This is a genomic window from Shewanella sp. T24-MNA-CIBAN-0130, assembly GCF_040310185.1.
GTDB classification, from domain to species: Bacteria; Pseudomonadota; Gammaproteobacteria; order Enterobacterales; family Shewanellaceae; genus Shewanella; species Shewanella psychromarinicola.
Map to the genome: position 1 here is coordinate 1 of NZ_JBEOPP010000014.1, position 57,671 is coordinate 57,671.

The window sequence follows — 57,671 nt, forward strand, 5'->3', positions numbered from 1 at the left end:
TAACGTATAACAACATTAGCTCTAACGGTTGGGGTAACGCTGTCCACATAGGGCAATATTTTAAGCGCATTGGCATCGTCTGCCGTGAGCGACTTAACCCGTTCAGAGCGGCGATCTCCTCGCCCTGTGCCTGGTTTTATTTCAATGGTATTGGTGCCCATTGAGGCAATATTATCCAAAATAGATTGCTGCGAACCAGCACCTAACGCAACGACAGACACCACTGAAGCAATGCCAATAATAATGCCGAGCATCGTAAGAAACGTACGCAAACGATGATTGGACATTGCAATTAACGCCATTTTTAACGCTTCAAGGTATCGCGACCAGTTTATCTTCTTATCTGTTCGAGAAGATTGTCTGTCTGCGATTAACGAGCTCGTTTCTGCTGGGATACGTTTTTGGTTATCGGCAATGATTTCGCCGTCTTTTAGCTCGATGACGCGATCTGCAAACTCAGCAATATGCGGATCGTGTGTCACCAAAATAATGGTGTGACCGTCGCGATGCAGTTCTTGAATGAGCTTCATCATTTCTTCGCCGCTATTGCTATCAAGCGCGCCGGTGGGTTCATCGGCCAGAATAATATCGCCACCATTGATTAAAGCTCTGGCCACACTGACACGTTGTTGTTGGCCGCCACTTAGCTGACTTGGTTTATGATCTAAACGATCGCTTAACCCTAGACGAGTCAGTAGTTTTTTAGCTTTTTCGTGTCGAGTTTGCGGCCCCTCATTGGCATACAATGCCGGTACTTCTACATTGCCCTGCGCAGTTAAATCTCCCAAAAGATGATAGCGCTGAAAGATAAACCCAAAATATTCACGTCGCAGTGCGGCTAGTTCATTGTCATCCATACTGGATGTGTCCTGACCATTAATGAAATAACTGCCTGCACTGGGTTTATCCAGACAGCCAAGGATGTTCATTAATGTTGATTTACCGGAACCAGACGCGCCGATAATGGCAATCAATTCACCACGACAGATTTGCAGGCTAATGTTGTTAAGTACCGTCAGCTCCTGCTCTCCGGCGGTAAAAGAACGACTAACACCTTTAATATTTAATAGAACGTCAGCCATGGGTTATAACCTCTTTCCTTTACCAAGACCTGGTACACTTTGTCCGAGCATATTGCCCTTAGATAGGCCGGTCATCGAAATCGCGTCGTCATTAGCTGAAGTTTGACCAAGCATGATTTGATCACCTTCGTTAAGCCCTGAGAGGATTTGAGCGTAGACTTTATTATTAATGCCCACTTCAACATTGCGATATTCAATGTGGTTGTCTACTATCACTGGCACTTGATACGAAGCGCTTGGCCCCGTTTTTGTTATCAATATCTGTGATGGGACAAGCAACGTATCTTGCGCATTGGCTAAAATAATCGATACCTGCGCTGTCATGCCAAAGCGCAACAGGTTGTCTGGGTTTTCAACATCAAACAGAGCGTTGTAGTAAATCGCTTCATCATCGCCAATCATCAATGAGCTGTCGGCGCCGCTAAGCAAAGTTGGCCCTGGTTCAATGGTGCGTAATACACCACGGTACTTTTTCGCTGTCGCGCCCAAAATACTGAAATACACGTCTTGCCCAGCACTCACATTGATAATGTCAGCTTCAGATACTTGCGCTTTAATCGTCATTACGTCTAATTGCGCAAGCTCAATAATACTGGGGGTGCCTTGATTGTTATTAACGGTTTGCCCCTCTTCGACCGACACGTAAATCACGGTGCCATCAATAGGTGAACGAATAGTTGTGTAACCTAAATTGAGCTTGGCGTTATCGACACTGATGATTGCTTTGTCTTTTTCAGCACTGAGTTCATCAAGCTCAGCCAGATAAACCGCCAATATCGATTCTGCCGAATCAAAATCTGATACCGACGCAGCGCCATTAACCAGCATCTTCTTATTACGAGCATATTCAGACTGTGCGACTTTTATTTGAGCCTGCTTTGCCCGATATTGCGCATCAATACTTTGCAGTGATGCTTGGGCTTCTTTAAGGGCATTTTGTTGAGTTAAATTATCGATTTGAGCAATCAAGTCGCCCTGTTTTATATTTTGGCCTACGTTCACGTCCATTGTTTCGATTAACCCCGATACTTGAGCACCGACACTGACTAATTTAGACGGATAAAGCACGCCATTGGTAAGTACTACTTTTTCGATGTTGCCGCGTTTAACCACATCGGAGGTAAAGATAGGTTGGTCTTGTTGTGCTTGAGTGTACTTGTATCCTACAACGGCAACGATTGCGCCAAGAGTAAGAAGCAGCAAGGTGTTTTTAATGTTCTTTTTCATGTGGATCTCTTAATGTCTTTTTAGTGACTGAATCTGCGCTAACAATCTTGTAATAACGGCTTTGCGTTTACTTACTATCAATAACAGCAGAAGTCGTATTCAAAGTGGGTTTACACAATGGCAATGTTGACAGCGGATCCATGCTGTCATTATGTGGCTGTGCTTGTTCCGGATGAGATTCTTGCGGATGAGCTTGTGGTGAATGAGCCCGTTGCGGCGTTTGACAGTGTCGCTCAAAGCTCACAGTCAAAGAGTCTGAGTCCAGTATGAAGCCTTGCATGCTTTGTCGAAGCGATACTGCTGACACAGAGGCTGATACTGGGGCAGATACTGGGGCTGACACTGGGGCAGACGAATCGATATCTAAAAATTTGGATAGCGCATACAGATGAAAAGTATACACTTTTTGGCCAGGTCCTTTAGAACATGGCGGTGCATACTCGTTACGATCATTCACAGTATTACTGCCAAATGAACCAACAGATTGATTTTCTTTACTGCCAGAACCAATACCAGAAGCTTGCGCCGGAATATTGTAAACAATCCAATACCACTTGAGTTCCTCAGGCTGGTTTGGTTTAGGTGCCTGAGTGTCACCTTGAGGTGGAGTGCCTTTTTTATTGTCAGCCGAGTCAGGCTTTGATGTATTTTGTTCATTGTTGGTCGGGTGTTGATTAGGCATGTGGTCCATTATCACCACCAATGATTGGGTTCCGTTGGGTACTCCTTGCCAGCCTAATGGCGGTGAAACCCCCTCTCCTTCACAAGTGAATTCAGTTGGTAATGTACCATTATCGGTAAATGCAGGGCTGGTAAGTTCAAGTGACGCCTTGGCATTAGCGGCCGTTGCGGCTAGCAGCGTCAAAGATAAAATGGAGACAATAATGTAGGTTTTCATGGCCTAATATCCGTAGCGATTAAGTTAACGATTAATGAGTTAACTTAAGTGTATCGATTAGGCTTCGCTGATGGATGACAATGTTGTCATTTAACGATGGGTAACAACAGCCGCATAGTCACAACCTCACTATCACTGGGTTCAAGCGTAAGATCGCCCCCGTGTGCGCGAGCGATTTCTCTGGCTAAACTTAACCCCAAACCACTGCCAGATATCCCTTGAGTATGTGCAGGTTCTCCGCGGTAAAAACGATCAAAAAGTTTTACCCTGACGTCGTGAGGTATCGGAAGGCAAAAATTGCTAATCACGACTTCTATAGCAGACTCGTTTTGGCGAGCGTGAATAGTCACACCTTTGTGATGAAGGCTATAACGCATTACGTTTACGAGCAGGTTATTTAACAGCTGCTTCAGCAAGACAATATCGCCTTGGATGATTAAACCTTTCTCAATAACACAATCAAGCTCCAGTTCATCCGACAACAAGGTCATATCGGCGATCAACTCATCGACTAATTCAGTGATGTTTATCGGCTCAAAATGCAACGCCATAGAGCCAGAATCAGCCTGTGATAGCAGCAACAATTTACGGGTAATAGCTGACAAATGCCCCACTTCATCAAGAATGGCATTGAGATCTAATTGCGATGAATTTTCAGACAACACAGCTTGTTCAAGCTTGCCTCTTAGCACTGTGAGTGGCGTTTTTAGCTCATGGGCGGCATCAGCAGTAAAACGAGAAACTTGTCGAAAGCTGTCTTCTAGGCGATCGAGCATCGTATTGTATGCATCAATCAACATTTTGAACTCTTTGTCTTCTTTATGCTCAGGTAAGCGATGACTAAGATCTTTTTGGGTCACCTTATCCATTGCTTTGTGTAATCTATTTATTGGTCTAATCGTATTGGTTGCGATAAACCATGCCCCTAGAATACTGAGTAATAGAGAAAAAGGAATAACCACAATCAGCGCCGCCTGCAAGGTGCTCGTTAACTGGCTAGTGGTAGCGGCAACATCCACAGCGATAAAACTTTGTTGGTTTGAGGCTTGGAGTAAACTGGCTCGCCATTGGTTTTGCTGATGTTCAAAAAAGGCAAATTGACAAACAGCGTTGGCTTTATAGTTATCGGTTAACGCTAGTGGCTCAGCGCTCAGCCAATGTAAGCGACTTATAACATCTTGTACGTCAACACCCGTTGGCGCAGTTAAAAACCCTTGCTCCGCAGAACCTACCGAGAGCATTAATTGGTTCGGTGAACTAACTCGCAACTTGTCTGTTAAATCAGTCATTAACCGACTACCAGAAAGCGAAGTGTCGCGTAAATTATTTATATTGGCAGCGGGGTTATTTGTATCAGGCAGTGTACGTTTGGGTATTAAGCGTTTTGCTTCCATACAAAGGCGAGAATCAAGGTTAGTCAATTCTACAGTCATAATACGCGACCAACTTAAGCTGATAACCAGCGCAAGCACAGCTGTCACGGTTAAAATTGATATGGCAAAAATACGAGTACGAAAATACATATTAAAACCTTATCGAATGCTCAGGCGATAGCCTGTGCCGCGGACCGACTCAATGGCACCGACCATTTTACCCGCCTTCTCTAATGAAGCCATTTTATTGCGGATGCGTTTAATACACACATCAACAACATTGGTACACGGATCAAAATCGTATCCCCAAACATGCTCCAACAGCTGTCCTCGGGTTAATACTTGGTTAGGCGAACGCATTAAGTGTTCAAGCAAGCTAAATTCGCGACTAGTGAGTTCGACTGATTGCCCCTGACAATTAATGCTTCGATTAATGCAATCAAGTTGTAATGCGCCTACCTCAACGACATGCTGTTGTGTGCCGCCATGTCGTCGAAGCAAGGCTTGAATGCGAGCATGCAACTCTTCAACATAAAACGGTTTTGCTAAGTAATCATCAGCGCCCATGTCTAACCCTTGAACGCGGTCACCCAATTCATTACGTGCAGTAAGCAGAATAATAGGCGTATCGACACCTTGTTGACGCAGCGAACGAAGAATATCCAGCCCATCGCGGCCCGGAAGCATAATGTCGAGAATAATAACATCATAGGTATTATTGCTTGCCGCCTGATAACCTTGATTGCCATCGGCACAATGAGTGACCTTGAGATTTTTGGCGCGCAAACCTTCACAGATAAAATCTGCAATTTTTTGTTCATCTTCGACAAGCAATACTTTCATTGAGTTCTATCCTTGGGAAACACTTAAAAGTATCTCACCTGACGCATCGCACCCGCAACCTATATGACAACATTGTCATTTAAGGGATTAAGTCTGGTCATACAAGAAAAATTAAAGTCAGCCCTATTCAGGGTTTTCTTTTAGGTGCCAAAACAAACTCAATAAAAATTATAAGTATTAGTAGATGAATTTGTTGATTGATTTTAATTTGACTGCAAAAGCAGAAAAATACTTTCTACCCGTAAAATGGGTCGCCTATTGACTGGCAAAAATCTCTTATGTTTTAGGTTTAAAATGCGTAAAAATATACAGCTAAAAATAACGGAATATATAAAACACACCCAACACCAGCAGCAATGCGCATTTTGTTTTTACCCATGAGCTCTGTTGCATAAGCTAATTTAGGTGACCAAAAAATTGCAAAAATAGACCACAAGACACCAATTATTAACCACACTTGCCAAAACATTGGATTTAAATAAATCTGATCGTTTATATAACCATAAAAAGCAAATAATCCAATCGACATGAAAATTGCATTCGCAGACTCTTCTATTTTGACACTTAACTTACTATCGTCTGAGCCTTTAATATAGCCAAGAACCTTAAATGGAAATGGTAAAACTAAAATAACAACAAGTAACCAAAATGATATTTGCCAGAACATGACGATTAATTCTCTTTAAACCTAACGTTTTAGTATTTATGCGTTGTGCTGTTTGCATGGCATAAACCACTTGTTGGACTTGGCCGATGCCGAGTCCAGATTAATTGGTACGCTTTATGCTGTAGGAATTTGCTTTTTTGATGCTGGCTCTGGGCTGCAGAGCCGTTTTGAACTGATTATTTGGCTTGAATTGTACATGTTTCATTGAAATTCCCTTGTCATTGTGGTGTTCCATCACATCTTTTTTAAGTTTAGCTGATTCAATGAGGATAATATACTCGATTGAGCCAGCATTTGGCTCCGCGCATCGGCTTAGTTCAACAGCATATTAGCTGGGTTCCCGATAAATATCCTAAGAAGTTCACCAAAATCAACATCAAGCACCGATTGCCAATAATGTCAGCCAACAGTACAAAAAAGCACATCTCAGCGTAACCGCTTTGAGTTAATTGTCGCCTATTAACGATGACAGTAACGAGACTAACAGACACGTACATATCAGTTGCCAGAAGCTTAAGCATCAGTTTCACATGACAGATAAAACAGTCTCAAGATGACATTTTATCGCTAATCATCTCAAAAATAGCTGCAACTGTAATGATTACATGTAAAACCTTTTATTTTTAAAAACAAAAAAATAAACTTCATACCATCAATTATTAACCATTAAAAACATAGAGTTATACTTTAAGTGCTGATTTAGATCTTGTTTAGCAACATCAGCTTTATGTGATGCTGGTCAAATCAATGCTTGATAGTTAGAGCTCTAATCATTAGTATCGTTATCAATTAAGCGTACAATTAACAAACCTTAAGACCAATGATCCCCTATATAGCAAGACCTGTATTGAAAAACGACAGACAACAACAGCTGATTAATGCCACGTTAGTATCTGTCGAACACCATAGATTACCAAACACCACACGTAATCGCATTAGCGGATTGACGGCAATGTTATCAGGGATAGTCAACCACTATTTCGGTAGCAAACAAGGGATAATCCAAGCCAGCCAAAAATTTGTTTCAGATAAATTGATGCAAGCATTACTGACAACAACGTCATGCAAAAACGTCCCCCTTGTAACAAGGCTTTCAAAGAGTGTGGCAGCTAACCTTACCGAGATACAAGGTTCAAATACCACGACTAAAAATTACGTAAACTTCTGGTCTCAGGCGATAAACGCCTCTAGGCTAGCAAGCTTGCACAATATTAATAGTCAGCAGTTATACGCCCATCGGTTTTTTTCAGTTAACCCATCATGGCCAACATTAGCTGCCGTCAATGCGACTAAGCAAATCGCCGTCATTGCTGGTTTTTGGTTGTCCCGTTCGCTCAACATCAAGCCTTTTACATCATCTGGTGTTATCGATTCTAAAGCGGCTATAGCGAGGCCAGATTGGCAGTATCACCACCTACTTGCGGTAATGCACTATGATGGTAAAAATGCTTTTCTCAGGCATGGTTTCCAAGCACATATTGGCCACAATAAGCCCAAAAACTGTCCGACTGCGACAGTAGTATCAAATGATACTCAGGCTGCGCCTCAAATCCAGTTCAATTATTTATCACACCAAAACCACATTGAAGGCTTTAGCGCGCAGGTGCACTTAATCCGTGAATTTGTCAATCAAATGAGTGTAGATCAATACCGTTGTGAACCCATTCAAGCTAACTTATCAGCTCAAACGAATGAAGAGATTGAACGTTTTGTCACAAGCGCGGTTGAACGAGCTGACCAGCCGACTTGCTCGTGCAAAATGAGCGAAGATAACATGATGATTGTCCATTCAGAAACCAAAGTTCATGGCATTAATCGCTTACATGTCGTTGATCTGTCTATTTCCCCGACAATCCCTAATGGCCATTTGAGCTCACCGACCATCATGGTCGCCGAGCAAGGCGCCGAATTTGTTTTAGGTGCACAACCACAGCCCCCGCCACAGTTTGGCCAACGTTACCGTTGCCAACCCATCACAACGATTACAAGCGCTTAAATGATCGCTTAACTAACCACAAATTAGTCTATGGGTATCAATAATACACATCGACAATGGGTCGATGGCCAACCGATGTTTTTATAAATGGCCAATGTAGCCAAGTTCAATCTATCAGGGTTTAACTATCGTCTTCACGATACTTAAGGCTTGAGGGCATATTCGCCTTTAAAAATTGTTCTATGGTATGAGAAAAAGACAACAAGGAGCCCACATTTTGTTTATAAATACTATTTACCCAGGAGTTAAGTAATGACTACCTGGTTATCAATAGGCATTTTATTTACTTTTTCCGCTATAGCATTTGTGATTTATCGTTGGGGTAACATGCGGTGCATTGGTGTCACACCCGTGCATAAATTTACCTTTATTGCCATTTTGTTCACCTCGGGACTTGATGTTGGCTTAATCATGTTTCCATTAACCGAATTTGCCGGTTATGCTGATTTAGCCGCCAGTCCTGAATATGGATTTAGCAATCCATTGGCAATTGAGTTTGGTTTTTGGTCCTATTTAATTTGGGCTTTTTACTTTTTAACCAGTTTCTACTTCTGTGTTATTGAACCAAGAGTACAGTTTTTTAAAATTCCGCTGATTAAATTTATTAATAACCTAGTAATTATTGGTACGTGTGCCTTTACCGCTTATTTATTATTGACCAATTTACCCTGGTATTTACCGCAATTAGGTGATGGTGAAAGCATTGTCAGTAGCTTTTACCTTATCGTGTTTATGGTGATTGCCGCCGCAGTGTATTCAAGCACCAGTATTCGCTATGTACGTTATCTCAGTTTAGCCAGTACTTGGTTATTCTTTGGTTTAATCGCCCTGATGTGGTCTGGTGCATTTTTAGCAGACGACTCAAGTGTGGGTGAATTCTTTACTACCTTTGCATTAATCGGTAATTACTTTAGCAATATCAATCGTTTTGTTTTACCCATCAATGATTACCATGAGTTTTACCTATTATGGTGGTTTGCGTGGAGCATTATGATTGGTCAATTTACCGCCCGTTTTGTCGGCGGCATGAAAACCTATCAAGTTTTGTTCGCCATGATGGTGTTCCCTTCTATTCCAATCGCAATTTGGTTCACCGTACTGTACTACTACAGCGCAAACGGCATTGATACATCAGGTTTCTATAATCTGGCCATGGTGATCGTTGGCATCACGTTTGTGATTAATTCACTCGATTCGCTAGTGCGTTTATACACAGACAACTTAAATATAACGGTTGAACGTTTTGGTAAAGTCCCTTATATGATCGGGAATGTGGTATTGCTGAGTGGTTTAACCTTGTTGTTTAAACTTGAATTTCTTCAAATACAATGGGTTGGCGCGTTATCTATTGGCCTGATCTTAGGTTGCTTTGGTTTTATCTTAATATCGCATTACCACAACGTGGGTAAAATTGAACACTCTCCAAAAGAAAATAAAATTGATTTCACTAAATTTGCATTAGCAAACTAAACCAATATTTATGTTCTAAGGAATAGTAATGAACAGGACAATAAAAAAGTTTGCCCTATTGATCTTATTTGCTCTACCAACTTCAGTCACTGCAGGAGAGTTAAGCGCCACGATTAATGCAACGTCTGACTATACCTTTAATGGTGTTAGCTAAACGGATAATGACCCGGCATTACAAGCCAGCCTAGACCATGCAGCAAATGACGCTTGGTACTTGGGTGCTTGGGCATCTAATGTTGACTTTGGTAGTGCTGATAACACTTAGTTAGAACTTGATTTTTATGCAGGTAAGTATGCTGAGTTAACTGATAAACTCTCTGTCGATGCGGGTATCGCATATTACACTTACCCTGGTGATAATGCCTCTGATGAGTATGACTACCCAGAGATATACACCAATTTACGATTACCTAAGGAGGCGCAAAATATTGATTTGTATTAATTGATATTTTGGCCAAATGAAGCCAAATCGAAGAAACATAATACTCGGTACACATGCACCTGAGACCGTCGAAAACAGGGACGTTTTCGCAGATCCCCCATGGATGGGTTTACGGCGGATCTTAGGTGTATGTGTACTTAAGGTCACTCTTTCACATCCATGTGATTGCGACATTCCGTTCATCCTGAACATTCCTGCGGCAGGCAATTGATAACATTGAATTAACGCTCTAAAGCAAACTACCAAACATGAAATAGGGTCTGCATTACTCGGACGAAAGTCCAACGACCCGTAAACTTTGGCGCATTAATCAGTTACCTGCCTAGCTGAGAAAGGTCAGATTTAACGATGAAATGAGTAACGCCACTTGTTCGGCTTGGTACAGATAAAAGTAACAATGTTAACCTGGATGAATCAGAGTGATAAAACGGATAATATCTGCCGGCGACTAAAGCCGGATAAAGTACGGTATCGCCACCAAGATAACCCCCATTATCAGTAAGCTGGTGACACTGGCAACAAAATACGGAAACACACATAACGCCATTCCAATACATAAGGGAACAATCGCTCTTTGACGTTTTCCATAGACAAAATACCCCATGCCAATGGCGCCAAATAGCACACTCCACATGATCATTGCTGCACTGCCCATCTGTTTGCCTCTTATCTATTGCCTAGCTATTGCCTACCTATAATGAATAGATTGGCTAATTTGTTGGATTATTTTGAGCTTTGGATTTGATCCAGTCAATCAGCTAGTCAGATCTTAATGTTAATAGGCTTCCAACTAATGCAAATAATGCAATTAATGCAATTAATGCAATTAATGCAATTAATGCACTAAGGCCCATCCGCCTTTTACTATAAGACTCCAGCGTCTAAGAACCCTAATGTCATCACAAACAAGCTTGGTAAACTGACCGCGATTCAAATCAACATCAAGCACTGATTGCCAATAATGCTAGCCAACAGTACAAAAAAGCACACCTCAGCGTAACCGCTTTGGGTTAATTGTCGCCTATTAACGATGACAGTAACGAGACTAACAGACATGTACAGATCAATCGCCAGAAGCTTAATCATCAGTTTTACATGACAGATAAAACAGTTTCAAGATGACATTTTATCGCTAATCATCTCAAAAATAGCTGCAACTGTAATGATTACATGTAAAACCTTTTTATTTTTAACAACAAAATATCAACTTCATATTATCAACTATTAATCATTAAAAACGTAGACTTAAACTTTAAATGCTGATTTAAATCTTGTTTAGCAACATCTGTTTTATGATCTAGATCAAATAAACGCTTGATACTTAGAGCTCTAATCATTAGTATACTTATTAATTGAGCGTTCAATTAACAATTGTTAATACGGATAACGGACCCATTTTATGTCAAGACCTATAATGAAAAACGTCAGACAACAACAGCTGATAGATGCCACGTTAATGTCTGTCGAACAACATGGGTTACAGAACACGACGATTAATACTATTAGTGGATTAGCCGGAATGTCATCTGGGATCATCAGCCACTATTTTGGTGGAAAACAAGGGTTAATAGAAGCCACGCTAAAATTTCTGTTAGATGAATTGAAGCAAGCATTACTGGCCAGAACATCAGGCAAAACGTTAACCCCGATAGATCGGCTTTCAATGATTGTGGAAGCTAACTTTACTGAATTACAACGTTCAGGCGGCGCGACAAAAACATGGTTAAGCTTCTGGTCCCAAGCGATGCACGATCCTGGACTCGCAAGGTTACAAAACATTAATAGTCAGCGGTTATACAGCAATCTGCTTTTTTCGTATAAACAACTGTTACCTAACATTGAAGCGGTCAATGCCGCTAAGCAAACTGCGGCAGTGATTGATGGTTTTTGGTTACGCAGTGCGCTGAGTGCCACCCCAATTGAAGATTTTAAACAAGCCCAAATTTTATCTAAAGCCTTTATAAAGGCTCTGATCGTGCACAACGGAGTAAATTGATGTCATCTAGAGTTATTTATCAAAATTATATTCATGGAAAATACCAGTCAAATGGCACTGGTGAAACATTTGAAGTAACAAATCCTGCTACAGGGGAAGTCAGCTATTTAGTTGAGGTGGCAACTGAGTCTGTGCAACAAGCCGCCATAGACAGCGCTAAAGTCGGTTTTGCGATTTGGTCGGCAATGGCCCCAATTGAACGTAGCCGCATTTTACTAAAAGCCGTTGCCCTACTTCGTGAACAAAATGATGAACTTGCCGCAGGTGAAGTACTCGATACTGGTAAACCATGGCAAGAAGCCTCAGTAGTCGATGTCGTTACTGGTGCCGACTCTATCGAGTTCTTTGCAGGTCTCGCCCCCAGTATTGAAGGTAATCAGCAACCTGTCGGCGCAGATTTTTATTACACTCGCCGTGAGCCATTAGGCATTTGTGCCGGTATTGGCGCATGGAACTACCCACTACAGATAGCTTGTTGGAAAGCCGCCCCTGCACTTGCTTGCGGTAATGTGATGATTTTTAAGCCTTCAGAAGAAACCCCTCGCGGCGCAATGCGTTTAGCTGAAATCTTCACTCAAGCTGGCGTGCCGGATGGCGTATTTAACGTTGTTCAAGGTGACGGTAGCGTCGGTGAATGGCTAACCACGAGTAAAGATATCGCTAAAGTATCTTTTACTGGCGAAGTGGGAACCGGTAAAAAGGTCATGGCAGCCGCCGCTGGCTCACTAAAATACGTGACCATGGAGCTGGGCGGTAAGTCGCCATTGATTATCTTTAACGATGCCGACGTTGAAAATGCAGTATCAGCTGCGATGTTAGCTAATTTTTATACTCAAGGCGAAGTCTGTACTAATGGTACTCGAGTCTTTGTGCAGCAAGATATTTATCCGCAATTTATTCAACGCTTAAAAGAACGTACTGAGCAGAACATTATTTGCGGCGATCCAATGGACCCTAACACTAATTTCGGGGCATTGATCTCACGCGACCATCAACAAAAAGTACTTGACTACATTGATATCGGTAAAAAAGAAGGTGCTACCTTATTAACCGGTGGAACAGCATTACAGCCTGACAATGCCCCTAATGGTTTCTTTGTTGCCCCGACTATCTTTACTGATTGTACCGATAACATGACCTTGTCTAAAGAAGAAGTGTTTGGGCCGGTAATGTCGGTATTAACCTTTACTGATGAAGACGAAGTGATCCGTCGAGCTAATAGCACTCATTTAGGTTTAGCGGCTGGCGTGTTTACTCAAGACATAACCCGTGCTCACAGAGTGATCCACCAAATCCAAGCAGGCATTTGTTGGATTAATGCCTATGGCGCCTCCCCTGCAGAAATGCCTGTTGGTGGTTATAAAATGTCGGGGGTTGGCCGTGAAAATGGCGCTGAAACATTAAAGGCATACACCCAAATCAAAGCTGTTTACGTGGGTATGCAGTCACTTGAAAGCCCATTTTAAGGAGTGACTAAACTAATGACTCATCAATATGATTATATTATTGTCGGCGCCGGTAGCGCAGGTTGTGTATTGGCTAACCGCTTAACTGAGAACCCAGACAATAAAGTATTAATTCTTGAAACCGGTGGTAGTGACAAGAGCATTTTTATTCAAATGCCAACGGCGCTATCTATCCCAATGAATACTAAAAAGTATGCCTGGCAGTTTGAAACCGAAGCCGAACCGTATTTAGATAATCGTCGCATGCATTGCCCTCGCGGCAAAGTATTAGGCGGTTCATCATCGATTAATGGCATGGTTTACGTGCGTGGTCATGCTCGCGATTTTGACGAGTGGCAACAAAAAGGTGCAAAAGACTGGGATTATGCTCATTGCCTACCTTACTTTAAAAAAGCCGAAACATGGTCTTTTGGTGGTAATGAATATCGTGGTGATAAAGGCCCATTAGCGGTTAATAACGGCAATGAAATGAAAAACCCTTTATATCAAGCTTTTGTTGATGCAGGTGTCGATGCCGGCTATTTAGCAACCGATGATTACAATGCCAGTCAGCAAGAAGGTTTTGGTCCAATGCACATGACGGTTAAAAACGGCGTGCGTTGGTCTACGGCAAATGCCTACCTTCGCCCTGCAATGAAACGCCCTAATTTAACCGTGGTAACTCATGCTTTAGTGCACAAGGTTATCATGCAAGGTAAAACAGCTATCGGCGTTCGTTACGAGTGTAAAGGTCAGTTGATTGATATTAACTGCAATAAAGAAGTGGTGTTATCGGCCGGTTCAATTGGGTCGCCACATATTTTGCAGTTATCGGGTATTGGCGACGCCAGCACATTAGCTAGCGCAGGCATTGAGCAAGTACATCAATTACCCGGTGTTGGCCAGAATCTGCAGGATCACTTAGAGTTTTACTTTCAATTTAAGTGCTTAAAACCCATTTCGCTTAATGGCAAAATTGATCCATTAAACAAACTGTTTATTGGTGCTCGTTGGATTTTAGATAAGTCAGGTTTAGGCGCAACTAACCATTTTGAATCTTGTGGCTTTATCCGTTCAAAAGCTGGCTTAGAGTGGCCAGATTTACAGTATCACTTCTTACCTGCTGCAATGCGCTATGACGGTAAAGAAGCTTTTGCGGGCCATGGTTTCCAAGTTCACATTGGTCACAATAAACCCAAAAGCCGTGGGACTGTCACTGTGGCATCAAATGATCCCAAGGTTGCTCCACAAATTCAGTTCAATTATTTATCACACCAAGATGATATTGAAGCTTTTAGAGCTTGTGTTCGCTTAACCCGTGAAATCATCAATCAACCAGGTTTAGATGAGTATCGTGGTGAAGAAATCCAACCAAGCTTAGCGGTGCAAACCGATGAAGAAATTGATCGTTTTGTTAGAAGCTCAGTAGAAAGCGCATATCACCCTTCTTGCACATGCAAAATGGGCGAAGATGATATGGCTGTTGTCGATTCAGAAACTAAAGTTCACGGTATTAATGGTTTACGAGTGGTTGACTCGTCAATTTTTCCGACCATTCCTAATGGTAATTTGAACTCGCCGACCATCATGGTCGCCGAGCGCGCTGCCGATATTATTTTAGGTAACGAGCCGCTCGCGCCAAGTTTGTCAAACGTGACCATTGCCAAACAGTGGCAAACATCACAACGATTACAAGCCCCCAAACGTCAAGTTGATTAACACTAATTAGTCGATGTGTATTCATTAATACACATCGACAACGGGTTGATGGCCAACCTACATTTTTGTAAATGGCCTATTTAGCTAAGTTCAATCTATCAGGGTTTAACTATCGTCAACACGATACTTAAGGCTTGAGGGTTTTTGCCTTTAAAAATTGTTCTATGGCATAAGAAAACATACAACAAGGAGCCAACATTATGTTCGCACACACCCTTTATTCAGGAGTCAAATAATGACTACCTGGTTATCAATAGGTATTTTATTTACGTTTATCGCTATCGCATTTGTGATTTATCGTTGGGGTAACATGCAGTGCGTTGGCGTCACACCAGTGCGTAAGTTTACTTTTATTGCCATTTTGTTCACATCTGGACTTGATGTGGGTTTAATCATGTTTCCGTTAACTGAATTTGCCGGATATGCAGATTTAGCCGCCAGTCCTGAATATGGATTTAGTAATCCGTTAGCGATTGAGTTTGGTTTTTGGGCCTGCTTAATTTGGGCATTTTATTTTCTAACGTGCTTCTACTTCTGTGTTATTGAACCAAGAGTAAAGTATTTTGAAATTCCATTAATTAAATTTATTAATAACATTGTCATTATTGGCACTTGTGCCTTTACCGCTTACTTATTATTAACCAACTTACCCTGGTATTTGCCGCAATTAGGGGATGGTGAAACGATTGTTGGCAGCTTCTACTTAATAGTATTGATGGTCATTGCCGCCGCAGTGTATTCAAGCACCAGTATTCGCTATGTTCGTTATCTCAGTTTAGGCAGTACATGGTTGTTCCTAGGTTTGATTGCCATTATGTGGTGTGGTGCATTTTTATCAGACGACTCAAGTGTGGGTGAGTTCTTTACCACATTTGCATTACTCGGTGACTACTTCGGTAATATCCATAACTTTGTGCTACCGATAAACGATTACCATGAATTTTACCTGTTCTGGTGGTTTGCGTGGAGCATTATGATTGGTCAATTTACCGCACGTTTTGTTGGTGGAATGAAAACTTATCAAGTGTTAATCGCTATGATGGTGTTCCCTTCAATTCCAATTGCCATTTGGTTCACGGTACTTTACTACTACAGCGCAAACGGCATTGACACGTCAGGTTTCTATAATCTTGCGATGGTGATTGTTGGCGTAACGTTTGTGATTAACTCACTCGATTCACTGGTACGTTTATACACTGACAACTTAAACCTAACGGTTGAACGTTTTGGTAAAATACCTTATATCGTCGGTAATGTTGTCGTACTGAGTGGTTTAACCTTGCTATTTAAATTGGATTTCCTACAAATTCAGTTGGTCGGCGCACTGGCTATTGGCTTGATATTAAGTTGTTTCGTATACATATTAAAATCACACTACCGTAATGTGGGAGATATTGAACGCTCTCCAAAAGAAAATAAAATCGATTTCACTAAAATCGAATTAGCAGACTAAACAAATAATAATAATCCAAGGAATAATGATGAATACGACAATAAAAAAGTTAGCTCTATTAAGCTTATTTGCTATACCAACTACTGTTATGGCTGGTGAGTTAAGTACCACGGTTAATGCAACGTCTGACTATACCTTTAATGGTGTTAGCCAAACGGATAATGACCCTGCATTACAAGCTAGCTTAGATTATGCTGCCAATGACGGTTGGTACGTTGGTGCATGGGCATCAAACGTCGACTTTGGCAGTGCTGATGACACTTGGTTAGAACTTGATTTTTATGCAGGTAATTATGTTGAGTTAACTGACCGAGTCTCTGTTGATGCAGGTATCGCATATTACACTTACCATGGTGATAATGCCTCTGATGAATATTACTACCCTGAGATATACACCAAATTTGGTTACGGCTCATCGCTTGGTCATACTGAATTGAACTTTTGGTATTCATGGGATTACTTTGGTGTTGATGCTGACCATTACATCATGATGGTCGCACATACCTTTACCATTGCAGAAGGTCATGACATTCGTGTAAGCGTTGACCGCTCTACGTCGCAAGACGAAGATAAGTGGGCATGGGATGGTGACAAGTCTTACAACCATTACCGTGCAGAATACATGACTAGCTGGGAAGGTTTTGACTTCAATGTTGCTGCTGAAGATACCAGCATGAACAATGATGTAAGCGATTCTCGTGTAGTATTATCTGTATCACGAACTTTCACGCTATAAACTGTTATAATCAATAATAGCAAAACAGAATAATGTCTTTGACATTATTCTGTTTTTTAATATTGAGCATGAGTAATAAGCAAAATTCTTCTCTCGTGCGGGGTCAATTATGAAGAGGAGAATAAGGGGATTATGGAAAAATACGAGCAGCTGTTAATTTCATTACGCCGGGTGATCAGAGCCATTGACATACACTCGCGCCAATTAAATAAACTATCCGGTCTAACTGGACCGCAATTAATGGTAATACAAAAAGTTGATCAGCTTGAGGCGCCACTGGCTAAAAAAATTGCCCAAGAGATTAATTTAAGTGCAGCCACAGTGACGACCATTATTGACCGACTCGAAAAGCGTGGATTTGTAATTAGAACGCGCAGTGAAACTGACAAGCGTAAAGTTCACTTATCATTAAGTGAAGCAGGTAAAACACTGTTAAACAGTGCACCTAAACCATTGCAAGAACATTTTATTATGCGCTATCAGAATCTTGAAGAATGGGAACAAAGCCAATTATTGTCTGCAGTCGAACGTATTGCGACAATGATGGATGCCAATGATATTGATGCGGCGCCTGTATTGTACGTCGGCCAAATTCAAGTAGAAGATCAACCTCAATAAGTTCCCCCTTTCTTATCTATAGCGCGAGAACCATCTTGCGTTATAGGTATTGCAGCTGGCTAGCGTTTAATCTTAATATTTACCCCTTCGGTTGTCATGTGTTGTCATCTTTTTGAAAGCCATACTGTTTCAACGTCTGCAGTGCAAATCATAGTAAATATCAGCCTAACACCAAATGCTCGATTAAAGCGAGATGGTCGGCACCATAGTCTAGAGAGAACTAAGAAAAGTGAATGGCTAATTTCGTGCATCGATCTATGCAGATATATCAACACTCAGCATTAGCCACATATTAGCCACAGAAAGACTCAAGCGCACAAACATTGATATTATTACTACCCAGAATATAAAAGACGTGACGACTTTAACGTTTCAATAAGCTTGCGACTAAAATTGTTACTCACTTTTTCATAAAACCGATTAGCCAAATACGCTAAATAACTTAACGTTCAAATCACCATCATCAGTATCTCATACTCGCTATTTACACTTTGGTTACAAGGCGCGTTGGGCTAGAAGTCTCATCAAAATTAACCAATATAAAATTGATGATGTAGGATCGGCTCATTTATCCTTTCTGCTTTACACGCTAATCAGTTAGAAAAATTGCACGATTAAAGCCTTTAAAGTCAAACTGGAGTCGTTTAGTATGAGATGAGTATGTATTCCTTTGTGCTTATAACAACATGGGAGTGGTAATTGAAAAAAGTCAATATTATCCATGTGTTATAGAGAAGCTAGTGAGTCAACTTTTTTTACTGGTTGTGCTTTGGGGTATATTGGTAAATTTTAAAATTACATTTTGGAGAGAATCAATGTTAACTGTTATGAGAGCCCCATCTCGATATGTTCAAGGTGCTAACGCTATTTTGGAACTGGAAAAACACGTTTCCTCGATAGGCACAAAGTTCTATGTTGTAGCCGATGAGTTTGTCATGAATATGACCAAGGAAAAAATAGAACAGGCCTTTGGTGGTGATACTTCAAAATTGGTATTTGAAGAATTTTATGGCCAAAGTTCCATGACAGAAATTCGTCGTATCGAAGAATTACTTAAGATGAGCGGTTGTGATGCCATTATTGGGATAGGTGGAGGTAGAACATTTGATACCGTTAAGGCGGTTGGTCATTTTTCTAAAGTCTCAGTAATTATTGTACCAACCATAGCAGCAACTGATGCGCCATGTACTGCATTATCTGTTATTTATAATGATGAAGGAGAATTTAGCGAATATCTTTTCTATCCTAAAAATCCTGATGTTGTTCTGGTCGATTCTACCATTATCGCAAAAGCACCCGTACGTTTTCTAGTAGCAGGAATGGGCGATGCGTTAGGAACCTATTTTGAGGCCAGAACTTGCTTAAATACAAAATCTGCCAACCTTGTTGCTGGTGCGGTATCTCAAGCCGGTTTTGCACTGTCTAAATTGTGTTATGAAATATTGCGTGATTATGGCTTAAAAGCCAAACTTGCCGTCGAAAATGACGCAGTAACACCTGCGGTTGAAAAAGTGTTGGAAGCCTGTACTTATCTCAGTGGTGTCGGCGCTGAAAACGGTGGTTTAGCTACGGCTCATTCTATCTATAATGGTTTCACTATTCTTAAGCAGTGTGAAAAGACCATGCATGGTGAAATCGTGGCATTTGGCACATTGGTTCAATTGATCCTTGAAGATCAGCCAATGGAAGAAATTGAAAATGTGATCGATTTCTGTTTAACCGTCGGTTTACCCATTACGTTAAATCAGATTGGTTTAACAGATTACACCAGTGAAGAGTTGATGCGTGTTGCCCAAGCGGCTTGTAAGGAAGGAGAAACGATCCACAACACCCAAGGCGGTGTGACCGTTACTGAAGTTTACAATGCTATTGTGACTGCCAATGCGATGGGTGAAGAGTATCTGCAATTAGCTTAATTTTATAAGGTAACTCCCCATCATTATAAACCGGCCGAGATGTTAATCTTTTAATGTTAGGTCCAAATTCCAAACATAAAAAGCCCCAACTCATGTTGAGGCTTTTTTTTACCACTTTCTATTACTAGAGATTATAATGGTACCCGAGGCCGGACTATTCTTGATAACAAAGAGTGGCACGCCTGATGCTTAACAAGAGTGAGATGGATGTTCATCTTTATTCTTTACAACTAAATTCAAGATGTAAAAAAGCCCCAACTAATGTTGAGGCTTTTTTACACCATACTTACGTATGTAAATGATGGTACCCGAGGCCGGACTTGAACCGGCACGCTTATTCAGCGAGGGATTTTAAATCCCTTGTGTCTACCGATTCCACCACTCGGGCAAAGTGTTGTTTTAACCGTTACTAAAAGTAACCATTAAACGCAATATTGTGGAGGCGCAACCCGGAGTCGAACCGAGATAGGCGGATTTGCAATCCGCAGCATAGCCATTCTGCCATCGCGCCATGCTTTAACCAATTTCATCTCTATCGGATGAGAAAGAAATTGGAGCGACATATCGGGTTCGAACCGATGACCTATACCTTGGCAAGGTATCGCTCTACCAACTGAGCTAATGTCGCATATCTAACGCTTTAACGTTTCATTAATACTGCAGAAAAGGTATCGGCTTTCAACCTGTATCAACTGAACTAATGTCACATTTGTAACTCTTTAACGCTTAACAGCTAGAGAACGTTTCCCCTGACTGCGGAATGGCATTCTACCGTTTTAGCCCTGATAGTCAATCAATAAAAACAGATTTATTGCCACAAAATGACCGTTTGGTGCATAAAACAGCAGTATGATTAAATATATTACAAGGCGCATAAAAAAGCATCTCCAAAGAGATGCTTTATCATTAACTTTACGGGTAAGTACTCAATAAACAGACATATTAAGTATAAAGACTTTACTGATCGTCCCCATCACCTAAGGTTGATATTTATAACGTATTAATTTTTTGGTAATGACAATGTGGTTAAACCAAGCATTTTTTGCATAACACCAACAACTTGGCAGCTATAGCCAAACTCGTTGTCATACCAAACGTATAAAATAGCGCGCTTACCTTCAGCAATCGTCGCTTGAGAGTCAACCACACCCGCATAACGTGAACCAACTAAATCGCTAGATACAATTTCAGTTGACTCAGTAAAATCAATTTGATTCTGAAGTCCAGACTGTAATGCCACATCTTTTAAGTATTCATTCAGCTCATCACGATTAGTTTCAGATTGTAGATTAACACTGATGATAGCCATAGATACGTTAGGTGTTGGTACACGGATCGCGTTACCGGTTAACTTACCTGCTAATACAGGCAATGCTTTGGCAACGGCTTTAGCTGCACCCGTTTCAGTAATAACCATATTCAATGGTGCGCTGCGACCACGACGGTCAGCACTGTGGTAGTTATCGATCAGATTTTGATCGTTAGTATAAGAATGAATGGTTTCTACGTGGCCATTCTCAATACCGTATTTATCATTGACCGCTTTTAACACTGGAGTAATGGCGTTAGTGGTACAGCTTGCCGCCGATACAATGGTGTCTTCATCGAGAATATCATTTTCATTAACACCGAATACGATATTTTTAATCGCACCTTTAGCGGGTGCCGTTAACAATACTTTGGTCGCACCAGGGCTTTTAAGGTGTAAACCTAAACCGGCTTCATCTTTCCAAATACCGGTGTTATCCACGACTAAAGCATCGTTAATGCCGTACTGAGTGTAATCAACCTGGTCTGGAGAATTAGCGTAAATGATCTGAATGTAAGTACCGTTGGCAATGAGCGCGTTGTTTTCTTCATCCACTTCAACAGACCCATTAAACGGTCCATGTACTGAATCACGACGTAATAGACTAGCACGTTTTTCTAAATCGCTCTTTTTCCCACCCCGTAAAACAATGGCACGCAGACGCAATTTATTGCTCTTACCTGTACGTTCAATTAACAACCGGGCTAATAAACGGCCGATACGACCAAAACCGTAAAGAACAACATCACGAGGAGGGGTATCATCACCATGATTAACCGCTTCTGACAATTCGTGAGCCATATAAGCTTCAATACCGCTCGCATCCTTGTTATCACGCCAATAATTAATGGCTAATTTACCGATATCCACTCTGCAATGCTTGATGGCTAATTTGCTTAGTGCTACAACAAATGGGAAACTTTCACGAAGACGTAACTTTTCACCGACATGACGACGTACTAAACGGTGTGACTTAATGATTTCGATGGTTGATGCGTTTAGTAATGGTTTACCATATACCATTACTTCAATGCCTTGGTTACGATACAATTTTCCAAGCAACGGTTGCATTGCTTCTGCCATTTCGAAACGTTCTTGCCAGCTTTGTAAATGTTTATCTGCACTCATGTAGGGATCCTTTATCTCACTTTTCTATTATTTTCAGAAAGGTTTGAGTAACAATAAGAAAAGACCAATAATTTAGTATATTGTATGGGGACTACCCCTGTTGGTCGCCGACATTGTAATAAAATATACGCTATTTCGCTAGTAACAAATTTTCGGTAAATGTGTAATTTTATTAGACAATTCAGCTCTTGGAGACGTTTTTGAACCATAATTTTGTATTAATTACATCATTTACAGTTATTGGGGCATTTTTTGGTCTTTATGGCTGTGATAATGACCGTAATAGCGACCAAATTTGTAAAAATAATCCTGAACTTTGTAGCGATTTACACGAAGATAGTTGGTGTCGCTTTGAAAAAGCCGACTTAATCCGTCATCGATACGCGTTAAAACAAAGTTCATCGCCCACTGGTAAGCAACTGTATCAACAGCTCGTCCATCTAGAAGATTATAGTAAATGCATCGAATTGGCCGCTGGAGTGCAACATAAACTTAATACCTACCGTACTCGTGATCGCGAGCAAGCATTTGCGGTAAGCACCCAAACACTCGCTGAACTGCAAGAATTTACCCGCACTAATAATAATGTGCATTTAGCTTTTTATCGTTGGATGCGTTTCAACGACCAAGCCGGATTCACCATTGTAGAAGAAACCTATAAGCAAGGTAACCTCGTCGACAATGAAATTATTACTCAACTAGCCGCCTATTATGTGCGGGTCTCCCCTCGCGACGCTAAATCACTTTATTTGCATTTGTTATCCACATCAGAGCCAGCCAATGTCGATCCTGATTGGTTTTTAGCATTAGCCTCAATTTACCGCCAACAACAGGATAGTGAAAAAGAGTATCTGTTGACCAGAGCCAATTTGTTAATGAGCGAAAACCTTGCCGATGAGGAACAAGTATTAGCCATCATTAATGGTGATCATAAGCGCGCATTAGTTTTAGACCGCCAAGCAGTTGAATTAGTATCAACGGTAATGAGCAATAAATTTGCCAATAGTCACAGTGAAACATTATTGAGATAAACGACGATTTTACTGTTTATGTCAGCTTTTGTAGCAATAACTATTTATGTAAACTTACAAAAATGTGGTTAATTTATCTTCAAAACGGGCTAAATGTAAAAATAATACGACAATTACATCCTTTATTCGGCATATTTGGGTGATTTAACTTGATTATTATAGCCAGTTTGGTAATTTTACAACTAGGCGATCCACATGCCACCAAATTATTTTAACTTGAGGGATATGAGATGACTATCCGTGTAGCAATTAACGGCTATGGCCGTATCGGTAGAAATGTTTTACGTGCACTGTACGAAAGCGACAAAGATTACCCAATCGAAATCGTAGCATTGAATGATTTAGGTGATGCGTCAATTAATGCCCACTTAACTAAGTATGATACTGTACACGGTCGTTTCAACGCTAAAGTTGATCATGACGATGAAGCTATCTACGTCAATGGCGACAAAATCTTAACTTTCCAAGAACGTGACCCATCAAAGTTACCTTGGGCTGAGTTAAAAATTGATGTTGTTTTTGAATGTACTGGTATCTTTACTTCTAAAGAATCTGTGCAACCACACCTTACTGCAGGCGCAAAGAAAGTTATTATTTCTGCTCCAGGTAAGAATGTAGATGCAACCATCGTTTATGGTGTGAATAACGACATATTAACCTCAGACATGACAGTGATTTCAGGTGCATCATGTACGACTAACTGTTTAGCGCCTATGGCTAAGCCGTTAAATGATGAAATTGGTATTGAGTCAGGTCTAATGACCACAATCCATTCATACACTAACGATCAACGTTTATCTGACGTGTACCACACAGATTTACGCCGTGCTCGCGCTGCGGCAATGTCGATGATCCCAACTAAAACCGGTGCAGCTGCTGCAGTAGGCTTAGTGGTTCCTGAGCTTCAAGGCAAATTTGACGGATTAGCGGTACGTGTACCAACGATTAATGTGTCTTTAGTTGATTTAACCTTCTTAGCGTCTCGCGACACCACTATTGAAGAAGTTAACGCCATCATCACTCGTGCTTCACTGCAGTCTCCTATGTCTGAAGTGTTAGCGATTAATGAAGAACCATTAGTGTCTATCGACTTTAACCATAATCCTTTCTCTTCTAATTTCGACGCAACACAAACACGTGTTAACGGTCGTTTAGTGAAAGTGATGTCATGGTACGACAACGAGTGGGGTTTCAGTAACCGCATGTTAGACAACGCTGTTGCACTAATGAACGCTAAGTAATCTACCTTGTAGAGTCGCTTGTTGGATTTGGTTTAGCTTAAGAGCCTCGCATTTATTGCGGGGCTTTTTGTTGGCTGTTGGGTAAGCCGTGTACCCTTTGTGTGTGTGCTGGTGCTGGCAGGATTTTAGCTTCAACGTTACTGAAGTAGGTAACAAAAATGAATGTATCCATTAATGTCTAAAATGCCATCGCGATTATGTGGTGATGAAATTATAATCGTTACAACAAATTGCCACATAATTGAATCATGGTTATTCGAAGCACAAAATCGAGTCAAAAATTTGTTAGCTCTTGGTAATTATTATTAATTTAAAAAACAATACCTCTGACTATAACCTCAGCTGAACAATATTTTAATATCAGATATTTGTTGTTACTAAGCATTGGTATTATTTTAGATAACTCGATTCTGCTAAATAAAAAGCCGACTTGATGTCGGCTTTCATTTTTCTGTTCACACTAAACTTTGCGCTTAGGCGTTGCCCTTCACTTTCATATTCAATTCTTTGGCAAAATCGAGCATGCGGGTGAGTGGGATGAGTGCTTTGATGCGCAGTTCATCGCTAACAAAGATTTCATGGTCAGTTTTGTCGGTATCAACCAATGACGCTTCGATAGCGGGTAAACCGTTCATGGCCATCCACGGGCAATGAGCGCAGCTCTTGCAGGTCGCGCCGTTACCACCGGTTGGAGCCTCGAGTAAGGTTTTACCTGGCGCCGCTTGCTGCATTTTATAAAAAATACCGCGGTCTGTGGCAACAATAAAAGTGTCATTAGGCATTGTTTGCGCAGCGTTAATGAGCTGGCTGGTAGAGCCAACGGCATCGGCAAGTTCAATCACACTGGCAGGTGATTCTGGATGAACAAGAACGGCTGCTGTTGGATGTTGCTTTTTAAGCTGGCGTAAGGCTTTGGCTTGAAACTCATCATGCACAATACAATCGCCCTGCCATAACAGCATGTCAGCGCCAGTTTGCTTATTGATGTAAGCGCCTAAGTGACGGTCTGGTGCCCAGATGATTTTTTTATCTTGGCTGTCTAAGTGCTCAACAATTTCAAGTGCAATACTTGAGGTTACCACCCAATCTGCACGGGCTTTTACTGCGGCAGAGGTGTTGGCGTATACCACCACGGTATGATCAGGGTGCGCATCGCAAAACTCACTAAAGAGTTCTATCGGACAACCTAAATCTAATGAACAGGTTGCTTCTAACGTTGGCATTAAAATGGTTTTTTCTGGGCTTAAAATTTTTGCGGTTTCGCCCATAAACTTCACCCCTGCGACAATTAATGTCTTTGCTGGGTGATCACGACCAAAGCGTGCCATTTCTAGAGAATCAGATACGCAGCCGCCGGTTTCTTCTGCTAAGGCTTGAATTTCAGGGTCGGTATAGTAATGGGCCACTAACACCGCATCTTTTTCAATCAGTAACTGCTTAATGTGTGCTTTATATTGTGCTTTTTCAGCGTCAGACAACACGGCAGGTTTAGGTGGAAACGGATACTCAATAGTTTCAATTTTAGGTGCCGACAAACTCATACAGGTTCCAAACGATTGACATTGTCCGGATATTATACAAAATCGTGGTTAAAAACAAAAGGACGCGTTAGCGTCCTTTTAGATAAGGTAGTGTATTAAACACTTAACAGTATTAGCGCATGGCTAAAAGCATTTCTTGCGGTTGTTCTAGGTAGTGTTTCCATAGATTACAGAAACGGGCAATGGTGCCGCCATCAATGACGCGGTGATCGCCTGACCAACTCACTTGCATGATCTTACGTGCTTCAACTTCGCCATTGGCGTTAAAGCGCGGCAATACCTGCAATTTACCCAAAGCCACAATCGCCACTTCAGGTTTGTTGATAATGGGTGTTGCCACCGTACCACCTAGAGCACCAATGTTAGAAATCGAAATAGTGCCGTCTTTTAAATCTGCTGGTGATACTCGTCCGCTGCGCGCGGCAGTCGTTAAGCGAGTAATATCAGCGGCGATTTCTAAAATCGATTTACGTTGAACATCTTTGATATTAGGTACAAGTAAACCCACTTTGGAGTCAACGGCCATACCAATGTTATGACGTGACTTGTAGGTGAGTTCAGTGCAATCGGCATTCACTTGGCTATTTAATATCGGAAATTGGGTAATCGCTAACGACATGGCCTTCATAAAGAAGGGCATCATGGTGAGCTTCACTTCATCGGTTGAATAACGTTGCTTCATGCTTTCACGCAAAGCCACTAATTCGGTTAAATCAAACTCTTCACAGTAAGTAAAATGCGGGATAGTCGATACCGACTCTACCATCATCTTCGCCATGATAGCCTTCACGCCTTTGATGGGCTCGACTCTATCGCTTGCTCCAGCATAGCTAACAGTAGGGCTATTATTTATTTGACCAGCTTGATTTTCTAATTGACCACCGACTTGACCACTTACTTGATTAGCAGAAGATGACACCGGCGTTGTGCTTACAGCAGCTTGGGTGGAACTTGCCCCCTGCTGATGACGTTCAATGTCTTCTTTATAAACACGGCCATTTTTGCCAGTACCCACAACCATAGCAATATTAATGTCTCGCGAGCGGGCCATGCGGCGTACCGCCGGACTGGCTAACGCTTTACCTTGTGCAACAGGTTCAAGATTACCTTGTGGCGCAGCAACTTGAGCTTGTTCAGCAACCTCTACCGTCGCGGACTGAGTATGACTATCCGCTGCCACTTCAATGGCAAATAAAGGCGAGTGAACTTTAGCGAGCTGTCCTTTGCGATAATGCAGTTTGACAATTTTACCGGCTTTCATTGCAGGTATTTGCACTAAGGCTTTATCGGTCATCACATCAGCAATAGGCTGATCTTCAACCACCATATCGCCTTCTTTTACTAACCAATCAACCAATTCACATTCAACAATACCTTCGCCAATGTCTGGCAATAAGAATTCTTCAATGTTTGATTGGCTGCTTGAGGTGGTAACAACAGCATTACTGTCGTTAACGCTTGTGTCATTAATGGCCGTGTCGCTAACCGCTGTGACTTCAGCAACCGGCGCGTCAGTGACACTATCGCTCTCTTCACCTTCCATTTCTACTGCGTACAATGGTTGATGCACAATGGCTATTTCACCTTTAGCGTAGTACAGCTTAGTAATTTTTCCGCCATGGGGCGCTGGAATTTGCACTAACGCTTTATCAGTCATTACATCTGCAATCGGCTGATCTTCAGTGACCATATCACCTTCACTGACTAACCAATCAACTAATTCGCATTCCACCACACCTTCGCCGATGTCGGGTAAAATAAAATCTTTAATCATATCTTACTCCTAATAGGCCACTGTGGCTTTGATGGCTTCGAATGTCTTTAACTCATCTGGCATGTATTCTTTTTCATGCACTAATGGATAAGGCGTATCTAATCCGCACACACGGCTGATGGGTGATTCAAGTGATAAGAAGCATTCTTGCTGAATAGTTGCGGCAATTTCACCGGCAAAACCTCCGGTTAATGGCGCTTCATGGTTAATCAGCAAACGACCCGTTTTGGTCACTGATTTTACAATAGTTTCAACGTCCCATGGCGCTATGGTGCGTAAGTCGATAATTTCACATGAAATACCTTCTTTCTCGGCACGTTCGCAGGCCTTTTCAACGATGTCCATCTGTGCCCCCCAAGCCAAAACAGTAATATCACTGCCCTGTTTAACCACTTGTGCTTTACCTAACTCAATGACGTAGTCGCCAGCTGGCACTTCGCCAACAGAGGCTCGATACAAACGTTTAGGTTCAAAGAAAATCACTGGGTTTGGATCGCGAATAGAGGCCAATAACAAACCTTTAGCTTGTTCAGGATTACGCGGAATGACCACCTTTAAACCTGGCGTTTGCGTAAAATACGCTTCAGGTGATTGGGAGTGGTAATGACCACCTGCGATACCACCACCATAAGGTGTGCGGAAAGTTAACCCACCTACATCGAATTGATTGCCGCTGCGGTATCTGAATTTTGCTGATTCATTAACGATTTGATCGAATGCAGGAAAGATATAATCAGCAAACTGAATTTCAGCAACCGCGGTCATACCATAAGAGGCTAAGCCATTAGCAAAACCCGCAATACCTTGTTCAGTCAACGGCGTGTTAAAACAACGGTCGCGCCCAAATAGTTCTTGCAGGCCCGAAGTGGCACGAAATACCCCACCGAAGTGACCAACGTCTTCACCAAAAATTACCATGCGCTCGTCGGCAGTCATGGCTATTGATAGCGCCTCATTAATGGCGTGTAACATATTCATTTGAGCCACGGTTTAGAGTCTCCCTGCACTTTTTGGATAGGCTTTTGGATACTTATTGATATGCTCTTTCAACTCTTTCAGCTGCTTTCTCAATGCTGGAGTGGGTTTATCAAGCACGTCTTCGATGATCTCGTCTAATTTCGGAACAGGTAACTTTTCAGCCACTTTAACCGCGGCGAGGACTTCTTCGCGATAACGTTCGAACAATTTGGCTTCATCGGCTTCGGTGAGCCAATCTTTATTGATCATCCATAATTTAAAGCGTTTAACTGGATCGTGTTGTTGCCATTTGGCCTCTTCATCTTTTGAACGATAACCCGATGGATCGTCAGATGAAGAATGCGCACCCAAGCGATACGTCATCGCTTCAATTAATACTGGTGCATTGTGCTCAAGTGCATAGGCACGAGCTTGTTGAGTTGCCGCTAACACCGCAAGCATGTCATTACCGTCAACACGAATGGTGTGCATACCGTAACCGACTCCACGACTGGCAATACCATTGCCGGAGTATTGTTCTTCCGTTGGTGTTGAAATGGCATAACCATTATTGCGGCAGAAGAAAATCGTCGGCGATTTCAGCACTGCAGCCATGTTTAAACCAGCATGGAAGTCACCTTCTGACGCGGCGCCTTCACCAAAATAACAAATGGCCACGTTACGTTTACCTTGTAACTTCATACCGTAAGCCACACCTGTGGCTTGTGGGATTTGGGTTGCCAATGGTGACGAAATCGTTTGGTAATTCAGTTCACGGCTGCCGTAATGAATCGGCATTTGACGACCTTTACCTAAATCTTTTTCGTTACTGAACATTTGGTTCATAAATTGTTCAGTCGTAAAACCGCGATACCGCAATGATGCGTGTTCACGATATTGAGCCAAAATGACGTCATCTTTATCTAACGCGGCGGTACTGCCTATAATTGAGGCTTCTTCACCGGTACAGGTCATGTAAAAACTAATACGCCCTTGACGCTGTGCACCCAACATACGCTCGTCTAATACGCGTGTAAAAATACACGTATCAAAGATTTTATCAGCCAGAGCCTTGTCGATTACCGGTAAAACCGCGTTTTCATACGTGGTGCCATCGGCTTGCAAAATACGCAAAATGGGGATGTGCAATGACGCTTTGTCTAAGAAGCTGACACGGTGCACTGTTTCATTGGTCAGTGGTGCGTTGCTCATATTATGCTCTTGTTATTGTTGAACCATGTTCAATATAAACACGGCTCTATTTATACTATGCAAGTAGACATTACGTTAACGTAAACTACCTATCAATACTTACTTTAACAGTAAATGCATTTTACTCACGATTAACATGTATATATTGCTTTACGGCTATACGATTGACTCATTCGGTGCAGGCACTAAACATAACACTGTACGCTGCCCTATCGGCACATTCGCATTAGGAAACACAATCGCTTCTTGAGGGTGTTCTACTTTAATCTCTACACCACCTTCGGTTGCTAGCACTTCGCCCTGACTAAAGGCACTGAAGTTTTCGGCATCACCGGCAAAGCTAAAGGCAAAGTCTTCAACATGCTTATTGATCGAGCGAGACACCTTATATAAGTTGACCTTGGAAGAGTCGAACTCAACAGGCGCTAACGCAGTTTCGGTGATCAGCTTTTCAAGCATAGTATGAGTTTGAGTAAAACGACTCATGTCATTTTGCCCAAATGGCATCACCTTACCTAATTCAACCGTGAAGGCATCTGCTTGAAATTGCTGTGACGAATAATAACTAAACGTCGTTGTGGGTTCATGATGAAACAACATGGTATCGACACCACATGTCGCTAAAAACATGATTTGCTCCGCGCTAAAGGCTCGCCCTGGGCGGTATGGATAAATAGCAAATTTTTCATGCTTTGACGCACGGATGGCGGTATGTAAATCGTAATGTATGCGTTGATGGTCGCTATTGGCGTTAAAAAAGTCGGCGACATGTTGCTCTAATGCTTTGGCGCGGTGACGTTCTGGATGAGTTAAACCCTCACCTTTTGAGTGCGCACCACTGAACAGACGGTTCATGTTTTCGTCAATAAAACGGGTTTGATTAATGATGGCCGCAGGATTACCTATTAAGAATAAACACCGCTGTTTAGCGATGATTTTCTCACTCAACAAATCATGAATAAGTTGATTACACATTTCAATTGGCGCGGTTTCATTACCGTGGATAGCACTGGATAGTACAATGTCTTTGGTCGAATTTTGGCTCGGGGTAAACACAATGACACCCGTGTCGAGTACATCAACATGAGTATGTGTCCCTAACATAAAATCAAAACAGCCATCTATTTTGTCGGGATTGGCTAAAGTGTAAGCTAAAAAATCTTGGTCTTTCAGTAGATTAGATAACACAAACAACTCCTTGTATGCTTTATTATGCGGCATGATTAAGTTAGCCATTGTGCACCACTTAACATTAATTGCCTGTTTTTATCGGCGGATTCTAACATAGGCAAACATTATTTTATTGGTGGCATATGTTAGATTTATTTATTAATAAAAGTTTGCTTGCAAAACATCTCAATATTCAACACAATTATAGCCATCTAGACTTCTGTAAATTATTTTAAGGGTATGTCATGGCGTTAGCAACATTTGGTGCAGGTTGTTTTTGGGGTGTTGAATATTTTTTCCGTGACATTAACGGCGTCAGTAACGTAACTTGTGGCTACATGGGTGGCCAAGACAGTGCGACAACATATAAAGAAGTCAAAACCGGTTCAACCGGTCATGCTGAAGTGGTACAAGTTGAATTTGACCCGCAAGTAGTCAGTTTTGACGATTTATTGGACGTGTTTTGGCAGAACCATAATCCAACCATGTTAAATATGCAGGGCGGCGACATTGGTACCCAATATCGAAGTACTATATTTTTCCACAATAAACAGCAAAAGGCCGAAGCTGAAAGCTCTAAGCTGGCGCTAGCGCGCAGTGGTAAATGGGGACAGCGTCATATTGTGACCGAAATTGTACCAATACAAACATTTCACATTGCCGAGGAATATCATCAAAATTATTTAGAAAAAAATAATTTACCAACATGTCACTTGGTTTATTAATCCCGTTGAGCAGATATAGGGGCTGTTTATAATTTAAATTTGCCCTGCTTATAACTGAATACAGCTCCATTTATCGGTAAATATTACTTTTTACAATAAGTGATTCGCTTTAGGCTAGTTCGCTTGCCTAGAACCAGTTATTGACATAATAGATAACCCCAATCGATTTCTTACACTCAACTTCACTTTACCCGCCGTAGTAAATTCCATACAATCTCATTCATATTGCTTAGGGCATGTTATCGGAGAACAAAATCATGAGTGAAGCTCGTCACGTTAACCTACTAATTTTAGGTTCTGGCCCTGCCGGCTATACCGCTGCAGTTTATGCTGCACGTGCTAATTTAAAACCTGTGATGATCACAGGCATGCAGCAAGGTGGGCAATTAACCACGACTACTGAAGTTGAAAACTGGCCAGGCGATGCAGAAGACTTAACCGGCCCAGCATTAATGGAACGCATGCAAAAACATGCAGAAAAGTTTGATACTGAAATTATTTTTGACCACATCAACGAAGTAACCTTAACTGAGCGCCCTTTTCGTTTAAAAGGCGATAATGGCGAATTTACTTGTGATGCATTAATTATTGCTACTGGTGCTTCAGCTAAATATTTAGGGCTTCCTTCTGAAGAAACCTTTATGGGTCGCGGTGTGTCAGCGTGTGCGACTTGTGATGGCTTCTTTTACCGTAACCAAAAAGTTGCAGTGATCGGTGGTGGTAACACCGCGGTTGAAGAAGCACTTTATCTAAGCAATATTGCTTCTGAAGTTCACTTGGTTCACCGCCGTGACAGTTTCCGTTCAGAAAAAATTCTGATCAACCGTTTAATGGACAAAGTGGCTAACGGTAATATCATTTTACATCTCGACCAAACACTTGAAGAAGTCACTGGTAACGAAATGGGTGTAACGGGTCTTAAAAAGAAAAGTACTAAAGACGGTTCAGTAACTGATTTAGACGTTGCGGGTGTATTCATCGCCATCGGTCACAGCCCAAATACGGGTATTTTTGCTGACCAATTAGAAATGAGTCATGGTTACTTACAAGTAAACAGTGGCTTACAAGGTAATGCGACTCAAACTAGCATTGAAGGCGTGTATGCTTGTGGCGACGTAATGGACCAACATTATCGTCAAGCTATCACATCAGCCGGTACCGGTTGTATGGCTGCATTAGATGCAGAGCGTTTCTTAGACGCGCAAAAGTAATCTACCTCGCTAACGCTAAAAAAAGAGCAGCTTCGTTTGCTCTTTTTTATTAACTAATAAATGATTTACATCGCTTTATACCCATCAGGCCTCAAGGTGCTTTATCCGGTACCCGCTCGGATGCCAGATAAAGGTGCCACATTTGTTAATGGTCATTCCCTTGTCACTTGTTGCAACGCAGTTGGCGTTACTCTGTTAGGTTTATGCCATTAATCTAGATAAATTATAATAAATTAAATGCCTTTTTAAACTTCTTTTTGATAAAACACTGCTTCGGTATCACCTAATGGATCTCGATGAATACTTTTGTGTTGGAAGGTCATCCCGAGTTTTTTCATGATCGCGATAGACGCTAAGTTTTCTTCTATCGCCACGGCACTGACATGAGTGACCTCATCTACTGCACTCACCACGTCCATGACAGCTTGGGCCGCTTCTGTTGCGTAACCTTTGCCCCAACTTATGTGCTTAAATCGTCACCCTAATTCAAGGTTATGCGGCTGTGCTTGGGTAAAAAAATGCATTGGTCTGACTAACACCCAGCCCAAATAGGCACCGCTTAAGCCATGATTGTCGTTGTCAGCGCACGTTAATGCCTGTACCTTCCATAATCCCCAGCCTTTGGCTGGATTTAAATATTGAGCCAATCTGGGGATCATCACCGTATCAATCTGATGTTGAGTGGTTTTGTGTCCTCCATTTAAAAAATGCATCACCCGTTCGTCTTGGTCGAGTTCAAATAATAATGCGCTGTCATCAAGGGTTATTAATGATAATTGTAATCTAGAGGTATTAGCGACCAACATGTTTTTCTCCTTGGGTTGACACACAAGTTTACACAATGAAACAACAAACAATATACATATCGATTAACATATACCACTGAAAAAACTATTAGCAGTATGCACAGCAATTTGCTGCAAAAAAATTCGGATATTAAGAGGAAGGATTGTGGCGACTAAAAAACAAATCATATTACCAATCATAGTATTAGGAATTGGAATAGCCGGTTTAGTTGGCTTCTCTGCGTTAAAAAAGCCCCCAGAAGAAAAGCCCGCTGTTGATAACACTCCTTTAGTGTCGGTTGAAGCAATAGAGTATAACACGATGACCTTTTCGGTCAGTTCATATGGTGTTGTGGCCGCCAAATACGATACCGAACTCGTGTCGCAAGTAAGTGGTGAAATTATTTATTTAGCCGATGCATTCGTCAAAGGCGGCTTTGTTAAAAAAGGCGATATTCTTGCCAAAATAGACCCTAGCGATTATGAAGCAGGCTTATTAGATGCTCAGGCCAATGTTGCCGCATCCAAAGCTAATATGGTTCAAGAGCGAGCCAATGGCGAAGTTGCCTTACGAGAATGGGCGGAAATTACCAGCAGCAAGCCAACGGCTCTCAGTTTGCGGAAACCGCAATTAGCCCAAGAGTTAGCAAAGCTAAAAAGTGCTGAAGCAGGCTTATTACGCGCACAACGTGATTTAGAACGTACCGTGATCCGCGCACCGTATGATGCACTCATTTCCAGTCGAGAAATCGGTTTAGGTGCATACATGACTACGGGCAGTAAAATTGGCCATGTTTACAATACAGATACAGCTGAGATCCGCTTACCACTAGCCGATAAAGATATGCAATATTTAGACAGCAAAGGCACCCATGCTGAAGTGCAATTAGTGGGCAATTTTGCCGGAAGTAAACAAGAGTGGACAGGAAAAATTGTCCGCAGTGAAGGCGTGGTAGACAGTAAAAGTCGTATGACCTATTTGGTTGCAGAAATTGACGATCCCTACGGGCTTAACACCAATAAGAATGAATTACGTTTTGGCACCTATGTCACCGCTCATATCGAAGGCAGTAATGCCGGTAATGTGACCATTATCCCCCGTCATTTGATAGTAAATGGCTTAGTTGCCGTCATGGATGCAGACAAAAAACTGCGTTATAAACCCGTCACAATTATCCGCCAAGAAGGTGCTAATGTGGTTATTTCTGAAGGGCTTGAATCAGGAATGCAAGTGATAACATCAGCGCTTGATTACCCATTAGAAGGCATGAAACTGGCACTGCCAGAAGATAAGATTCTGCAAAAAGAGTCTGTAGAAAAAGAGCAAACAGAACTTGCGATGGAAGGTAAATAATCATCATGGCAGATACTCATAAAGGAATCATCGCCTGGTTTGCTCGCAATAGTGTGGCCGCAAACTTACTGATGATCATTATCATACTCGGTGGTCTGTTGACCGCAAATACTATTCGAAAGCAGTTCTTCCCTGCCGTTGAAATTAACTGGATTCAATTTAGCGCTGTTTACCCCGGTACTGCGCCGCAAGAAGTGGAAGAAGGCATTACCATTAAAATTGAACAAGCATTAGAAAGTGTTCAAGGTTTAAAACGAGTTATTACCTATTCAAACCGTAATATGGCTCAGGGTTACTTTCAGGTTGAAGACTCATATGACCCACTAGTGGTACTTGATGAAGTCAAGTCTCAAATTGACTCTATATCTACTTTCCCTGGCGGCATGGAGCCCCCAAAAGTTGAGCGAATTAAATTCAGGCAAGAGGTAATGTACTTAAGCCTATATGGTGATTTAAATCAAAAGCAGCTGAAAGACTTGGGCGAGCGGATTAATGATGAAATCATGCAGCTGCCTGGGGTTAACATTAGCGAATACTATAGCGGCTTAAGTTATGAAATTGGTATTGAAGTTAGTAAAGACCGTTTGCGGGAGTTTGGCATAACCTTTAACGATGTTGCCGATGCGGTTCGCGGCTATTCACGCAATATGTCTGCGGGGCAAATTAAAGCTGAAAATGGTTACATTAATTTACGCGTTCAGAATCAAGCCTATGTGGGTTACGAGTTTGAACAACTGCCTTTACTGACCTTAGATGATGGTACTAAGATTTTATTGGGCGATATCGCCACCGTAAATGATGGCTTTGAAGAAGGCATCCAATACTCAAAATTTAATGGTAAAAATTCAGTTAGCTTTTTCATTGGCGCCGCTAAAAACCAGAGTATTACAGATGTTGCCAAAACCATTAATATTTTTGTCGATAAACAGCAAAATATATTGCCACAAGGCGTAAAACTTGAACCTTGGGTCGACATGACTTACTACTTAGACGGTCGTTTGCAATTAATGCTCGACAGCATGAAAACGGGTTCTATATTAGTGTTTATTATGTTGGCACTATTCTTACGAGTTCGATTAGCGTTTTGGGTGATGATGGGGCTACCAGTATGTTTCTTAGGCACCTTATTGTTTATGCCAATGGCATTTATTGATGTCACCATTAACGTTATCAGCTTGTTTGCCTTTATCTTAGTACTGGGGATCGTGGTCGACGATGCCATTGTTATGGGAGAAAGTGCCCACAGCGAATCAGAAGAACACGGCCAAAGTATTGAAAGTGTTATTCGTGGGGTTAAAAAAGTTGCCATGCCAGCGACCTTTGGGGTGCTAACAACAATAGCGGCCTTTTTACCCATAACCCTTGATGATGGTCCGTCATCAGCATTTGGGCAAGCCATTGGTTTTATTGTTATTTTATGTTTGTTATTTTCGCTAATAGAATCAAAATTAATTTTACCCGCGCATTTAGCCCACATGAAAAAACCTACCGTGGTTAAACCCGGTTCAAAAAATCCAGTAGATTGGCTGCGTAACGGCGTCAATTTTGTTCAAGGAAAAGTTGACCGCGGTTTGAGCCGATTTATTAGTTCTATTTATCGCCCTTCCCTTGAATTAGCCGTTGAATATCGTTATGCGGTCATTATGTTGTTCATTAGCTTGATCCTGATCGGTGTTGGACTCTATATGGGTGGTGTGGTGCGTTTTATTGGTCAGCCAAAAATCCCCCACGATTTCCCAAGGGTTACGGTTGAAATGAACGTCGATGCATCAGAACAGTCGACGCTTGCGGCCGCTCTGGCGATTGAGAAAACCTTATATGATGTCGATAAAAAGATAGAGCAACAGTACGGTCAGAAAATGATTTCTGACATGCAGGTCGATCTTAAAGGGCAAACAACCGCTGAAGTGATGACAAAATTAGTCGACCCTTCGGTGAGACCGATGGACACTTTCGCATTAGCTGAATTATGGCGACAAGCCATGCCATTAATTCCAGGTGTAAAATCCTTTAACATCCGCGACAGCCTAATGGGTGGTGGTCGTGAAGACGGCGATATTAGCTTCAGGCTTGAAAGTAAAGATGAAGCCCAATTAGTTGCCGCTTCACTCGCCCTTAAAGAGAAGCTTAAATCTCTTAAAGGCGTCAGCGATGTCAATGACAGCCGTCAGTCAAGTGCAAAGGAAGTGCAGTTCCAATTAAAACCGTTAGCCAACGCATTAGGCTTAACCTTAGCCAATATTGCCTCGCAAGTGGGTAACAGTTTTTATGGCTTAGAAGCACAGCGTATTATTCGAAATGGTGAAGAGATCAAAGTGATGCTTCGCTATCCAGAAGAACAACGCAATTCAATCGCACTGGTACAAGACGTGATGATTAACACCCCACAAGGTGCAGAGTTACCCTTATCTGAAGTGGCGGAAATTAAGGTAGTTCAAGGGGTTAATAGTATTCGCCGCGAAAACAGTAACCGTACGATTAACGTATGGGGCAATGTTGATGCAGAGCAAACTGAACCGTTTAAATTGGCTAAAGATATCCGTGATAACTTTATGCCAGAATTACTGACCAAGTATCCACGAGTACACAGTGAGGTTTCGGGCAGTATTCAAGAGCAATTAGACAGTGCTGACACCCAAATGCGTGACTTTATTTTATCGCTATTACTGATTTATAGCTTGTTGGCTATCCCACTGCGCTCATATATACAACCAATTATGATCATGTCAGTTATCCCTTTTGGGATCATAGGCTCCGTCATGGGACACATCATTTTAGGCATTGATTTAAGCGTCTTATCCATTTTTGGTATTATCGCGGCGGCAGGTGTGGTGGTGAATGATTCGTTAGTGATGGTAGATTATGTTAATAATTCCCGAAAAGCAGGCGTCGCCATGAAAGAAGCTGTGCTCAATGCGGGTTGCCGACGCTTTAGGGCAATAATGTTAACTTCATTGACGACATTTATTGGTTTAGTGCCGATTATGGCTGAGACCAGTATGCAAGCTCAAATGGTGATCCCAATGGCGGTATCATTAGCCTTTGGGGTACTGTTTGCAACAGTCGTAACCTTGTGCCTCATCCCTTGTCTGTACATTGCTATTGAAGACGGTAAAACAATGATCCGCAAGATCATCAATATTTACGTCCCGGTCCCTTCATCAGCAACAACAGCAACCTAGCAGTATTAGTTACTTGTAGCAAAAACCATGAAAAAGGGCCTTAACTGGCCCTTTTTTATTACCGCTTTCTATGGCCGTTGTCTATTATTCTATCTAAGACGAATTTTTAGCTTGAAGCTAAGCCCTGCACACTATTTCATGATGCTTTAATCGATTACTAGAGACAGACTGAGTAATTGGTTTTATTCACAAAATAACGACCGCGTAAAAATAGTGTCTTTAACGTTATTCCACAAAATATTATGCTAATCTAACCTTAATCACCGTGCTTATTGCCAGCCAGCTAAGGTCACTTTCTATGAGTCAACGTAGCATTAATGCTCTATTTAAACCCACGTCTGTGGCAGTCATTGGCGCGTCTAACGGCAATAAACGTGCGGGTAAAGCCATTATGAAAAACCTGCTTTCGGGTGGTTTTTCTGGACCCATTATGCCGGTCACCCCCAAGTACACTGCTGTGATGGGGGTATTGGCTTATCCCAATATTGAAGCGCTACCCATCAAACCAGATCTCGCCATTATTTGTACTAATGCGCTAAAAGTCCCCAGTATCGTTGAACGTTTAGCGCAATTTGGCTGCAAAGTGGCCATTATTATGGCCTCAGGCATGGCCTCGCAAACCGACGAGCAAGGCAATAATTTACTTGAAGTCACCAAGCAATATGCTAAACGTTACGGGATGCGTTTGTTAGGCCCCAATAGCTTAGGAATGATTTTACCGCCTATAGGTCTCAATGCCAGTTTAGCCCACGCAGGTGCCAACACCGGGAAAATCGCCTTTGTGTCACAATCTGCCGCCATTTGTACCACGGTACTCGATTGGGCAAACAACAAAGGCATTGGCTTTTCTTCCTTTATTTCATTGGGTGATGCCACCGATATCGACTTTGGTGAATTGCTAGACTATCTAGGCCGTGACAGTAAAACCAGCGCCATCATGTTATATATTGATTCAATAAACGAAAAACGTCACTTTTTATCTGCTGCCCGTGCCGCCTCGCGCAATAAACCCATATTTGTGATTAAATCAGGACGCAGCCGTGAAGGTGTAAAAGCCGCCATGCTCCATACTGGGGGGATTGGTGGCAACGATGCCGTTTACGAAGCCGCCTTTAGGCGTGCCGGTATGCTAAGGGTTAATGATTTAATCGAATTATTTGCCGCGGTTGAAAGTCTCGCTCATTCTGCACCCCTAAAAGGCGAACGATTGGTTATTATGAGCAATGGCGGCGGCCCTGCGGTGCTTGCTGCTGATGAGCTGATCATAAAAGGTGGCAAATTAGCCCCCTTGTCAGAAAAAACAGTTGCCGAGCTCAACACTATTTTGCCTAGCACCTGGTCACAGCAAAATCCTATCGACATGATTGGTGATGCAGACCATCAACGTTACGCTGATACCTTAAATGTGCTGATGAGTAGTAATGAGACTGACACCATTTTAGTGCTGCATTCGCCATCGATATTAGGCGAAAGCGTCGAAATAGCCAACAGTATTATCGACATCATTAATAAACACCCCAATCGAAACCGATTAAATATACTCACCAACTGGGGCGGTGAGGACTCAGCTTATCTCGCCCGCAAACGGTTTACTAAAGCTGGCATTTCGACCTATCGCACCCCTGAAGGGGCTGTAAAAGCATTTATGCATATGGTCGAATACCGTCGTAACCAAAAATTACTCCAAGAAGTGCCACAATCGATACCCGATAATATTCCGACTGATAGCCACGCGGCGCGAGCATTATTACAACAGGCCTTAGATAATGGTCAAACCGTACTGGAAACCCATCAAGCTGGTGATATTTTACGAGCTTACGGCCTCAATACCATTGAAACATTGTTTGTAAAAGACGTGGATGAAGCCGTCAATGTCGCCAAGAAAATAGGTTATCCGGTGGCGTTAAAAGTGCAATCACCCGACCTACTCTACAAGTCGGATGTCCACGGTGTGGTATTAAATTTAGCCTCGGATGAAGATGTGAGCTATGCCGCCCACTCTATTATTAATCGGGTTCATCAAATTACTCCTAGCGCCAAAATTGACGGTTTGATTATTCAAAAAATGGCCTTAACCGCGGGGGCACAAGAAATTCGGGTATCCGTGATTAATGATCCGGTATTTGGCCCCGCTATCTGTTTAGGTGAAGGTGGCTCGGATTGGGACCCGACTCGTGATGCTGCCGTTGCCTTGCCTCCGTTAAATATGGCGTTGGCGCGATATATGGTCATCCAAGCACTGAAAACCCACAAGTTACGTGACCGTCACTTACCACTGGGTTTAGACATGAATGCCTTGTGCGTCATGTTAACCCAAATCTCTCATTTGATTATTGATTGCCCTGAAATCGCTGAATTAGACATTAATCCGGTGTTAGCGGCGGGTGAGAAAATTACATTATTAGACGTCAATATGCGGTTGCATGATACGCCACAAGACAACATCAACCGCTTAGCCATTTTGCCTTACCCGAAAGAATTAGAACAAACCACCACCTTAAAAAACGGTCTTCAGGTGATGTTAAGACCCATTTTGCCCGAAGATGAACCTAAGCATTTAGAGTTTGATAATTCATTAAGTGATGAAGACAGATACAAACGTTATTTTGGGGTGCGTTCACGGATGACCCATGAAGAAATGGCAGTATTAACTCAAATTGATTATTCCCGTGAAATGGCGTTTATCGCAACCACAATGACAGAAGATGGCGAAGAGCTGACCTTAGGCGCCGTGAGAGCATCTATCGACCCAGATAATACTGAAGCCGAGTTTGCTATGGCGGTACGCAGTAACTATCAAGGGATCGGCTTAGGTAAGTTATTGCTCGAAAAACTGATTGCTTATTACAAGACCAATAACACCCTTTATTTAATGGGGTTTACCATGTTTGAAAACCGCAGTATGGCCAACCTTGCCAAGTCACTCGGGTTTACAGTGTCATTTGATATGGAAGAACATCTGATAAAAATGCACATGGATTTGCAACCTGAGTCTACCGCCCAATAACATTCTGATTAACACACGGTATTAATCAGCAATAGATAAACAAACGCCCACCAATGGATCATAGCGATTACATTCATTGGTGGGCTTAAACGTTTTATAGCCAAATACCCGTGCGATTAAACAAGCTAAAAAACACTATCGAAATAGCCATTATGCCAGCTAGAACCGACCTGATAACGTCTGATTATTGACGGGCATGTCGCTAAATCAATAACTAAATAATGTGTTAAATCAAAAGCTAAATAGAGGACTGTAATTATAGCCATAAAAACGATATAGATTAACATCAAGCAAACTTAACGCAATTTTTACCGGCTGATTTTGCAATATAAAGTTGCTCATCAGCGCGAGAAAATAACGTATCAATGTCATCACCCGTTTGAATTGTTGCCACCCCAATAGAGACGGTAATATGGCCTAGATTTTGTTTCTTTTCTTTACCGATAGAAAGCTGTTTCAATGAAATTCTCTCGCGGATCTTTTCGGCCACATTCACGGCGTCGTTAAGCTTGGCATTGGGTAACATGACGACAAACTCTTCACCGCCATAGCGGGCAACCAAATCGTCGCCTTTAACGGTATTTTTCATGGCTAAGGCAACATAAGCCAAAACCTTATCGCCAATTAAATGGCCAAAAGTATCATTGAATACCTTAAAATCATCGATATCTATCATCAACAGACTGCATATGGTTTGGGTATCATTAAACTTAGTCACCTGCTCTGCGGCAAACAGTTCATAAGAACGGCGATTTTTTAACGATGTCAGTTCATCCGTCATGGCCACCTTACTTAAGTTGTCCATTTCATCTTTGAGGCTGGTAATCTCTTCAGATAACGACGCAAGACTCACCGCCATGTGACGATTATTGGCAATCACTTGTTCCACTTCATCAGCAATACATTCCACGATAAGATGGAGTTCATCAGCATTGGGGGTTGTTTGCAGCTTTTCACCAAATTCATTAAGATTAGCTGAAAAAGACTCAGTACCAAGATTTAGCAGTTCAACCTTATTCAATAAGCTGTTTATCAGAATTTGAGTTTCAATGTGCACATTTTCAATAATTTCTGGTGAACGTTCTTCAATAAACCGATTGTATAAGCCTAAGTTAACTTCGGGAGTAAATTGGACCTTATTAGCAATTAAACCATCAATTGCACGTTTAAGATTAATGTTCGTCTCGGCAAAATAATCAAACCAAATAGCATAATTTTCTGGCGTTACAGGAATAGCTAATGATGCCATTTTAGGTAATGCCAAATGCAGTATATGCGAAGTTTGTTCAAGATTTTGGGTATTATGCATCGAAAACGATACCTTAGTAATAAATACAATGTGTCAAAGGTTATCAGTATGTTATGTCATACTTATGAACTAAACTCAATTATTGATCGTTTTGTTAACCATTAGACATGGGTAAATAAAACGTATTCATTTAACCCTTTTAGTCCCACACAGCGTTTACTATAAATAACCAAGGTAAACATACTTTTATTATTTGTTATTTTTAGTGTGAACACCGGAAATACCATGCCTTTTAATGCGAAACATCTTACATACACTTTACGAGGACAGAATATGAACCTGCCAGCTCTCGCTTATGCCAAAAAGCTCATCATTACTGTAACTATCATGACTAGCGTGTTGTCGTTTGGATCGAATGCTACAAGTCCTGTTGACAATAATTATCTTAACAACATAAAAATTAACAGCACAGTTATGGATACCCGTCATTATCAACCGCAAGTTGCCAGTAAAATGTATCCCTCACCTTCCGCTGGAATGGTACAACATGTGCTTACTTTGCCAACCCTAGCCGATGAACAAAATTACATGCTTGAAGTGCAAATAGGCCAAAATAAACTTGTCGATTGCAATAAAATCAATCTCATAGGTAAGATTAGCACATTGTCATTAGCCGGCTGGGGATATGTTTATTACCAAGTCGATAAAGTGATGCAAGGCCCGACTACCAGAATGATGTGTACTGCAGAGAGAACCGCTGAATTTATTGTCCTCAATGAAGCCCTGACGCTGCGCTATGACAGCCGTCAACCTAAAGTCTTTTATTTACCTGAAGGTACTGATTTACGTTATAGAGTGTGGAAAACTGCCAGCGAGTTTGTGTTTAGTGAGCAGTAAGCGTTGAGGCACAAAGGGCTTAAGTTTATACTTGGGTCACTTTTCATCAGTTGTCGATTTATGTCTATTTCATTTGTGTTAGTTGAACCCACCCGAGCGGCCAATGTGGGTGCTGCGGCTAGAGCTATCAAGACCATGGGTTTTGAACAGCTTATTTTAGTTAATTCTGCATTACATTTACAGCCTGAAGCACTTTGGGTGGCACATGGTGCACAAGATATTCTCGCCAATACCATTACCGTAGACAGTCTAGCGACATTACGTGAACATACCGACCTGCTGATTGCCACAACAGCACGTGAAAGAGGAAGCCCAAGGTGTTATTTATCACCGACAGAGTTAGTCAGTACGTTACAAAGCAAGAATGTATTCGGACCAAGGAGTATCCAGCGAGAACCCCCACATACTCACTCATTGCAAAACCTCGCCCATCCATGTGCTATTGTATTTGGCAGAGAGTCTAGCGGACTGAAGAATGAAGAGTTAAGCCTATGTGATCTCTACAGCTATGTGTCATTAGCTGCCGATTATCCCTCGCTAAATTTAGGCCAAGCAGTGATGGTGTTTGCCTATCAACTCAGCCAGGTTGATAAAAAAATTGGTCTACAACAGTTAGCGGCCACAGATATAGCAACTGACCAATTACAGGCTTTAAAGGCGAAAGCGATGGCTTTAGTCGAGCAGATTGATGCAGGGGAAGATACTAAACTTGTCCAATGGCTCAGCGACGGCATAGCCATGCTGGGACAACGTGATATGAAAATGGCTCATCAATTATTGAATGACATTGCAAAAAAACTGAAATAATCCATCAATTAACACTCAGCACACCGAAACGTGGTGAGCTGAGTTTACGATATTGGGTTTAGTAACGGCGAACCCTTACCACTTGCATTATTTCAATTTCAAAGCCACCCACGACTTCTTTTGCAGGGTAGTAAATCAGATTCACTTTATGGTCTAACAAACTTTTGAAACGTTGAGGTCGCTTGTATTTAAATGGCACATCGCAATCTTTAATCATTAACGTTTGTACCACCCATTCTCCAACTTGACGTTGAATATGGGATACTACCGTCACGCCTTCACTTTGTATTAACTCACCGTGTCGCTTTAACAATATTTCAGGAACCGGTTTCATGGATTTACCTTCTTAACAGTATCCAGAATATCTTGATATCGATAAGCACTAAAACGTCCAAAGCCATCTAATTGTTTTACTTTCAAACGACTAAACATTGGCATTATCATACCAGCAAGAAATTTAGCCTGCGTAGCAATGGTTGGAGTGGGTAGCGATTTTGCCTGAGCCAGTATGGTTAACGGTTCAAGCAATGTTGTCACTGTGGCCGAGTCTGGTATCGGAGCCAAAGCTTGTTTTGATAATACAGCAATTTGCCCACGACAAACGCTGCAATGACCACATATTTGTGGTACTGAGTGGTCATCAAAATACTGAGCTAAATTTGCACTTAAACAACGATCAAGTTCAAAAAAATTGACTAGCTTACTAATCCGAACAATTTCTTTATGTTCATTATCACTAAAATACTCACTGAGTTGCTGAGTAAGTTGTTGTAATTGTTGCGGTGTCGATAACGCCTGCTGTTGTACATCATACACTTGAGTAATTTTTTTTGTCTCAAGAATAATCAAATCCTGCTCAGCTAAATAATTTAATGCCGCAACGACTCGTTGACGCTCACAACCATGTTGTTGATATAAACTATCAAAATCCAGTTGTCCCCAAATCTTTTTAAACTGTGTATGGGCAAACACCTGACTAAGAAACTGCTGGCGTTGGTCATTAAATCGACTGAGAATGGTTTGCGGGTCTTCAACAAACCGATATTTAAATTCAGCAAAATAAGCATAGCTTGGACGGATCACGCCGAGTAGCTCTAACTGTACAAATAACGTCTTCAACGGCAATGAGCGAATATTACACGCGGAGGACAATGGCGTTTCTTGTACTTCCCAGCGACCATCTTCAGTCTCACTGGCAATTATACCTAATAACTGGCTAATATTCTGTGCTTCAGGAGTATCACCATAAACAAAATTTTCAACCGTATTCAACCCATCTAAATTAGCTAGCGTAACACAGTGAGATAATTGTCCGTCGCGCCCTGCTCGGCCAATTTCCTGGCTGTAATTTTCAATCGACTTAGGTAAATCAAAATGGATAACAAATCGAATATCCGATTTATCAATGCCCATACCAAATGCAATGGTCGCCACTATCACTTGGATTTGATTATCCATAAAATGCTGTTGAATATGCTGGCGGACAGTTTGATCCATCCCCGCATGATAAGCTGCGGCATTGATCCCTTGACGGATCAAGTGTGCGGCAACGTCTTCAGCCGTTTGCTGTAAGGTCACGTATACAATACCGCTACCAGTATACTCTTTTACGCTATGGGTGAGTTGATTGAGTTTTTGCAGCTGACTTACCGCAATAACTGATAAATCTAAGTTCGCCCGATAAAAACCAGTTTGGACCACCTGTTCCGGTAATAAACCAAAACGCTTGGCCATATCCAATTTGACTTGTTCTGTTGCCGTTGCGGTTAACAATAAACTTTGGGGGATAGCAAATTCTTGACAATATTGCGGTATTTTTAAATAGTCGGGCCTGAAATTGTGCCCCCATTCAGAAATACAATGCGCTTCATCGACCACCAGCAAAGAAATGGGTACTGACTTAAGGAATTGCCTAAAGCGCTCATTTTTAAAACGCTCAACCGATACCATTAAAATCCGAGTGCGCTGTTCACGAACATCGCGCATGACTTGTTGTGTTTGCTCATAGGTTAAACTTGAATCAATACTGGCGGCCGCGATCCCCTTGCTGGTTAAAAAAGCTAACTGATCTTTCATTAATGCCAATAATGGCGAAATCACTAAGGTGAGATGAGGTAACTGTTGGGCGCAAAACTGATAACACAAAGACTTGCCAGAACCGGTAGGAAATATCGCTAACGCCGAATGACCGCCTAAAATGGTTTCGATAACCGCTTGTTGGCCTTCTCTGAACTCAGTAAAACCAAATTGTTGTTGTAGCAATTGATGTAGCGTTTGATGATCGAAAATTGCAGGGGTCGCTTCTGTGAGTGCGGTTTCGGAGTGCGCTAAGGGAGTCATAATTAATCCTGTTATTAACCCCAAACAACATAGGATTATACAATTAACGATTAAGCCGTAAGCTTTAGTGCTATCCGCTAAATCTAAAGTGCTATTAGTTAAATCTAAAGTACCATTAGTTAAATCTAAAGTACTATGGGTTAAATTTTAAGTACTATGGGCTAAATCTAAAGTACTGTGAGTTAAATTTTAAGTACTATGGGTTAAATCTAACGTTTACGGGCAATATATTGATTAATCAATTGCGTCAGTTTATCTTCAAAGCGTTCTTCTATTACATTAAGGTCTTGATCGAAAGAGCCAATGAACTTAATGGCTTTATCGCGAGACAACACCTTACCTGCAAGACTGTATTGAATTTCAATTAAGCTTTTGTCAAAACGAGGCGCAAGAAGCCAATGACACACATCAGCATTTAAGGTCACTAATGCACGTTCGGCAACCCGGCAAAAAGTGTTGATATGATCGACACCATCAGGTCCTAAACAACCTGGTTCAAGACGGCACAAGATGACTAACTTGCTAGTATTTATATCTCTAGTACTGTTTATCGACTCTTCCATAGATTGTACGACACTGTCCTTAATAAAAAACCGGTAGATGAGATCCACACCGACGCATAAGATCTAACGTTGCGCCTGCAGGTCAAGCCATAGGCGTTCGGTTAGCATCTCCTAATTGGACACAATATGCAACTGCTTAGCAGTGGTTAGCCGCTTAAACGGTCCGTTTGCTGCACTCATGACTGACGTTTAATGCTTGCTTATAAGCATCAATAAACACAGCAATAGGGGTTAATGTTTCTTTTGCTCGGCGGTTACGCCCCAGCAACGAAGATTCAACGAATAAATCAAACCAAGTAGATAATGCTAAACCATTTTGTGGTTCTTCAGCAGCGGTTAATGCTAACGCCGCCACTTCAGCGGTACCGAGTTGAAAATCATGACTCCCTTTGCGGAGTGCATAAGTCGCTAAGGTGTCGGGTGCAAATGATAATACTGGCATTTGATGTAAATACGGGCTTTTACGATACATTTTTATCGCTTCACGCCAACTGCCATCGAGCATCACCAACAGAGGCGTTTTAGCGTGACCAGGGGCGGTTGACAATTCGGCGGCAGTTATGTGTTCAACAATGGCTTGATCGTTTTCAACATATTGTTGTGGGAAGACTAAAAACGGTTGGTATTGTGGATTGGTTAATAATGCCAACATCGCACGATCCGTCTCTGTTCGAGTCCATAAAAACGCATGCGTGTCTGGAATTAAGTCGGCAATTAACCTACCGCTGTTGGTTGGCTTCAACACTTCATCGTTATACATGATCAGCATAAAGCTGACGTTGGTACTCAAATATTGTCGATGTTTACACGTGCAAAATAATTCACCCAAAAGACATAAATTACACCTAACAAGTTTCTTTCCTCGAGCACCAAAGGGCTTAGTCGACAATGATTTTCGATATTCATACAACCGATGTACTGCATGAATAGGCGCTTTAATAGCTTTACTTGATAGCTCTGACATTTGACAACTCTGAGGTGAAAAAAATTCATCACCAATAATGGTGATGAACGAGTATAAACATTTTCAGGTAATTATAGAATACGGCGCAGTAAAAAGTCTGCTTTTAAACGGCGAATTCGATTCATGATTTTTTTCACTGGTTTAGGGTATTTCTGCAAGGTATCAATTTGGCTATAATGATATAACCGCTCAGTGTGGAGCAAGATATATTGCTGCTCTTTGTTGAACGACTCTTTCCAGCAACCTGAATCATCATGCAATAATAAAGCGTTTTCTAAATCTAATGCCCAAGCTCGTGGGTTTAGATTTGAACCTGTGATGAGATGCTTACGATTATCAGCACTGATGCCTTTCAAATGAAAACTGTTAATCCCATCTTTCCATAAATGAATATTAAGCTGTCCATTGTCAATCGCCCACTGCTGGTTTTTGGCAAATTTACGCAGTGATTGTTCGTACATATATGGCAATGCACCAATGGTAGTAAAATCTTGATCCGGCGGAATATAGAAATCGTTAGCAGTTTTGTCACCCACGACAATATCAATTTTTTTACCCTCACGCAGATGTCTTGCTAATGCACGGGTCAAAATAGTCGGAGGATTAAAATAAGGCGTACAAATAAACAACTCTTGAGTTGAGGAATCAACCAACTTAATGATTGTGTCATTTAATACGTTGTTCCTTCGCCCTAAGCCGACCAATGGCGTTACACGGTTGCCCACTGTGGTTGAGGTATACTGATATCGCACCTGAGATAATCGATACTTAAAACTTTTAATATCGTTCTTTTCAGGGCTATCATCATTGTCACCAGCTTGACTTAATATACTTACGGCAGGATCGCTGACGATGTCATTTTGTATCATATCGCGCATGCTGCGGGCCAGCTCAGGGCTGTCGATAACATGGTATCTATCGAAACGGTATTTCTCTTGCTGCTGAAAATAAATATTGTTAATGCTCGCGCCACTGTAAATAACAGTGTCATCGATAATAAACCCTTTAAGGTGTAACACACCCATAAATTCACGAGACTTAACCGGCACGCCCACAATATCAAACGGGTGCGTCGCTTCAGCCATTAATTGACGATATAAAACATTATTACCACTGTCGCCTTTTTGACCAATGAGGCCTCGGCGTGCACGATGGTAATCCACTAACACTTTAATCTCTAATTGTGGGTTTTGGTCTTTTGCAGCTAATAGCGCATGCAATACTTCACGGCCGGCTTCATCATCTTCAACATATAATGCCGCGATGTAAATTAAAGATGTTGCCGATGCGATTTTAGTTAATATGGCTTGCTTAAAGTCTTTTGGGTTAAGCAACCAAGACACGGCATCTGCATTTAGGGCAATACCACCTAGCTTATCCAGCAAGGCATCCTCCTTAAAATGGGTGACCACTACGATAATCAGTAATGGGATCTAATTCAAAAACATTACAGCGATATATTGTAATTGTGAGTACGCTGTTGGAATGTTTAGCAAACATTACGCGCCATGTTTATTACGCACATGTTTGACAGACACATAGAGGGAGTTATCAAACTTCAACCTCAACTCATGATATTTCTTTTAACGTCATTTCAATCGTGTCTACGAGATAGCATTGACAGTATTAAACCTCACTGTTTGGTGATAAATCGAGGTCATTCTATCAGATCAACTCGACATCAACGACGCCACGATATTATGCAAAATGGTGCAATTGCAACTCTGAGACATCGATTTTTGATAGATTGTTGAGTTTGGCGTTTATTAAAACGATAGAAATTACCGACTAACAAGGTGATGAGCAAGATTTTTCTCACTTAACAGCGGTTTTAATACGCTTTTTTGCCGATAATTAGACCATTAAACTAAGATTGCTTGCTAACTAGTCAGCTAAAGAGACCATGATAAACACATAAAGCACATATTTATAAGCAAAAATCATCAAATGCGTATCAGCCAAGGATTTCATCAGCTAACATCATCTATCGTTAGTGAACTCTTGATGAAGGCTTTTATGAATTCAATGCTTTTCTACCTCACTCGGCCTCGTTCATCTTATGAGCATCAATATGGGAGGGGTACTCAAGCCTTATGGCTATTATGTGCATTTCTCGTCACAAGCCAGCCTTGTGTCGTCAAAGCAACAGAACTGCCTAACCAACAATCAACCATTCAACAATCAATCAATCAGCAACCCATATCGACACCCCAAATCGACAAGGTTGCCCAGCAGCCTGCAGCGTTATATCTTGATAGTATGCTGCAACTATTAAAACCAATGCATTCACAGTTAGGCATTACCGTGTGGGACATGACTAGTCAACAAACGGTATTTGAGTACAACAATCAATCGTTGATGCAGCCTGCCAGTGTCCAAAAACTGTTAACCGCATTGGCCGCGACCAAACAACTCGGTAAAGAATTTACCTACCAAACACGATTAACTACGCTAGCAGAGCAACCTCTGGATAAAAGCCGGATTGACCATGGCATTTATTCTGGTGATATTTATGTCGAGTTCAGTGGCGATCCGACTTTTAAGTACCAAGATTTGCGCCTGTTACTCGCCTCCTTAAGTCAGCTGGGCATCACTGAACTGACAGGCAACATCGTATTAACCAGTGAACAAGACAGCCAACTACAAGCACCTGGATGGGTATGGGACGATTTAGGGATCTGCTATGCGGCCCCAATATCGCCTTTCATCATTGATAAAAATTGCGTCTATGGTCGATTAGCCACAGAGGGTTACAATAAAATAGCCAACATCACCATGATGGGTAACAGGCCTATTGAAATCAGTAGCGATGCTTATTTTGTCAACCCGTCCACGACGTTGCCGATTGCTAAACCTGCGGTTAAGTCATTAACCGATACTGGCGTTATTCCCACACTATTAACGGGATCTGCCCCACAGTGTCACTTATCGTTAAGCCGTTTCGATAATAATCGTTATCATCTCAGTGGCTGTTATGTTGGGGCTAAATCATTACCGTTAGCGATAGCCATTACGGAACCACAACTTTATGCTCAGCAGATTGTGGCTAAACAACTTGCCTCTTTAGGCATTGTGCATCAGCAACCTATTACGGCGAGAAAAATGAGTACGGATCCGCAATTTATTGCTCAACGGTACATTATCGCCAGCCACCAATCTGCAGCCTTGCCTCAATTGCTCGAAACCATGTTACTCAAATCAGATAATTTAATTGCCGACAGTTTACTCAAAAAACTGGGTGAGGATTATTATCAGGCGCCAAGTGACTTTGCCCAAAGTAGCCAAGCATTGAAAACCATTCTTTACTCGATAGGCATCGATTTATCCAACGCAAACATCGCCGATGGCTCAGGTTTGTCACGCTATAATTTACTCACCCCGGAGCATGTATTAAGTGTACTCACCACCCTATATCAACAACCACAATACCGCTTTTTACTCAACTTATTACCAGAATCAGGTGTCAGTGGCACCTTACGCTACAAACGCTATTTTAATAAGTCACCGTTGAAAAACCATGTGTTTGCTAAAACCGGCAGTATGTTGGGTATTGCTAACTTAGCGGGCAAAGTTAACGTCAGTAATGGCCATGATTATTTATTTGTTTTATTCGAAAATGGCCTAAGCCCACAAATTAAAAAACAGCAAAAAGCGCCGTTTTCAGCGATATTCTTGCAAACCATGATGGATGTGCCTAGATAATATTGCTACCTATGGACGTATCTTAACGAAAGGTGCGTCATCCTCAATCGCGATAATGTAATTTTAGCGCCACCAGCAAGGTCAACTCCAACCAAACTGACGCTAACAGTCAGTAACAAAAGTAATAATTATCGTTAAATCATCATTATATCGTTACAAATGGCCTTTCAGCACTAGCGCATATTATCACTTGCTATAACATTGCTAACCGTAACCTTAAGATATCAATGTTTTATCGGCTGGAGATATTATGGATAAGCAAGTCAGTTCGCGTGGCACAAAAGAAAAAGCCCTTCGTTTAAATTTAGACGAGAAAAAGTACGGCACCATAGTCGAAATTGGTGCCGGACAAGAAGTTGCGCGTAACTTTTTTGTGGCTGGCGCAGCTGCGGGCACGATAGCAAAAACGATGTCGGCCTACGATATGAAATTCTCTGATGCCATCTATGGAGTTCAAGAAGATGGTCGTTATGTCAGTAAAGCGCGCGTCTTAGCGATGATGGAGCAAGAGTTTGATTTAGTGGTTGATCGCGTCGGTGCAATTCGTTCAAAGTCTTCACGTTATTTTGCTTACGCAACAACCGTTTCGGCTAAAAGCTTTAATCGTAAAAACGAATGCCATGCATGGTGTGGGGTGCGTATTCAAATGTACCCAGGTGCTGAACCGTCAAATATTATTGTCCATGTACGTATGTTTGATGACAGCGCCGAAGCACAACAGCAAGCATTGGGTATTTTAGGGGTAAATTTGATTTACGCCAGCTATTACTATTTTGAAGATCCAAAGCAAATTATCGATTCGTTAACCGACAGCTTAAAAGCCAATCGGATTGAAATTGACTGTATTGACTTCCAAGGTCCCTACTTTGAAGATGTCGACAATCAAACCAAGAATATTCATCTCATTCGCAGTTGGAAAACCCGCGCGATAATGTTTAAAGCCGATGGCAGTGTCGCGGTCCCAGCCGATATGCTCTACAAAAAGAATGTATTAACCATTCGCGGATCGTTTAAACCTATCACCAAACTCAATGTGGATATGATTGAGCAAGGCTATAAAGCCTTTTCCACATTAGAGGGAGTAACCGATAAGAACACGGTGTTAATCGCCGAAATATCGCTAAATGACTTACACGGCAAAGATGCCAATATGACCGAAAAGGACATCATGGAGCGGGTTAAATTGCTTAATTTATTAGGCTACAACGTGATGATTTCCGATTACACGCGCTACTTCTCATTACGGGCCTATTTCCGTCAATACACCCAATTACAAATTGGCATTGTGGTGGGCATGATTAACATCAAACAAATTTTTGATGAAGAATTTTACCGCGGTTTAGAAGGCGGTATTCTTGAAGGTTTTGGTAAATTGTTCCCGGATAACACTCGCTTGTTTGTCTACCCTGAACGAGATGAAAAAGGCATTCTTAACGATTTAACCACGGTCAGCGTACCCAATAACCTACGCTATTTATTCCGTCATGTGCTTGATAATGGTTTTATCACCAGTATTGAATCAAGCGATATTGATCTGTTTAATATATTTTCTCGGGAAATTTTACAGCAAATTTGTCGTGGTCAAGGAGAATGGGTTGACGCCGTTCCCGAGCCGGTGAGTAAAGCGATAATGGAACAAAAATTATTCGGCTACCGCGGATAATAAGCCCATAATAGCTTTTTGCTATGATTAAACGGTCATTGCTCTACTCGATGTAAGATGACTCAATTTTCGGCTAAATCTCTTAAATAATTGATTATATTTTATGTCATTATGCATAAAAGTAGCTTTGCTAGACTATTGCTTAAAATGGCTAACTTATCTTAAGTTAGCCATTTTACTTAACAGGCTCTTTATTAAACGCCCCCCCCCGTTAACATCGGCAATTAATGGTAATCATTCACAACAGCTGACCTGTTTTTTAGTCATCCGTACTCTTTACAACAGGAAATAGCGGTTGTTACAGATAGCGGCTTTATCCGTGCCTTTATTCGGGATCAGCATGGGGCCTTCAACTTAAGATCAGCTTATAAAAAGGTAACTAACAGAAATATTGCCAAATAATCGAGATCACTGAATGGGTAAAGTAACAAGTTGCAAAGGGTATTGATTATTTTGGTTCCTTAGGATTATCGACCTCAATTATCCACCCAAATTATCCACCTCAATTACCCACCTCAATTTTTCAGCTAAAAATGTACCAGCCCCTAATTTGATCAATAAATGCGTGACACTTGTTAATTGCAATGACTCATCAAAATATCAGTAACCTTGACCATAAAGATGTTGAGCTCGCGCTCGTAAAATCAGTACGGTCGTTATCGCAACATCTTAATTGTACTGTTAGTGCTGAAGGGGATGAACAAATTGAAACTGGCGCCAAACGTCAAGCGTTCGGTTGCGACTGAGCTCAAGACTAAAATTACGGTCAACCTATGCCGACAAAACAATCGCCATTTTATCCAAGCTTCTGTGGCGTAATCATCATGACAAACCTTTACCAATACAGAAGTAAATTTAGTGACCTAGATCATAAATTCAACTGAAGTATTAACTTAACCTCATGATTGGTTAATTGTTCTATGATTAATTAATTATTCGATTTATAGGCCCCCTTATTATGTATCAATAAAACCGATTAACCAAACCGGAAAAAGTCGCTTTCTTTAGTTACCACAGTCAGTTAGCCTAGTTAAGCAATCCAATAATACATAAAATTTATGTTATTAAGTGATCAAGGAAAATATCATGGACAAAGCACAACAATCTCAAGGCAAGTGCCCTGTTAATCATGGCGGTAATACCTCAGTCGAAGACGATGTGATGGAATGGTGGCCTAAGGCACTTAATCTCGATATTCTTCATCAACACGACAGAAAATCAGATCCGATGGAAGCTGACTTCAATTATCCTGCGGCCTTTAAAAGCCTTGATCTTTCTGCCGTAAAAAAAGATCTCATCGCATTAATGACTGACAGCCAAGACTGGTGGCCAGCTGATTGGGGCCATTATGGCGGACTGATGATCCGCATGGCTTGGCATTCTGCAGGGACATACCGTATTGCTGATGGTCGCGGTGGAGCAGGAACAGGTAACCAACGTTTTGCGCCCATAAACAGCTGGCCAGATAACGTCAATCTAGATAAAGCGCGTCGCTTATTATGGCCAATCAAAAAGAAATACGGTAACAAACTCTCTTGGGCTGATTTAATTATTTTTGCCGGTACTGTTGCCTATGAGTCTATGGGACTCAAAACATTCGGTTTTGCGGGTGGTCGCGCCGATATATGGCACCCAGAAAAAGACATCTACTGGGGCTCAGAAAAACAATGGCTTGCCACTAGTGACTCACCAGATAGTCGCTATTCTGGTGAAAGAGATCTCGAAAATCCATTAGCCGCTGTAATGATGGGATTAATTTATGTCAACCCAGAAGGCGTCGATGGTAAGCCCGACCCACTGAGAACCGCACAAGACATTCGTGTCACCTTTGAACGCATGGCAATGAATGACGAAGAAACTGTCGCCCTTACCGCGGGTGGTCACACTGTGGGTAAATGTCATGGTAATGGCCAAGCAGAAAATCTACAAGCCGTTCCTGAAGGCGCAGAACTTGAAGACCAAGGCCTGGGCTGGTTAAATAAAACAAGTCGTGGCGTGGGCCGGGATACGGTTTCCAGTGGTATTGAAGGGGCTTGGACCACTAACCCAACACAGTGGGACAATGGTTACTTTGAGTTATTGCTTAACTACGAGTGGGAGCTTAAAAAAAGCCCTGCTGGAGCGTGGCAATGGGAACCCATCAATATCAAAGAAGAGCATAAACCTGTTGACGTTGAAGACCCATCAATTCGTTTAAACCCCATTATGACAGACGCCGATATGGCGATGAAAATGGACCCAGAATATGGCAAAATCTCGCAACGTTTTTATCAAGACCCTGCTTATTTCTCTGACGTGTTTGCCCGTGCTTGGTTTAAATTAACTCATCGTGATTTAGGCCCTAAAAGCCGCTATCTTGGCACCGAAGTCCCTGCTGAAGAGTTAATTTGGCAAGACCCTGTTCCACAAGTTGATTACAGCTTATCAGAGCAAGAAATTAACGATCTTAAAGCCAAAATATTATCCAGTGGATTGAGTGTTGCAGAGCTTGTGGCAACCGCTTGGGACAGTGCCCGTACCTTCCGTGGTTCTGATTTCCGTGGTGGCGCCAATGGAGCGCGTATTCGTTTAGCGCCGCAAAAAGGTTGGCAAGGAAATGAGCCGGCAAGATTGCAAAAAGTATTAGCAGCATTAACCACTATTCAAGCCGGTCTAGCGAAGTCTATCAGTATGGCTGACTTAATCGTACTTGGTGGTACTGCTGCAGTAGAAAAAGCCGCTCACGCTGCTGGTGTCAAGGTTACAGTGCCGTTTGCGCCTGGTCGTGGGGATTCCACCCAAGAGCAAACCGATATTGAGTCTTTTGAGGTATTAGAGCCGTTGCACGATGCTTATCGTAACTGGCAAAAGAAAGACTATATCGTTCAGCCTGAAGAAATGATGCTCGACCGTAGTCAATTAATGGGACTAACCGCCCATGAAATGACAGTTTTGGTTGGCGGTATGCGAGTCTTAGGTACCAACTACGACAACAGCAAACACGGTGTGTTTACTGACAATGTCGGCGTGTTATCGAATGACTTTTTTGTCAACTTGACCGACATGTCATACAACTGGAAACCTACTGGCAATAACCTATATCACATTATTGACCGTAAAACAGGCAAGATGAAGTGGTCTGCCACTCGCGTTGACTTAGTCTTTGGTTCTAACTCTATACTGAGATCTTATGTCGAAGTGTATGCTCAAGATGACGCTAAAGAAAAATTTGTTCATGACTTCATTAAAGCATGGACTAAAGTCATGAATGCGGATCGATTTGATCTAGTCTAGTGAGTAATGTCTGTAATAATGTTTACTTTGTAAAATAATGACGGGGCAGAATAATATATTCTGCCCCGTATTTTATTGGGTTAAAGAGTGCAACACACGTTTAAACGACCCCAAGATTAATTCATACGCTTTATTTCAAAATCCACTTTCACTTTTACGGGTACTCGCTTAACATTCAATGCCGCTGGCTCATACTGCTGTTTTGGCATCTTGTTGACTAATTTTTGCGTCATCCAACCTTCAGGCTGCGAGCTAATAAGTTCTTTGCTGACTTCGTTACCGTTTGAGTCAATCGTAATATAATATTCGCCCTTACCTGCACCTCTTGGTAACCAATCAGGACGTTTGTTTAACATTACAGGTTTAATCTGCTCCAATGACCAATATTGATTTAGTTGAGAATGTTCAATAGTGATCACATTTGTATTAAACACGGCTTGAGGTACTTGAACGGTTTCAGGTTGAGTTTGGCAACCCGATAAAATAATCACAGGTAAAAAAAGTAGTGAGAAATATTTATTCATTAATATCTTCCTTGAAATGACTTAATATTGATTATGGACGACAAACAGACTACACATATTGATAAAAAAATAACATCTTATAGAAGCAAAAAAGCACTGAAAATCAGTGCTTTTATTTTTATTAAACAAGTAACAGTAAACTTAGCCTTTTAGGGCTTGATCAATCATTTGTTGTGCTTGA

The 57,671-nt window shown here is 41.6% G+C and carries 44 protein-coding genes, 3 tRNA genes and 1 pseudogene (1 of these 48 running past the window's edge); 22 read left to right on the forward strand and 26 right to left on the reverse strand.

Annotated features, from left to right (window positions below; all coding sequences use genetic code 11):
* The 6 genes from AAEZ02_RS08050 to AAEZ02_RS08075 all read right to left on the reverse strand — a co-directional run.
* Positions 1 to 1,082 (reverse strand): ATP-binding cassette domain-containing protein (locus tag AAEZ02_RS08050; protein WP_351122720.1); only part of this gene is annotated, 1,082 nt, incomplete at its 3' end.
* A gap of 3 nt (positions 1,083 to 1,085) precedes the next feature.
* Entirely contained in the window at positions 1,086 to 2,309 is a 1,224-nt protein-coding gene (locus AAEZ02_RS08055; protein WP_124011466.1) for an efflux RND transporter periplasmic adaptor subunit, read from the reverse strand.
* A 67-nt stretch (positions 2,310 to 2,376) separates the two neighbouring features.
* Positions 2,377 to 3,207: a YbhB/YbcL family Raf kinase inhibitor-like protein gene (locus AAEZ02_RS08060; RefSeq protein ID WP_124011467.1), complete on the reverse strand. Its 831-nt coding sequence runs from the start codon at positions 3,205 to 3,207 to the stop codon at positions 2,377 to 2,379.
* Between the two features lie 86 nt (positions 3,208 to 3,293).
* Positions 3,294 to 4,730, reverse strand: a complete 1,437-nt coding sequence (locus AAEZ02_RS08065) for an ATP-binding protein (RefSeq protein WP_124011468.1) — start codon at positions 4,728 to 4,730, stop codon at positions 3,294 to 3,296.
* Between the two features lie 9 nt (positions 4,731 to 4,739).
* Positions 4,740 to 5,423, reverse strand: coding sequence for a response regulator transcription factor (locus AAEZ02_RS08070; protein WP_351076914.1), 684 nt, complete (start codon positions 5,421 to 5,423; stop codon positions 4,740 to 4,742).
* A 289-nt stretch (positions 5,424 to 5,712) separates the two neighbouring features.
* Positions 5,713 to 6,090 carry a hypothetical protein gene (locus AAEZ02_RS08075; RefSeq protein ID WP_164839483.1) on the reverse strand — a complete coding sequence of 126 codons (378 nt, stop codon included), beginning with the start codon at positions 6,088 to 6,090 and terminating at the stop codon, positions 5,713 to 5,715.
* Positions 6,091 to 6,937: 847 nt separating this feature from the next.
* Between AAEZ02_RS08075 and AAEZ02_RS08080 the strand changes: the two genes are divergently transcribed.
* From AAEZ02_RS08080 to AAEZ02_RS08090, 3 genes and pseudogenes are all read left to right on the forward strand, one after another.
* Positions 6,938 to 8,086 carry a GMC oxidoreductase gene (locus AAEZ02_RS08080; RefSeq protein WP_233768530.1) on the forward strand — a complete coding sequence of 383 codons (1,149 nt, stop codon included), beginning with the start codon at positions 6,938 to 6,940 and terminating at the stop codon, positions 8,084 to 8,086.
* Positions 8,087 to 8,338: 252 nt separating this feature from the next.
* Entirely contained in the window at positions 8,339 to 9,556 is a 1,218-nt protein-coding gene (locus tag AAEZ02_RS08085; RefSeq protein WP_124011472.1) for a BCCT family transporter, read from the forward strand.
* Between the two features lie 28 nt (positions 9,557 to 9,584).
* Positions 9,585 to 9,959, forward strand: a pseudogene (locus AAEZ02_RS08090) (TorF family putative porin); the annotation flags it as partial.
* Between the two features lie 487 nt (positions 9,960 to 10,446).
* Here the strand turns inward: AAEZ02_RS08090 and AAEZ02_RS08095 are convergent.
* Positions 10,447 to 10,653: a hypothetical protein gene (locus AAEZ02_RS08095; protein WP_124011473.1), complete on the reverse strand. Its 207-nt coding sequence runs from the start codon at positions 10,651 to 10,653 to the stop codon at positions 10,447 to 10,449.
* Between the two features lie 744 nt (positions 10,654 to 11,397).
* Between AAEZ02_RS08095 and betI the strand changes: the two genes are divergently transcribed.
* The 7 genes from betI to AAEZ02_RS08130 all read left to right on the forward strand — a co-directional run bounded on the left by betI (position 11,398) and on the right by AAEZ02_RS08130 (position 19,881).
* Complete coding sequence (gene betI, locus AAEZ02_RS08100) at positions 11,398 to 11,994, forward strand: transcriptional regulator BetI (protein ID WP_101031630.1); 597 nt, start codon at positions 11,398 to 11,400, stop codon at positions 11,992 to 11,994.
* Positions 11,994 to 13,460 (forward strand): betaine-aldehyde dehydrogenase, encoded by a 1,467-nt coding sequence (gene betB / locus AAEZ02_RS08105; protein ID WP_124011474.1) that lies wholly within the window; start codon positions 11,994 to 11,996, stop codon positions 13,458 to 13,460. The genes betI and betB overlap by 1 nt, the downstream gene beginning before the upstream one ends.
* A gap of 15 nt (positions 13,461 to 13,475) precedes the next feature.
* Positions 13,476 to 15,158, forward strand: coding sequence for a choline dehydrogenase (gene betA / locus AAEZ02_RS08110; protein WP_124011475.1), 1,683 nt, complete (start codon positions 13,476 to 13,478; stop codon positions 15,156 to 15,158).
* Positions 15,159 to 15,393: 235 nt separating this feature from the next.
* Positions 15,394 to 16,611, forward strand: a complete 1,218-nt coding sequence (locus AAEZ02_RS08115) for a BCCT family transporter (protein WP_101031636.1) — start codon at positions 15,394 to 15,396, stop codon at positions 16,609 to 16,611.
* A gap of 28 nt (positions 16,612 to 16,639) precedes the next feature.
* Positions 16,640 to 17,347, forward strand: a complete 708-nt coding sequence (locus AAEZ02_RS08120; protein ID WP_101031638.1) for a TorF family putative porin — start codon at positions 16,640 to 16,642, stop codon at positions 17,345 to 17,347.
* 132 nt (positions 17,348 to 17,479) lie between these two features.
* Positions 17,480 to 17,965, forward strand: coding sequence for a MarR family winged helix-turn-helix transcriptional regulator (locus AAEZ02_RS08125; RefSeq protein ID WP_101031639.1), 486 nt, complete (start codon positions 17,480 to 17,482; stop codon positions 17,963 to 17,965).
* Positions 17,966 to 18,705: 740 nt separating this feature from the next.
* Positions 18,706 to 19,881: a glycerol dehydrogenase gene (locus AAEZ02_RS08130; protein WP_351122724.1), complete on the forward strand. Its 1,176-nt coding sequence runs from the start codon at positions 18,706 to 18,708 to the stop codon at positions 19,879 to 19,881.
* Positions 19,882 to 20,183: 302 nt separating this feature from the next.
* On the opposite strand, the gene AAEZ02_RS08135 is transcribed toward AAEZ02_RS08130, so the two are convergent.
* From AAEZ02_RS08135 to AAEZ02_RS08150, 4 genes are all read right to left on the reverse strand, one after another.
* A tRNA-Leu gene (locus tag AAEZ02_RS08135) sits at positions 20,184 to 20,269 on the reverse strand.
* A gap of 49 nt (positions 20,270 to 20,318) precedes the next feature.
* Positions 20,319 to 20,392, reverse strand: a tRNA-Cys gene (locus AAEZ02_RS08140).
* A gap of 41 nt (positions 20,393 to 20,433) precedes the next feature.
* Positions 20,434 to 20,509: transfer RNA gene (locus AAEZ02_RS08145), tRNA-Gly, on the reverse strand.
* Between the two features lie 372 nt (positions 20,510 to 20,881).
* On the reverse strand, positions 20,882 to 22,318 hold the full coding sequence (locus AAEZ02_RS08150) for a glyceraldehyde-3-phosphate dehydrogenase (protein ID WP_101031643.1): 1,437 nt from the start codon (positions 22,316 to 22,318) through the stop codon (positions 20,882 to 20,884).
* Between the two features lie 200 nt (positions 22,319 to 22,518).
* Between AAEZ02_RS08150 and AAEZ02_RS08155 the strand changes: the two genes are divergently transcribed.
* Positions 22,519 to 23,349 carry a DUF2989 domain-containing protein gene (locus AAEZ02_RS08155; protein ID WP_124011476.1) on the forward strand — a complete coding sequence of 277 codons (831 nt, stop codon included), beginning with the start codon at positions 22,519 to 22,521 and terminating at the stop codon, positions 23,347 to 23,349.
* 230 nt (positions 23,350 to 23,579) lie between these two features.
* Positions 23,580 to 24,590, forward strand: a complete 1,011-nt coding sequence (gene gap / locus AAEZ02_RS08160; RefSeq protein ID WP_101031647.1) for a type I glyceraldehyde-3-phosphate dehydrogenase — start codon at positions 23,580 to 23,582, stop codon at positions 24,588 to 24,590.
* A 473-nt stretch (positions 24,591 to 25,063) separates the two neighbouring features.
* On the opposite strand, the gene nadA is transcribed toward gap, so the two are convergent.
* The 5 genes from nadA to astE form a co-directional block, all read right to left on the reverse strand.
* Complete coding sequence (gene nadA, locus AAEZ02_RS08165; RefSeq protein ID WP_101031649.1) at positions 25,064 to 26,131, reverse strand: quinolinate synthase NadA; 1,068 nt, start codon at positions 26,129 to 26,131, stop codon at positions 25,064 to 25,066.
* A gap of 112 nt (positions 26,132 to 26,243) precedes the next feature.
* Complete coding sequence (locus tag AAEZ02_RS08170) at positions 26,244 to 27,905, reverse strand: dihydrolipoyllysine-residue acetyltransferase (RefSeq protein ID WP_124011477.1); 1,662 nt, start codon at positions 27,903 to 27,905, stop codon at positions 26,244 to 26,246.
* A 9-nt stretch (positions 27,906 to 27,914) separates the two neighbouring features.
* Complete coding sequence (locus tag AAEZ02_RS08175; protein WP_124011478.1) at positions 27,915 to 28,892, reverse strand: alpha-ketoacid dehydrogenase subunit beta; 978 nt, start codon at positions 28,890 to 28,892, stop codon at positions 27,915 to 27,917.
* A gap of 3 nt (positions 28,893 to 28,895) precedes the next feature.
* Positions 28,896 to 30,074 carry a thiamine pyrophosphate-dependent dehydrogenase E1 component subunit alpha gene (locus tag AAEZ02_RS08180; protein ID WP_101031655.1) on the reverse strand — a complete coding sequence of 393 codons (1,179 nt, stop codon included), beginning with the start codon at positions 30,072 to 30,074 and terminating at the stop codon, positions 28,896 to 28,898.
* Positions 30,075 to 30,230: 156 nt separating this feature from the next.
* The gene (gene astE / locus AAEZ02_RS08185; RefSeq protein WP_124012108.1) at positions 30,231 to 31,262 is read right to left on the reverse strand and encodes a succinylglutamate desuccinylase; all 1,032 of its coding nucleotides are present in this window, start codon (positions 31,260 to 31,262) and stop codon (positions 30,231 to 30,233) included.
* Positions 31,263 to 31,489: 227 nt separating this feature from the next.
* Between astE and msrA the strand changes: the two genes are divergently transcribed.
* Positions 31,490 to 31,969, forward strand: a complete 480-nt coding sequence (msrA, locus tag AAEZ02_RS08190) for a peptide-methionine (S)-S-oxide reductase MsrA (protein ID WP_124011479.1) — start codon at positions 31,490 to 31,492, stop codon at positions 31,967 to 31,969.
* 257 nt (positions 31,970 to 32,226) lie between these two features.
* Positions 32,227 to 33,180: a thioredoxin-disulfide reductase gene (gene trxB, locus AAEZ02_RS08195; RefSeq protein ID WP_101031659.1), complete on the forward strand. Its 954-nt coding sequence runs from the start codon at positions 32,227 to 32,229 to the stop codon at positions 33,178 to 33,180.
* A 245-nt stretch (positions 33,181 to 33,425) separates the two neighbouring features.
* Here the strand turns inward: trxB and AAEZ02_RS08200 are convergent, their stop codons facing one another.
* Together AAEZ02_RS08200 and AAEZ02_RS08205 are read right to left on the reverse strand one after the other, a co-directional pair.
* A complete protein-coding gene (locus tag AAEZ02_RS08200; protein WP_325049180.1) occupies positions 33,426 to 33,644 on the reverse strand; it encodes a GNAT family N-acetyltransferase in 219 nt (72 codons plus the stop codon).
* Between the two features lie 12 nt (positions 33,645 to 33,656).
* The gene (locus AAEZ02_RS08205) at positions 33,657 to 33,986 is read right to left on the reverse strand and encodes a GNAT family N-acetyltransferase (RefSeq protein WP_325049152.1); all 330 of its coding nucleotides are present in this window, start codon (positions 33,984 to 33,986) and stop codon (positions 33,657 to 33,659) included.
* Between the two features lie 145 nt (positions 33,987 to 34,131).
* On the opposite strand from AAEZ02_RS08205, the gene AAEZ02_RS08210 reads away from it, so the two are divergent.
* From AAEZ02_RS08210 to AAEZ02_RS08220, 3 genes are all read left to right on the forward strand, one after another.
* Complete coding sequence (locus tag AAEZ02_RS08210) at positions 34,132 to 35,319, forward strand: efflux RND transporter periplasmic adaptor subunit (RefSeq protein ID WP_124011480.1); 1,188 nt, start codon at positions 34,132 to 34,134, stop codon at positions 35,317 to 35,319.
* 5 nt (positions 35,320 to 35,324) lie between these two features.
* A complete protein-coding gene (locus AAEZ02_RS08215; RefSeq protein WP_124011481.1) occupies positions 35,325 to 38,501 on the forward strand; it encodes an efflux RND transporter permease subunit in 3,177 nt (1,058 codons plus the stop codon).
* Between the two features lie 298 nt (positions 38,502 to 38,799).
* Positions 38,800 to 41,508 (forward strand): bifunctional acetate--CoA ligase family protein/GNAT family N-acetyltransferase, encoded by a 2,709-nt coding sequence (locus AAEZ02_RS08220; protein WP_124011482.1) that lies wholly within the window; start codon positions 38,800 to 38,802, stop codon positions 41,506 to 41,508.
* Between the two features lie 286 nt (positions 41,509 to 41,794).
* On the opposite strand, the gene AAEZ02_RS08225 is transcribed toward AAEZ02_RS08220, so the two are convergent.
* A complete protein-coding gene (locus AAEZ02_RS08225) occupies positions 41,795 to 42,817 on the reverse strand; it encodes a GGDEF domain-containing protein (protein ID WP_124011483.1) in 1,023 nt (340 codons plus the stop codon).
* A 273-nt stretch (positions 42,818 to 43,090) separates the two neighbouring features.
* Here AAEZ02_RS08225 and eco point away from each other — a divergent pair, with 273 nt between their 5' ends.
* Positions 43,091 to 43,654, forward strand: a complete 564-nt coding sequence (eco, locus tag AAEZ02_RS08230) for a serine protease inhibitor ecotin (RefSeq protein ID WP_124011484.1) — start codon at positions 43,091 to 43,093, stop codon at positions 43,652 to 43,654.
* Positions 43,655 to 43,714: 60 nt separating this feature from the next.
* Positions 43,715 to 44,461 carry a TrmJ/YjtD family RNA methyltransferase gene (locus AAEZ02_RS08235; protein WP_124011485.1) on the forward strand — a complete coding sequence of 249 codons (747 nt, stop codon included), beginning with the start codon at positions 43,715 to 43,717 and terminating at the stop codon, positions 44,459 to 44,461.
* A gap of 58 nt (positions 44,462 to 44,519) precedes the next feature.
* Here the strand turns inward: AAEZ02_RS08235 and AAEZ02_RS08240 are convergent, their stop codons facing one another.
* From AAEZ02_RS08240 to pssA, 5 genes are all read right to left on the reverse strand, one after another.
* Entirely contained in the window at positions 44,520 to 44,795 is a 276-nt protein-coding gene (locus tag AAEZ02_RS08240) for a hypothetical protein (protein WP_101031676.1), read from the reverse strand.
* Positions 44,792 to 46,801: a RecQ family ATP-dependent DNA helicase gene (locus AAEZ02_RS08245; protein ID WP_124011486.1), complete on the reverse strand. Its 2,010-nt coding sequence runs from the start codon at positions 46,799 to 46,801 to the stop codon at positions 44,792 to 44,794. The genes AAEZ02_RS08240 and AAEZ02_RS08245 overlap by 4 nt, the downstream gene beginning before the upstream one ends.
* A 209-nt stretch (positions 46,802 to 47,010) precedes the next feature.
* Positions 47,011 to 47,364, reverse strand: a complete 354-nt coding sequence (locus AAEZ02_RS08250; RefSeq protein WP_124011487.1) for a hypothetical protein — start codon at positions 47,362 to 47,364, stop codon at positions 47,011 to 47,013.
* 154 nt (positions 47,365 to 47,518) lie between these two features.
* On the reverse strand, positions 47,519 to 48,328 hold the full coding sequence (locus AAEZ02_RS08255; RefSeq protein WP_124011488.1) for a tRNA-uridine aminocarboxypropyltransferase: 810 nt from the start codon (positions 48,326 to 48,328) through the stop codon (positions 47,519 to 47,521).
* A gap of 71 nt (positions 48,329 to 48,399) precedes the next feature.
* Complete coding sequence (gene pssA / locus AAEZ02_RS08260) at positions 48,400 to 49,740, reverse strand: CDP-diacylglycerol--serine O-phosphatidyltransferase (RefSeq protein WP_124011489.1); 1,341 nt, start codon at positions 49,738 to 49,740, stop codon at positions 48,400 to 48,402.
* 604 nt (positions 49,741 to 50,344) lie between these two features.
* On the opposite strand from pssA, the gene dacB reads away from it, so the two are divergent.
* The 3 genes from dacB to katG all read left to right on the forward strand — a co-directional run bounded on the left by dacB (position 50,345) and on the right by katG (position 56,966).
* The gene (dacB, locus tag AAEZ02_RS08265) at positions 50,345 to 52,030 is read left to right on the forward strand and encodes a D-alanyl-D-alanine carboxypeptidase/D-alanyl-D-alanine endopeptidase (protein ID WP_164839484.1); all 1,686 of its coding nucleotides are present in this window, start codon (positions 50,345 to 50,347) and stop codon (positions 52,028 to 52,030) included.
* Between the two features lie 250 nt (positions 52,031 to 52,280).
* The gene (locus AAEZ02_RS08270) at positions 52,281 to 53,693 is read left to right on the forward strand and encodes a TonB-dependent receptor (protein WP_124011491.1); all 1,413 of its coding nucleotides are present in this window, start codon (positions 52,281 to 52,283) and stop codon (positions 53,691 to 53,693) included.
* A 1,086-nt stretch (positions 53,694 to 54,779) separates the two neighbouring features.
* Positions 54,780 to 56,966, forward strand: a complete 2,187-nt coding sequence (katG, locus tag AAEZ02_RS08275; RefSeq protein WP_124011492.1) for a catalase/peroxidase HPI — start codon at positions 54,780 to 54,782, stop codon at positions 56,964 to 56,966.
* Positions 56,967 to 57,082: 116 nt separating this feature from the next.
* Here katG and AAEZ02_RS08280 read toward each other — a convergent pair whose 3' ends face one another.
* Positions 57,083 to 57,490 (reverse strand): hypothetical protein, encoded by a 408-nt coding sequence (locus AAEZ02_RS08280; RefSeq protein WP_124011493.1) that lies wholly within the window; start codon positions 57,488 to 57,490, stop codon positions 57,083 to 57,085.
* A gap of 141 nt (positions 57,491 to 57,631) precedes the next feature.
* Positions 57,632 to 57,671, reverse strand: partial view of a phosphoglucomutase (alpha-D-glucose-1,6-bisphosphate-dependent) gene (gene pgm / locus AAEZ02_RS08285; protein WP_124011494.1) — the 3' portion only. 1,622 nt of this gene lie beyond the right edge of the window; 40 of the gene's 1,662 nt are visible here — the last part of the coding sequence; its start codon lies off the right edge, out of view — the gene reads right to left on this strand; its stop codon occupies positions 57,632 to 57,634.

Excerpts from the sequence above, each read along its gene's own strand:
- AAEZ02_RS08055 (WP_124011466.1), bottom strand. The coding sequence starts at position 2,309 with ATGAAAAAGAACATTAAAAACACCTTGCTGCTTCTTACTCTTGGCGCA.
- AAEZ02_RS08060 (WP_124011467.1), bottom strand. The coding sequence starts at position 3,207 with ATGAAAACCTACATTATTGTCTCCATTTTATCTTTGACGCTGCTAGCC.
- AAEZ02_RS08065 (WP_124011468.1), bottom strand. The coding sequence starts at position 4,730 with ATGTATTTTCGTACTCGTATTTTTGCCATATCAATTTTAACCGTGACA.
- AAEZ02_RS08070 (WP_351076914.1), bottom strand. The coding sequence starts at position 5,423 with ATGAAAGTATTGCTTGTCGAAGATGAACAAAAAATTGCAGATTTTATC.
- AAEZ02_RS08075 (WP_164839483.1), bottom strand. The coding sequence starts at position 6,090 with ATGTTCTGGCAAATATCATTTTGGTTACTTGTTGTTATTTTAGTTTTA.
- AAEZ02_RS08085 (WP_124011472.1), top strand. The coding sequence starts at position 8,339 with ATGACTACCTGGTTATCAATAGGCATTTTATTTACTTTTTCCGCTATA.
- AAEZ02_RS08095 (WP_124011473.1), bottom strand. The coding sequence starts at position 10,653 with ATGGGCAGTGCAGCAATGATCATGTGGAGTGTGCTATTTGGCGCCATT.
- betI (WP_101031630.1), top strand. The coding sequence starts at position 11,398 with ATGTCAAGACCTATAATGAAAAACGTCAGACAACAACAGCTGATAGAT.
- betB (WP_124011474.1), top strand. The coding sequence starts at position 11,994 with ATGTCATCTAGAGTTATTTATCAAAATTATATTCATGGAAAATACCAG.
- betA (WP_124011475.1), top strand. The coding sequence starts at position 13,476 with ATGACTCATCAATATGATTATATTATTGTCGGCGCCGGTAGCGCAGGT.
- AAEZ02_RS08115 (WP_101031636.1), top strand. The coding sequence starts at position 15,394 with ATGACTACCTGGTTATCAATAGGTATTTTATTTACGTTTATCGCTATC.
- AAEZ02_RS08120 (WP_101031638.1), top strand. The coding sequence starts at position 16,640 with ATGAATACGACAATAAAAAAGTTAGCTCTATTAAGCTTATTTGCTATA.
- AAEZ02_RS08125 (WP_101031639.1), top strand. The coding sequence starts at position 17,480 with ATGGAAAAATACGAGCAGCTGTTAATTTCATTACGCCGGGTGATCAGA.
- AAEZ02_RS08150 (WP_101031643.1), bottom strand. The coding sequence starts at position 22,318 with ATGAGTGCAGATAAACATTTACAAAGCTGGCAAGAACGTTTCGAAATG.
- gap (WP_101031647.1), top strand. The coding sequence starts at position 23,580 with ATGACTATCCGTGTAGCAATTAACGGCTATGGCCGTATCGGTAGAAAT.
- nadA (WP_101031649.1), bottom strand. The coding sequence starts at position 26,131 with ATGAGTTTGTCGGCACCTAAAATTGAAACTATTGAGTATCCGTTTCCA.
- AAEZ02_RS08170 (WP_124011477.1), bottom strand. The coding sequence starts at position 27,905 with ATGATTAAAGATTTTATTTTACCCGACATCGGCGAAGGTGTGGTGGAA.
- AAEZ02_RS08180 (WP_101031655.1), bottom strand. The coding sequence starts at position 30,074 with ATGAGCAACGCACCACTGACCAATGAAACAGTGCACCGTGTCAGCTTC.
- msrA (WP_124011479.1), top strand. The coding sequence starts at position 31,490 with ATGGCGTTAGCAACATTTGGTGCAGGTTGTTTTTGGGGTGTTGAATAT.
- trxB (WP_101031659.1), top strand. The coding sequence starts at position 32,227 with ATGAGTGAAGCTCGTCACGTTAACCTACTAATTTTAGGTTCTGGCCCT.
- AAEZ02_RS08205 (WP_325049152.1), bottom strand. The coding sequence starts at position 33,986 with ATGTTGGTCGCTAATACCTCTAGATTACAATTATCATTAATAACCCTT.
- AAEZ02_RS08215 (WP_124011481.1), top strand. The coding sequence starts at position 35,325 with ATGGCAGATACTCATAAAGGAATCATCGCCTGGTTTGCTCGCAATAGT.
- AAEZ02_RS08220 (WP_124011482.1), top strand. The coding sequence starts at position 38,800 with ATGAGTCAACGTAGCATTAATGCTCTATTTAAACCCACGTCTGTGGCA.
- AAEZ02_RS08225 (WP_124011483.1), bottom strand. The coding sequence starts at position 42,817 with ATGCATAATACCCAAAATCTTGAACAAACTTCGCATATACTGCATTTG.
- eco (WP_124011484.1), top strand. The coding sequence starts at position 43,091 with ATGAACCTGCCAGCTCTCGCTTATGCCAAAAAGCTCATCATTACTGTA.
- AAEZ02_RS08235 (WP_124011485.1), top strand. The coding sequence starts at position 43,715 with ATGTCTATTTCATTTGTGTTAGTTGAACCCACCCGAGCGGCCAATGTG.
- AAEZ02_RS08240 (WP_101031676.1), bottom strand. The coding sequence starts at position 44,795 with ATGAAACCGGTTCCTGAAATATTGTTAAAGCGACACGGTGAGTTAATA.
- AAEZ02_RS08245 (WP_124011486.1), bottom strand. The coding sequence starts at position 46,801 with ATGACTCCCTTAGCGCACTCCGAAACCGCACTCACAGAAGCGACCCCT.
- AAEZ02_RS08250 (WP_124011487.1), bottom strand. The coding sequence starts at position 47,364 with ATGGAAGAGTCGATAAACAGTACTAGAGATATAAATACTAGCAAGTTA.
- AAEZ02_RS08255 (WP_124011488.1), bottom strand. The coding sequence starts at position 48,328 with ATGTCAGAGCTATCAAGTAAAGCTATTAAAGCGCCTATTCATGCAGTA.
- dacB (WP_164839484.1), top strand. The coding sequence starts at position 50,345 with ATGAATTCAATGCTTTTCTACCTCACTCGGCCTCGTTCATCTTATGAG.
- AAEZ02_RS08270 (WP_124011491.1), top strand. The coding sequence starts at position 52,281 with ATGGATAAGCAAGTCAGTTCGCGTGGCACAAAAGAAAAAGCCCTTCGT.
- katG (WP_124011492.1), top strand. The coding sequence starts at position 54,780 with ATGGACAAAGCACAACAATCTCAAGGCAAGTGCCCTGTTAATCATGGC.
- AAEZ02_RS08280 (WP_124011493.1), bottom strand. The coding sequence starts at position 57,490 with ATGAATAAATATTTCTCACTACTTTTTTTACCTGTGATTATTTTATCG.